The 56,703-nt window shown below is 69.8% G+C and carries 50 protein-coding genes (1 of these 50 cut by a window edge); 25 read left to right on the top strand and 25 right to left on the bottom strand.

Annotated elements, in window-relative coordinates; translation table 11 throughout:
• Nucleotides 1-471 carry the 3' portion of an isochorismatase family protein gene (locus tag ACFDTC_RS02275; RefSeq protein WP_375257245.1) on the top strand. Its footprint begins 237 nt before the window's first position, so the window shows 471 of its 708 coding nt (coding positions 238-708); its start codon lies beyond the left edge, outside the window; its stop codon occupies nucleotides 469-471.
• Here ACFDTC_RS02275 and ACFDTC_RS02270 read toward each other — a convergent pair.
• The 4 genes from ACFDTC_RS02270 to ACFDTC_RS02255 form a co-directional block, all read right to left on the bottom strand.
• Entirely contained in the window at nucleotides 426-938 is a 513-nt protein-coding gene (locus ACFDTC_RS02270; RefSeq protein ID WP_375257244.1) for a tripartite tricarboxylate transporter TctB family protein, read from the bottom strand. The genes ACFDTC_RS02275 and ACFDTC_RS02270 overlap by 46 nt on opposite strands.
• A 2-nt stretch (nucleotides 939-940) precedes the next feature.
• Nucleotides 941-2,419: an ethanolamine ammonia-lyase reactivating factor EutA gene (locus ACFDTC_RS02265; RefSeq protein ID WP_375257243.1), complete on the bottom strand. Its 1,479-nt coding sequence runs from the start codon at nucleotides 2,417-2,419 to the stop codon at nucleotides 941-943.
• Nucleotides 2,416-3,624, bottom strand: coding sequence for a cupin domain-containing protein (locus ACFDTC_RS02260; RefSeq protein WP_375257242.1), 1,209 nt, complete (start codon nucleotides 3,622-3,624; stop codon nucleotides 2,416-2,418). Before ACFDTC_RS02260 ends, ACFDTC_RS02265 begins: the two co-directional genes overlap by 4 nt.
• Nucleotides 3,625-3,703: 79 nt before the next feature.
• Nucleotides 3,704-5,980: a xanthine dehydrogenase family protein molybdopterin-binding subunit gene (locus tag ACFDTC_RS02255; RefSeq protein ID WP_375257241.1), complete on the bottom strand. Its 2,277-nt coding sequence runs from the start codon at nucleotides 5,978-5,980 to the stop codon at nucleotides 3,704-3,706.
• Nucleotides 5,981-6,085: 105 nt separating this feature from the next.
• On the opposite strand from ACFDTC_RS02255, the gene ACFDTC_RS02250 reads away from it, so the two are divergent.
• On the top strand, nucleotides 6,086-7,879 hold the full coding sequence (locus ACFDTC_RS02250; RefSeq protein ID WP_375257240.1) for a thiamine pyrophosphate-binding protein: 1,794 nt from the start codon (nucleotides 6,086-6,088) through the stop codon (nucleotides 7,877-7,879).
• Nucleotides 7,880-7,959: 80 nt separating this feature from the next.
• On the opposite strand, the gene ACFDTC_RS02245 is transcribed toward ACFDTC_RS02250, so the two are convergent.
• The 8 genes from ACFDTC_RS02245 to ACFDTC_RS02210 all read right to left on the bottom strand — a co-directional run bounded on the left by ACFDTC_RS02245 (nucleotide 7,960) and on the right by ACFDTC_RS02210 (nucleotide 15,909).
• Nucleotides 7,960-8,514 (bottom strand): tripartite tricarboxylate transporter TctB family protein, encoded by a 555-nt coding sequence (locus tag ACFDTC_RS02245; protein WP_375257239.1) that lies wholly within the window; start codon nucleotides 8,512-8,514, stop codon nucleotides 7,960-7,962.
• The gene (locus ACFDTC_RS02240; RefSeq protein WP_375257238.1) at nucleotides 8,498-10,021 is read right to left on the bottom strand and encodes a tripartite tricarboxylate transporter permease; all 1,524 of its coding nucleotides are present in this window, start codon (nucleotides 10,019-10,021) and stop codon (nucleotides 8,498-8,500) included. Before ACFDTC_RS02240 ends, ACFDTC_RS02245 begins: the two co-directional genes overlap by 17 nt.
• 86 nt (nucleotides 10,022-10,107) lie before the next feature.
• Nucleotides 10,108-11,145 (bottom strand): Bug family tripartite tricarboxylate transporter substrate binding protein, encoded by a 1,038-nt coding sequence (locus ACFDTC_RS02235; protein ID WP_375257237.1) that lies wholly within the window; start codon nucleotides 11,143-11,145, stop codon nucleotides 10,108-10,110.
• A gap of 442 nt (nucleotides 11,146-11,587) precedes the next feature.
• Nucleotides 11,588-12,499, bottom strand: a complete 912-nt coding sequence (locus ACFDTC_RS02230) for an EamA family transporter (RefSeq protein ID WP_375257236.1) — start codon at nucleotides 12,497-12,499, stop codon at nucleotides 11,588-11,590.
• Nucleotides 12,500-12,527: 28 nt separating this feature from the next.
• A complete protein-coding gene (locus ACFDTC_RS02225) occupies nucleotides 12,528-13,379 on the bottom strand; it encodes a shikimate dehydrogenase (RefSeq protein ID WP_375257235.1) in 852 nt (283 codons plus the stop codon).
• Nucleotides 13,376-14,059 carry a class II aldolase/adducin family protein gene (locus ACFDTC_RS02220; RefSeq protein ID WP_375257234.1) on the bottom strand — a complete coding sequence of 228 codons (684 nt, stop codon included), beginning with the start codon at nucleotides 14,057-14,059 and terminating at the stop codon, nucleotides 13,376-13,378. Before ACFDTC_RS02220 ends, ACFDTC_RS02225 begins: the two co-directional genes overlap by 4 nt.
• A gap of 10 nt (nucleotides 14,060-14,069) precedes the next feature.
• The gene (locus ACFDTC_RS02215; RefSeq protein ID WP_375257233.1) at nucleotides 14,070-14,816 is read right to left on the bottom strand and encodes a class II aldolase/adducin family protein; all 747 of its coding nucleotides are present in this window, start codon (nucleotides 14,814-14,816) and stop codon (nucleotides 14,070-14,072) included.
• A gap of 103 nt (nucleotides 14,817-14,919) precedes the next feature.
• The gene (locus ACFDTC_RS02210; RefSeq protein ID WP_375257232.1) at nucleotides 14,920-15,909 is read right to left on the bottom strand and encodes an ABC transporter substrate-binding protein; all 990 of its coding nucleotides are present in this window, start codon (nucleotides 15,907-15,909) and stop codon (nucleotides 14,920-14,922) included.
• Nucleotides 15,910-16,371: 462 nt separating this feature from the next.
• On the opposite strand from ACFDTC_RS02210, the gene ACFDTC_RS02205 reads away from it, so the two are divergent.
• From ACFDTC_RS02205 to ACFDTC_RS02195, 3 genes are all read left to right on the top strand, one after another.
• A complete protein-coding gene (locus tag ACFDTC_RS02205) occupies nucleotides 16,372-17,079 on the top strand; it encodes a substrate-binding periplasmic protein (RefSeq protein ID WP_375257231.1) in 708 nt (235 codons plus the stop codon).
• The gene (locus tag ACFDTC_RS02200) at nucleotides 17,072-19,498 is read left to right on the top strand and encodes a putative bifunctional diguanylate cyclase/phosphodiesterase (protein WP_375257230.1); all 2,427 of its coding nucleotides are present in this window, start codon (nucleotides 17,072-17,074) and stop codon (nucleotides 19,496-19,498) included. The genes ACFDTC_RS02205 and ACFDTC_RS02200 overlap by 8 nt, the downstream gene beginning before the upstream one ends.
• Nucleotides 19,499-19,699: 201 nt before the next feature.
• Nucleotides 19,700-21,367: a BCCT family transporter gene (locus tag ACFDTC_RS02195; RefSeq protein WP_375257229.1), complete on the top strand. Its 1,668-nt coding sequence runs from the start codon at nucleotides 19,700-19,702 to the stop codon at nucleotides 21,365-21,367.
• Nucleotides 21,368-21,396: 29 nt separating this feature from the next.
• Here ACFDTC_RS02195 and ACFDTC_RS02190 read toward each other — a convergent pair whose 3' ends face one another.
• Entirely contained in the window at nucleotides 21,397-21,927 is a 531-nt protein-coding gene (locus tag ACFDTC_RS02190) for a peroxiredoxin (protein WP_375257228.1), read from the bottom strand.
• A gap of 97 nt (nucleotides 21,928-22,024) precedes the next feature.
• Nucleotides 22,025-22,930: a helix-turn-helix domain-containing protein gene (locus ACFDTC_RS02185; RefSeq protein WP_375257227.1), complete on the bottom strand. Its 906-nt coding sequence runs from the start codon at nucleotides 22,928-22,930 to the stop codon at nucleotides 22,025-22,027.
• Nucleotides 22,931-23,061: 131 nt separating this feature from the next.
• On the opposite strand from ACFDTC_RS02185, the gene ACFDTC_RS02180 reads away from it, so the two are divergent.
• The 11 genes from ACFDTC_RS02180 (at nucleotide 23,062) to dctP (ending at nucleotide 35,924) form a co-directional block, all read left to right on the top strand.
• Nucleotides 23,062-24,507, top strand: coding sequence for an aldehyde dehydrogenase family protein (locus ACFDTC_RS02180; protein WP_375257226.1), 1,446 nt, complete (start codon nucleotides 23,062-23,064; stop codon nucleotides 24,505-24,507).
• Nucleotides 24,508-24,542: 35 nt separating this feature from the next.
• Nucleotides 24,543-25,742, top strand: a complete 1,200-nt coding sequence (locus ACFDTC_RS02175) for an amino acid ABC transporter substrate-binding protein (RefSeq protein ID WP_375257225.1) — start codon at nucleotides 24,543-24,545, stop codon at nucleotides 25,740-25,742.
• A 61-nt stretch (nucleotides 25,743-25,803) separates the two neighbouring features.
• Nucleotides 25,804-26,667 carry a branched-chain amino acid ABC transporter permease gene (locus ACFDTC_RS02170; protein WP_375257224.1) on the top strand — a complete coding sequence of 288 codons (864 nt, stop codon included), beginning with the start codon at nucleotides 25,804-25,806 and terminating at the stop codon, nucleotides 26,665-26,667.
• Entirely contained in the window at nucleotides 26,664-27,617 is a 954-nt protein-coding gene (locus ACFDTC_RS02165; protein WP_375257223.1) for a branched-chain amino acid ABC transporter permease, read from the top strand. The genes ACFDTC_RS02170 and ACFDTC_RS02165 overlap by 4 nt, the downstream gene beginning before the upstream one ends.
• Nucleotides 27,614-28,378, top strand: a complete 765-nt coding sequence (locus tag ACFDTC_RS02160; protein ID WP_375257222.1) for an ABC transporter ATP-binding protein — start codon at nucleotides 27,614-27,616, stop codon at nucleotides 28,376-28,378. The genes ACFDTC_RS02165 and ACFDTC_RS02160 overlap by 4 nt, the downstream gene beginning before the upstream one ends.
• A complete protein-coding gene (locus ACFDTC_RS02155; protein WP_375257221.1) occupies nucleotides 28,371-29,567 on the top strand; it encodes an ATP-binding cassette domain-containing protein in 1,197 nt (398 codons plus the stop codon). Before ACFDTC_RS02160 ends, ACFDTC_RS02155 begins: the two co-directional genes overlap by 8 nt.
• Nucleotides 29,568-29,584: 17 nt before the next feature.
• Nucleotides 29,585-31,060: an aldehyde dehydrogenase family protein gene (locus tag ACFDTC_RS02150; RefSeq protein ID WP_375257220.1), complete on the top strand. Its 1,476-nt coding sequence runs from the start codon at nucleotides 29,585-29,587 to the stop codon at nucleotides 31,058-31,060.
• A gap of 25 nt (nucleotides 31,061-31,085) precedes the next feature.
• Nucleotides 31,086-32,654, top strand: a complete 1,569-nt coding sequence (locus tag ACFDTC_RS02145; RefSeq protein WP_375257219.1) for a flotillin family protein — start codon at nucleotides 31,086-31,088, stop codon at nucleotides 32,652-32,654.
• Nucleotides 32,655-32,947: 293 nt separating this feature from the next.
• A complete protein-coding gene (locus ACFDTC_RS02140; RefSeq protein ID WP_375257218.1) occupies nucleotides 32,948-33,442 on the top strand; it encodes a TRAP transporter small permease subunit in 495 nt (164 codons plus the stop codon).
• Nucleotides 33,439-34,761: a TRAP transporter large permease subunit gene (locus ACFDTC_RS02135; protein ID WP_375257217.1), complete on the top strand. Its 1,323-nt coding sequence runs from the start codon at nucleotides 33,439-33,441 to the stop codon at nucleotides 34,759-34,761. Before ACFDTC_RS02140 ends, ACFDTC_RS02135 begins: the two co-directional genes overlap by 4 nt.
• 77 nt (nucleotides 34,762-34,838) lie before the next feature.
• Nucleotides 34,839-35,924, top strand: coding sequence for a TRAP transporter substrate-binding protein DctP (dctP, locus tag ACFDTC_RS02130; RefSeq protein ID WP_375257216.1), 1,086 nt, complete (start codon nucleotides 34,839-34,841; stop codon nucleotides 35,922-35,924).
• Between the two features lie 63 nt (nucleotides 35,925-35,987).
• On the opposite strand, the gene ACFDTC_RS02125 is transcribed toward dctP, so the two are convergent.
• The 7 genes from ACFDTC_RS02125 to ACFDTC_RS02095 form a co-directional block, all read right to left on the bottom strand.
• Nucleotides 35,988-36,929, bottom strand: coding sequence for an ABC transporter permease (locus ACFDTC_RS02125; RefSeq protein WP_375257215.1), 942 nt, complete (start codon nucleotides 36,927-36,929; stop codon nucleotides 35,988-35,990).
• Nucleotides 36,926-37,978, bottom strand: a complete 1,053-nt coding sequence (locus ACFDTC_RS02120; protein ID WP_375257214.1) for an ABC transporter permease — start codon at nucleotides 37,976-37,978, stop codon at nucleotides 36,926-36,928. Before ACFDTC_RS02120 ends, ACFDTC_RS02125 begins: the two co-directional genes overlap by 4 nt.
• Entirely contained in the window at nucleotides 37,968-39,497 is a 1,530-nt protein-coding gene (locus ACFDTC_RS02115) for an ABC transporter ATP-binding protein (protein WP_375257213.1), read from the bottom strand. Before ACFDTC_RS02115 ends, ACFDTC_RS02120 begins: the two co-directional genes overlap by 11 nt.
• Nucleotides 39,498-39,537: 40 nt before the next feature.
• A complete protein-coding gene (locus ACFDTC_RS02110; RefSeq protein ID WP_375257212.1) occupies nucleotides 39,538-40,530 on the bottom strand; it encodes a BMP family protein in 993 nt (330 codons plus the stop codon).
• Nucleotides 40,531-40,693: 163 nt separating this feature from the next.
• Nucleotides 40,694-41,986 carry an amidohydrolase family protein gene (locus ACFDTC_RS02105; RefSeq protein WP_375257211.1) on the bottom strand — a complete coding sequence of 431 codons (1,293 nt, stop codon included), beginning with the start codon at nucleotides 41,984-41,986 and terminating at the stop codon, nucleotides 40,694-40,696.
• Nucleotides 41,987-42,089: 103 nt separating this feature from the next.
• Nucleotides 42,090-42,689 (bottom strand): NrsF family protein, encoded by a 600-nt coding sequence (locus ACFDTC_RS02100; RefSeq protein ID WP_375257210.1) that lies wholly within the window; start codon nucleotides 42,687-42,689, stop codon nucleotides 42,090-42,092.
• Entirely contained in the window at nucleotides 42,671-43,225 is a 555-nt protein-coding gene (locus ACFDTC_RS02095; protein WP_375257209.1) for a sigma-70 family RNA polymerase sigma factor, read from the bottom strand. Before ACFDTC_RS02095 ends, ACFDTC_RS02100 begins: the two co-directional genes overlap by 19 nt.
• A 158-nt stretch (nucleotides 43,226-43,383) precedes the next feature.
• Here ACFDTC_RS02095 and ACFDTC_RS02090 point away from each other — a divergent pair, with 158 nt between their 5' ends.
• From ACFDTC_RS02090 to ACFDTC_RS02050, 9 genes are all read left to right on the top strand, one after another.
• Nucleotides 43,384-43,695: a DUF2282 domain-containing protein gene (locus ACFDTC_RS02090; protein WP_375257208.1), complete on the top strand. Its 312-nt coding sequence runs from the start codon at nucleotides 43,384-43,386 to the stop codon at nucleotides 43,693-43,695.
• Between the two features lie 58 nt (nucleotides 43,696-43,753).
• Complete coding sequence (locus ACFDTC_RS02085) at nucleotides 43,754-44,593, top strand: DUF692 domain-containing protein (RefSeq protein ID WP_375257207.1); 840 nt, start codon at nucleotides 43,754-43,756, stop codon at nucleotides 44,591-44,593.
• On the top strand, nucleotides 44,590-45,321 hold the full coding sequence (locus tag ACFDTC_RS02080; RefSeq protein WP_375257206.1) for a putative DNA-binding domain-containing protein: 732 nt from the start codon (nucleotides 44,590-44,592) through the stop codon (nucleotides 45,319-45,321). The genes ACFDTC_RS02085 and ACFDTC_RS02080 overlap by 4 nt, the downstream gene beginning before the upstream one ends.
• Nucleotides 45,318-45,881 (top strand): DoxX family protein, encoded by a 564-nt coding sequence (locus ACFDTC_RS02075; protein WP_375257205.1) that lies wholly within the window; start codon nucleotides 45,318-45,320, stop codon nucleotides 45,879-45,881. The genes ACFDTC_RS02080 and ACFDTC_RS02075 overlap by 4 nt, the downstream gene beginning before the upstream one ends.
• 122 nt (nucleotides 45,882-46,003) lie before the next feature.
• Nucleotides 46,004-47,221: a 50S ribosomal protein L11 methyltransferase gene (locus ACFDTC_RS02070; RefSeq protein WP_375257204.1), complete on the top strand. Its 1,218-nt coding sequence runs from the start codon at nucleotides 46,004-46,006 to the stop codon at nucleotides 47,219-47,221.
• A 272-nt stretch (nucleotides 47,222-47,493) separates the two neighbouring features.
• Nucleotides 47,494-48,945, top strand: coding sequence for a fused MFS/spermidine synthase (locus ACFDTC_RS02065; RefSeq protein WP_375257203.1), 1,452 nt, complete (start codon nucleotides 47,494-47,496; stop codon nucleotides 48,943-48,945).
• A gap of 173 nt (nucleotides 48,946-49,118) precedes the next feature.
• A complete protein-coding gene (locus ACFDTC_RS02060; RefSeq protein WP_375257202.1) occupies nucleotides 49,119-50,801 on the top strand; it encodes a transcriptional regulator in 1,683 nt (560 codons plus the stop codon).
• A gap of 40 nt (nucleotides 50,802-50,841) precedes the next feature.
• A complete protein-coding gene (locus tag ACFDTC_RS02055; protein WP_375257201.1) occupies nucleotides 50,842-51,753 on the top strand; it encodes a phosphatase PAP2 family protein in 912 nt (303 codons plus the stop codon).
• Nucleotide 51,754: 1 nt separating this feature from the next.
• The gene (locus tag ACFDTC_RS02050; RefSeq protein WP_375257200.1) at nucleotides 51,755-53,128 is read left to right on the top strand and encodes a S8/S53 family peptidase; all 1,374 of its coding nucleotides are present in this window, start codon (nucleotides 51,755-51,757) and stop codon (nucleotides 53,126-53,128) included.
• Here the strand turns inward: ACFDTC_RS02050 and ACFDTC_RS02045 are convergent.
• The 4 genes from ACFDTC_RS02045 to ACFDTC_RS02030 form a co-directional block, all read right to left on the bottom strand.
• Nucleotides 53,116-53,625 carry a GNAT family N-acetyltransferase gene (locus tag ACFDTC_RS02045; RefSeq protein WP_375257199.1) on the bottom strand — a complete coding sequence of 170 codons (510 nt, stop codon included), beginning with the start codon at nucleotides 53,623-53,625 and terminating at the stop codon, nucleotides 53,116-53,118. The genes ACFDTC_RS02050 and ACFDTC_RS02045 overlap by 13 nt on opposite strands.
• Complete coding sequence (locus ACFDTC_RS02040; RefSeq protein WP_375257198.1) at nucleotides 53,601-54,569, bottom strand: JmjC domain-containing protein; 969 nt, start codon at nucleotides 54,567-54,569, stop codon at nucleotides 53,601-53,603. The genes ACFDTC_RS02045 and ACFDTC_RS02040 overlap by 25 nt, the downstream gene beginning before the upstream one ends.
• A 23-nt stretch (nucleotides 54,570-54,592) precedes the next feature.
• A complete protein-coding gene (locus ACFDTC_RS02035; RefSeq protein ID WP_375257197.1) occupies nucleotides 54,593-55,981 on the bottom strand; it encodes a radical SAM protein in 1,389 nt (462 codons plus the stop codon).
• An 85-nt stretch (nucleotides 55,982-56,066) separates the two neighbouring features.
• Nucleotides 56,067-56,378 carry a hypothetical protein gene (locus ACFDTC_RS02030; protein WP_375257196.1) on the bottom strand — a complete coding sequence of 104 codons (312 nt, stop codon included), beginning with the start codon at nucleotides 56,376-56,378 and terminating at the stop codon, nucleotides 56,067-56,069.
• Between the last annotated feature and the right edge of the window lie 325 nt (nucleotides 56,379-56,703).

Here is a 56,703-nt window from a genome sequence, read left to right as displayed (position 1 = left end):
CGGGGCGCGGGCCTGCCGGTGATCTACACGCGGCGTTCGGCAGAGCGGCTGGCCGCCAGGCGCGGCAAGAACCTGCGCGGGGCCGAGGACGATCCGGCCGGCAACGCGATCGTCGCGCCGCTGACGCCCGCAGACGGTGACATCGTGCTGGGCAAGAGCAAGCCCAGCGCGTTCTGGCAGACCGGCCTCGACGAGTTGCTGGCTCGGCACGGCTGCGACGGCGTGATCCTGACGGGCTGCACGACCTCGGGCTGCGTGCGCGCCACGGCCGTGGACGCCTACAACCGCGACCTGCCGTGCCTGATCGCCGAGGACGCGGTCTTCGACCGGTTCGAGGCCAGCCACACGCAGTCGCTGTTCGACCTCGGCGCGAAATACGCCGACGCGGTGCCGGGCGCCGACGCGCTGCGGGTGATCGCCGACGCTCACCATGCGGCGAACCCGCCCGCCTCGAACAGCGCGCCGCGGTAGAGGGCGTAGTCCAGCACCTGTTCGAAGATCAGGTAGACGACCGCGAAGACCCCGGCGCCCGAGGCGGCCGAGGGCAGCAGCGGCTGGCGGCCGACCGTCATCATGTAGGCGCAGATGAACAGCGGCACGGTGGGCAGGATGCCGATCAGCAGGATCAGCACGATGCAGCCCACCATCCAGCCGACCTGCGCCACCTCGGCGCGCAGGGCCGGGTCGTGCTTCATCTCGCGGTCGCGGAAATCGGCGCCCAGCGCCACGCGGATCGCCCGGCCGGGCCCGGTGTCGAAGCGCGACAGCAGGTCCAGCACGCACAGCACGGCGGTGGAGACCCCGACGATCGTGGGCATCAGCCGCGGCACCGAGCCGTAGCGTTGCGCCCAGATCGCGTAGCCGACCGACAGCGCCAGCAGCAGCAGCGGCGGCCAGATCGAGCGGACGGCGCGGGGGGTGTCAGGGCGGTCGGTCATGCTCACTCCGTCGGGAACAGAAGGGATTTCACGACGACCGGTGCCGCGCCGGTCTGGCGGATCACCGCGCCGATGTCGATGAAGTCGAACTCGGAGAGCGCGATGCCGTCGATCGAGACGATGGCGCCGGGCACGTCCTCCTCGGCGCGGCACTGCATGCCCAGAAGGCCGCCGATATCGCCCTCGACCACCAGAACCAGCGGATGGCCGGCGGCAAGCACCGGTTTCAGGCCGTGCACCAGCCCGCGGGCAAGGGCGGCGAGTCGCGCGTAGCTGGCCGAGCCGGTCCACGGCAGCGCGACGGCGACGGGCGCCGCACCCGAGGCGAGGTCCATGCGGTCGAGCGCCCCGGTCACCGCGGCGGCGACGGCGTCCGCGTCGATCGTGTCGCCCAGCGCGAGGGCGGGCGCGATCACCGCCATGTTGCGCAGCGGCAGCGCGTCGTCGGGGTCGAGGAAGATGGTCGAGCCCGAGACCTGCACCGTGTATTGCGACGCGCCCACCACCGTGGCGCGGATGCCCTGGCGCGCCGGGATGCGCTCCAGCCCGGCAACGGCGAGGCGCGAGTCCAGCGCCCGGGCCAGGTCGGCCCCGAGGTCGTCGGCCACGCCCGCGCCGCCGTCGAGGTAGACCGAGACGCCGCCAGACACGACCACGCGGCGCGCGGCCTCCGCACCCTTCAGAGGCGGCAGGCGCAGCACCGCCTCGTCGGCCTGCCCCGCCATCGCCGCCATGATCCGGTCGGCCATCAGCGCGGCGACGTGCTCGCGGTCCTGCGGCGTCAGCCTGTCGCCCTCAGCCAGCGCCAGGCCGGCGGCGTCCAGGTAGTGCCGGCCGAAGGGTTCGAGCCGGGTGATGATGCCGTCCGCGTCGAAGGCGATCAGCCGCGCGCCGGCATCGAGCGCGGTGCGCGCGACCGCTTCGCCGCCGTCGCACAACGCGATCTTAGTGGTACCGCCGCCGATATCGACGTTCAGCACCGGCGCCGTGTCGCGCGACAGCGCCGCCGCGCCCGAGCCGTGCGCGGCCATCAGCGTCTCAAGTCCGTCGCCCGCGCTGACGGCCACGAACTTGCCCGCCTCGGCGGCGAACAGCTCGCCTATCGCGCGGGCGTTGCTGCGGCGTGCCGCGACGCCGGTCAGGATCAGCGCGCCGGTGTCCACGTCCTCGGGGCGCATCCCGGCGGCGTCGTATTCCGCCGCGATGAAGGCGCCCAGCGCGTCCGCGTCGATCGTGTTCTCGCCGGCGTAGGGCGTCAGCAGGATGCGGCTTTCGTGGTCCACGCGCCTGTCGGCCACGACGTAGCGCGTGTCCATCCGCTCGAGCACGATCGTCGAGAACAGCAAGTGCGACGTGGACGAGCCGATGTCCACGCCGACGCTGCGCAGTTCGATCTCGTCCTCCTCGATCAGGCTGCGCCCGGCGCCGGAGAAATGCACGCGCCCGCCGGGATCGGCCTCGATGCGCGCCGTCCGGGTCATTGGTCGTCGGGCTTTTCGTAAAGCGCCGGGTCCATGCGGCTTTTGGCGCCGGACTTGGCGATTGTGGCCTCGAACTCCTCGCGCAGGTAGGGATCCTCCATCCAGTAGGGGATCGCGGTGCCGCCCTCGGTCACGTCCATGGCGGTGTAATCGATCTGCTTCTCGCCCGGCGGCAGACCGGTCACGAGGCTGGGATGGTTCGGCCCGAACCACGCCGACAGGCGGAACGGCTCGGCCGAGGTGTTGAAGTGCTGGTGGTACCAGCGCGCCCCGCCCGGCGCCGCGCTGACGAGGCCTACGGGTTCGTAGTCGACGCGCTCGACCCTGTCGGCATGCCCGTCCTTCCACGGGTTCACGCCGCATTCCTCGGGCCAGGTGTAGGTGTAGCCGGCGCCCTTCACGCAGACCAGAACGGCGGCCGAGGTATGCGCGTGCGCCTTGGAATACTTGCCGGTTTCGTGCTGACCCAGCCAGAGGTAGAACTTGTTGCCGGTCATGAACGGCTCGACCCGCCGGTAGCCGGGCGAGCGGCGGTTATCGAGCGGCAGCTCGCAGTTCATCACGTCCGGAACGAGGTTGGTGCGGCGCATCGCGAGGCCGCGGATCGGGTCGGGCTCCAGATCCTCGTTCGGCTTGTAGAAATCGCCGTCGGGCGAGAAGCGCGAGGTGAAGGCGTAGGGACAGTCAAAGATGAAGTTCGCGTCGCCGATCAGGTTCATCAGGTTCGGCGCGGTGGTTCCGCCCAGCAGCAGCGCGGGCGCGTTGGTGGCGTTGACGATGCGGTGGTAGGCGTTGACCGGAATCGAGAACAGCGAGCCGGTCTGCCATTCGAAGACGTGCTTCGGCCCGCCCTCTTCCAGCCAGACCTCGGTCGAGCCGCGACCCTCGACGACCAGGTAGATCTCCTCGTAGAGGTGCTTCTCGACGTTGAGCGCACCCGCGGCGGGCACCTCGACCACGTAGTTGCCCCACTTCCCTTCGGTGCCGTGCAGCTGGATGTACGAGCCGCGGCCACCCATGCGCGGCCAGTCGACCAGCGGCAGGTCCTGCACCTTCGAGACGCCGATGCCGCGGAAGACCGGGATGCCGTCGGCCTCCATGAACTTGTCGTAATCCGATTGCGGCTGGCCGAACTTGCCGAACCCGGCCCGTTCTCCGCGCGTGGGTTCGTGCCAATGCAGCACGCCGTCCATGTCATGCGGCATGGATGCTCCTCCCTCTGGCTCCCGTTGCGTCAATCCTGTCGGATCGTCGGCGCAGCGTCAACGAAAAGAGAACGGCGTTCTATATACCAGAACGTTTGGAGAGCGCCTGCCAGACGCGGTCGGGGGTGGCAGGCATCTCGAAATCGCTCACCCCGGCCTGCGCCAGCGCGTCGCGGACGGCGCTCATGGATGCCGCCAGCGCGCCGACGGTGCCCGCCTCGCCCACGCCCTTGGCGCCCAGCGGGTTGACCTGCGTGGGCACCTCGACGGTGTCGAGACGGATCTCGGGCATGTCGCGGGCACGGGGCATCGGGTAGTCCATGAAGCTGCCCGAGAGGATCTGTCCGTCGGCGTCGAAGGCGATGACCTCGCCCATCGTCTGGCCGAGACCCTGCGCGATGCCGCCGGTCATCTGCCCCTCGACCATCTGCGGGTTCAGCACGGTGCCCACGTCCTCGACCGCGGTGTAGCGCAGCACCGCGACGCGGCCGGTGTCGGGGTCGATCTCGACCTCGCAGAGGTGGCAGCCGTTGGGATAGGTCACGCCCTCGGGCAGGAACTCGGCCAGCGCGGACAAACCGCCTTCGGCGCGCGCGGCGGCCTCGGCCAGCGACAGGGTGCGGTTCGTGCCGCGCAGGGTTAGCACGCCGTCGCGCAGATCGACGTCGTCGGGCGCGGCGTCGAAGTCCCGCGCAGCGATGGCGCGGGCCTGGCGCACGATCTCGTCGGTGGCGCGCGACACGGCCGCAGCACCGACCGCGGTCGCGGCCGAGCCGCCGTTGCCGCGCCCCTCGGGCAACAGATCGGTGTCGCCCTGAAGGAAGTCGACGGCATCGACCGCGACGCCCAAGCGCCCGGCCACCATGCGCGACAGCGTGGTCTCGTGCCCCTGCCCGACCGACATGCAACCCGGGGCGACAGAGATGCGGCCCGAGGCGCCGATCGTGATGCGCGCCACGTCGCGTTTGAGCTGGCGCAGCGGGCCGCCGGCGACCTCGATCGGCATGGCAATGCCGAGGCCGCGCAGGCGCCCGCGCGCGGCGCTGTCCTGACGGCGGGCCTCGAAACCGTCGGCTTCGGCCAGGGTCATGGCGCGGTCGAAGACACGCGGGAAGTCGCCACAATCGTAGTGATAGGTCAGTGCCGTCCTGTAGGGCATCGCCTCGGGCGGGATCAGGTTGGCGCGGCGCAGGGCGAAGCGGTCGCGACCGGTGTCGCGTGCGGCGCGGTCGATGAGGGATTCGATGATGTAGGTCGCCTCGGGCCGGCCGAAGCCGCGATAGGGACAGGTGGGCACCGCGTTGGTGAAGGCGAAGCGCACGCGCCCGGCGATCGCGCCGATCCGGTAGGTGCCCGCGATGCCGCCGAGGTTGTTGAGCATGCCCTTGGACCGACGGCCGAAATAGGCACCCACGTCGACGTCGACGGCGACCTGCAAAGCGGTGAAGCGGCCCTCCCCGTCCAGCGCCAGGCGCGCGGTGGCCTTGACCGAGCGGCCGTGATCGTCGGCCAGGAACGCCTCGGACCGGGTGGCGCGCCAGCCCACGGGGCGGCCGAGCTTTTCGGCGGCCCAGAGCACCAGCGCCTCTTCGCGGTAGAGCCCGCCCTTCATGCCGAACGATCCGCCGACATCGGGCGCGATCACTCGGATCGACTCGGCGTCGCGGCGGAACAGCGTCGCCAGCGCGCCGCGGATGGCGAAGGGGCTTTGCGTGCTGGTGGTCAGCTCCATCCGGCCGTCGCGGATCATGCCAAGGCAGACCCGCGGCTCGAGCGAGGTCGCGGCGAGGCGCGAGATGTCGAGGTCGACCTCGGCCACGTGCGCGGCGCTGTCCATCGCGGCGGCGACCGCGCCTGCATCACCCACGCCGTGGAAGGACGCGGTGTTGTCCGCCGCGCCGTCCCAGACCGGGTCCTGCGTCGCGGCGCGGGTGTCCAGCACCGGCGCGCCGTCGTCGTCATAGGAGATCAGGATCGCTTCGGCCGCGTCCTCGGCCGCCTCGCGCGAGGTGGCGACGATCATCGCCACCGGCTCGGCCAGGTGGCGGATCACGCCGTCGTTCAGAAGCGGGCGCGGCGCCGGCTGCGGCGCACCGCCGTCGTCGCGCACGGGCTCGACATCCAGCGGCAGGTCCGTCAGGCCATCCGCTTTCAGGTCCGCGGCAGTGTAGATCGCGACGACGCCGGGCAGGCCGGCGGCGTCCGAGACATCCGGCGCGGCAAAGCGGCCGCGCGCGACCGGGGCGCGCAGGAACACCGCGTGAAGTGCATCCTCGGGAAACAGGTCGCCGGTATAGCGCCCCTGTCCGGTCAACAGGCGGACGTCCTCGCGACGCCCCCGTTCAGGCTGGTCCATGTGCCCCTCCCCGCTTTGCGCTTTTGACAGGATACGCATATAGGTCGTACAGTCCAGAACAGCGTTCCACATTACGGAACCGCTGTAAATCCTGGGGAGGTCCGGATGGCGAAGGATGCAAGCATCGACGACGCGTGGAAGGCCGAGCCGGTCGAGGGGCCGGTCGACGGCGAGATGGCCTGGGGGTCGGACGTGGCGGCGCAGATGCTGCGGCGCCTCGATATCGAGTATGTCGCGCTGACGCCGGGGGCGAGCTATCGCGGCCTGCACGACAGTCTGGTGAACCACCTCGGCAACGAGCGCCCCGAGATCGTCCTGTGCCTGCACGAGGAGCACGCCGTCGCGGTCGCCCACGGTTACGCCAAGGCGACTGGCAGGGCGCTGGCGGTCGTGCTTCATTCGAATGTCGGGCTGCTGCACGGCTCGATGGCGATGTTCAACGCCTGGGCCGACCGGGTGCCGATGCTGGTGCTGGGCGCCACCGGCCCCACGGACGCGGCCGAGCGGCGCCCGTGGATCGACTGGTTGCACACGACGCAGGACCAGGGCGCGCTGGTGCGCAGCTTCACCAAGTGGGACGACCAGCCCGGCTCGGCAGCCGCGGCGTCGACGGCGCTGATGCGGGCGTGGAAGATCACCAACACCGCGCCACGCGCACCGGTCTACGTCAACCTCGACGCGAGCTGGCAGGAGGCGCCGGCGCCGGAGGGTCTGACGCTGCCCGACCCGGCGCGCCACGCGGTGCCGGCGGTGGTGCGCCCCGATCCCGCGCGCCTGGCCGAGGCGGCGCGCGCGCTGGACGCGGCACGCCGCCCGGTCATCCTGTTCGGCCGCGGCGCGCGCACGGCCGGGGCCATGGCCACCCGCGTGGCGCTGGCCGAGCGGCTGGGCGCCGCGATGCTGTCCGACCTCAAGGCCGGCGCGATGGTGCCGTCGGACCACCCCAACCATGTTGGCCAGCCGTTCAACAAGCTGTCGCCCGAGGCGCGCACGGTGCTGGCCGAGGCCGACGCGATCCTCAGCCTCGGCTCGGTGGATCTGGGCGGAATGCTGAAACAGGGCTACGGTGCCGAAGGGTTCGCCGGCACGGTCATCCACGCCTCGGAAGAGGCGCATCTGCATCGCGGGCTGGGACAGGAACACTACGACCTGGCGCCGATCGACATCGAGTTCCTGGCCGATCCGGACGCCACGGCCGAGGACTTGCTGGGCGCCCTCGGCGACGGCGCACGCCCCGCGCCCGCCCTGCCCGCGTTCACCGCGACCGAGCCGCCCGCGTCCGGGACGCTGACCCAGCGCGACATCGCCCGCGCTTTGAGGGCCGAGATCGGCGACGCGCCGGTGACCTTCCCGGCGCTGTCGCGCGGCTGGCCAACCGACCTTTGGCCGCACCGCGAACCGCTGGACTTCCTCGGCAAGGACGGCGGCGGCGGGATAGGCAGCGGGCCCGGACTGGCCGTCGGCGCCGCGCTGGCGCTGAAGGGCTCGGGGCGGCTGGTGGTCGCGACGTTGGGCGACGGCGACACGCTGATGGGGATCAACGCCTTCTGGACGGCGGCCAAGTACCGCCTGCCGCTGCTGGCGATCATCGCGAACAACCGGTCGTACTTCAACGACGAGCTGCACCAGGAAAGCGTGGCGCGGCGCCGCGGCAGGGTCGAGGCGAACGCCTGGGTCGGCCAGAAGCTGGACGATCCCGCCCCCGACATCGCGGGCCTCGCCCGCGCGCAGGGGCTGGGCGGCGTGGGCCCGGTGCGCACGCAGGCCGAGCTGCAAGCGGCCATGGCCGAGGGCGTGGCCGCGGTGCGCGAGGGCCGGCCGTTCCTGATCGACGTCTGGATCGACGCGCGGCAGGGGCGCGAACAGGCGGTCGCGCGCAACACCAAGGGCGGCGTCTGAGGGCACCGCCCCGCCGCGAACGGAAAAGGGCGCCGCGGATCGCGGCGCCCTTTCTCTTTTGGTGGTCGGCTGCGCCCGATCTAGAAGTCCCGGTAGCCCATGAAGTAGCGCACCACGAGGCCGCGGTAGAGGTCGATGTTGAAGATCACCTCGAACACGCCGAAGATGAACGCCGTCGTGCCGAGCGCGACCAGCAGCGTCATCTTCCAGCTTTCGCCCGCCAGGAACCGCATCAGGATCACGCAGAAGGCGAAGATGCCGGCGTAGTGCCCCAGCACCGTGATCATCACCACCAGCGCGACCATCCACGCCGAGAAGCCGATCACCTTGTTGAAGTGCACGCTGCCGCCGCGCAACGTGTCCGAGACGCGCTCGCGCACCTCGAACCCGCCGCTGGCGCGCCACAGCCGGACCGCGTGGATCACGATCAGCGCCAGCAGCGGCACCATGATGACGAAAGGCGTGCGCGCCGAGACCATGGCGTAGGTCGTCGCCTCGAGGAAGGCCAGGACGACCAGCACGCCGACCACCAGCAGGAAGCAGACCTCGAGCGCGAAGCGATTGGCCGCGTGGGCGCGCAGGATGCGCGCCTTCTCGGACTCTTGGGTTGGGTTCGGGTCAGTTGACGGGTTCACCGGGAATGATCCTTCTGCGACGGTCACGGTAGATGCTGAAGACGTTCCAGCCGAGGAAGACGATCGTGATGATCGCCAGCGCCAGCGGGATCGGCTGCAGGATGAAGAGCGGCCCGTCGAGCAGCAGCGCGAGGTACAGGTTCTTCTCGACCGCGAAGCCCAGCACGAAGCCGATCAGCAAAGCGGCGCGCGAGTAGTTCAGCACCTTCATCGCGTAGCCCACGATGCCGAAGATGACGGCGACGCCGATGTCGAAGATCGCGCGGTCGCCGGCGAAGGCGCCGGTGGCGATGATCGCCATCAGCACCGGCACCATGACGCTGGCGCGGATCGAAGTCGCCCGGCTGAGCGGGTTCACCAGGAACATGCCGACGATCGTGCCGATCAGGTTGCCGATGATGATCGTGAAGATCATGATGAACACGAGGTCCACGTTGGTGTTCAGCATCACCGGGCCGGTCTCGAGTCCCAGGATGAACAGCCCCGACAACAGGATCGCCATCGAGGACGAGCCTGGGATGCCGAAGGCCAGCGTCGAGGCCAGCGCCCCGCCCTCGACCGCGTCGTTGGCGGCCTCGGGGCCGATCACGCCCTCGACGTTGCCCTTGCCGAAGCTGGCCTTGTCCTTCGACGTCTGCTTGGCGTGGCCGTAGGCGACGAAGGCCGCGGGGGCCGAGCCGAGGCCCGGGATCAGGCCCATCGTGGTGCCGATGGCCGAGCAGCGCATCACCAGCCACCAATGGGTGAAGGCGGTGCCGATGCCCTTGAAGATCTGCTTCTGCGTGTCCTTGGCCGACAGCGCGGTCGGCATGTCCTTGGCCAGCGATCCGCCGCGCGCCCACAGGTCGATCATCTCGGCCACGGCGAAGAGGCCCAGGATCACCGGCACCAGCGACAGCCCGTCGGCCATGCGCTCGGACCCCATGGTGAAGCGTTCGGTGTTGGTGACGTTGTCGACGCCGATCATCGCCAGCAGCAGGCCAAGCAGCGCCGCGATCAGGCTGCGGGTCATGTCCTCCTTGCCGAGCACGGCCACGAAGGTCAGCGCGAGGAAGGCCAGCACGAACACCTCGGGCGGGCCGAAGAACAGCACCACCTCGCGCAGGACCGGGATCAGCAGCGCGAGCACGATCGCGCCGAAGGTCGCGCCCAGGAAGCACGACGCCATGGCGGCGCCGACGGCGACGCCGGCCTCGCCCTTGTCGCGCATCGGCGGGCCGTCCAGCAGCGTCGCCGCGTTCTGACCGGTGCCGGGGGTCGAGAACAGGATCGCCGTCAGGCCCCCGCCCTGCGCCACCGTGGCGTGCGCCCCCAGCAGGAAGGCGATGCCTGCGCCGGGCTCCATCGTGTAGAGAAACGTCACGGCCATCGCCATGGCGAAGTGGCCGGAAAGGCCCGGGATCACCCCGATGATCAGTCCGAAAATCGAGCCGCCGAGCAGGTAGGGGAACACGGCCCAGCTGATCGACTGCAGGAATCCGCTGGTAATACCCTCGATTAGTGTCATTGCCCGTCCTCTGAGCCAGCGCCTTGCGTTGGTGACCGCCCCTGCCGGCGCGCGACAGGGGCGGGTTCACATGGTCTCCGCGTCGATCAGATCTCGCCGCGAATGGCCCTCACGAACAGGTCTTCGATCTCGGGGGACAGTTCGGTCGCCGCCTTGGCGATCCGGCCCATCTCCTCGCCCGAGGCGAACAGGATGTCGCGCTTGGCCTCCTGCGCTTCCTGCACGAAATCGGGGTCGTTCATCGCCTGCTCGAACGCGTCGCGCAGGAACGCCATGCGATCCTCGGGCACGCCCGGAGGTGCCGCGACCGGGCGACCGACGGCGGACAGTGCATCCCAGCTTTCGAGGATCTGGATCTTCTCCTCGGCGTTCTCCATGTCGGCGGCGATGTCGTAGACGCTGGGCACACCTTCCAGCACGCCGGTCGGGTTCTTCTCGCCGTGCAGGATCACGTAGTGCTCGCCCTGGTTGATACCGTCGAGCGCCGAGCCGATCGAGCCCCACATCGCGTGCACGTCGCCGCGCAGCATGGCGGTGCGGATGTCGCCCGAGCGGTCGAAGCCGTGGACCACGCGCTGCTCCATGTCGAGCACCTCGCCCGCGATGACCGCGTCCACGTAGGTCGAGCCGCCGAGGCCGGTCGCGCCGACGATCTCGGTCATGCCGTTGTCGCGGAAATCCTCGAAAGAGCGGATGCCGCTGCTGTCGCTGGCCACGAAGACGCGGCGGTCGGCGACCATGCGGCCGAGGTAGTTGTAATCGCCCACGCGGTAGTCGGCGCCCGCGATGTCGGCGAGCTGGTTGGTCACCATGGCCGAGCCGTTGATGATGCCGACCGTCAGCCCGTCCGAGGGCGAGTTGAAGATCTCTACGGCGCCCTTCATGCCGCCGGAACCGGGCATGTTCACGATATCAACGCGGGCACCGGTATATTTCTCCATGTAGGGAATGAGCATCCGGCTGTACTCGTCGTAGCCGCCGCCCGGATCGTAGGGCACGATCCACTTGATGACCTTGCCGTCGTAGAATTCGGCCGCGTCCTGCGCCTGGGCCGCGACGCCGAAACCGGCGGTCGCGCCGGCGACGATGGTCGCGGCGAGCGCCTTCAGAAACGTTCTTTTCATGTGCTTCCTCCCTGGTTCGCGCCATTCGGCGCCTGCTTTGACACGACCGCCCCGCGGGGCGTGCATGCATGTCTCGCGTACCGCGAGCACGGTGCGGCGGGCGCCTGGCCCGACCACCGAAAAACCGAAACCCTCGATACCGACAAAGCCGTGGGCGACGGTGCCGCCGCCCGGCGGATACGGGGCACCGCCCCGCGTTCGAAACCGGTGTGCCGATCGGCGTGTCGCGGCCCGGGCGAAAGCCTCTGCCGGGCCGCTGGCCGACGATTCCTCGTCAAGGGCCGAAAGCCCGTTTCGCTGTTCCCGACGAGCACGTCGCGTGGCCTCCCCTCCGCGCGTTCCGTTTTCTCCTACCAACTCTGCATACTCCGCCATCCCAGTCAATGGGACGCCTATCCGCATAGCGGAACGCTTTGAGTGACTGCGCTAACGGCACGCCCGCTCATCCCGTCGCCACCAGCACGACGCCGACCATCGCCAGCGCGGCGGCGGCCAGGACCGGCCAGCGCGGCGCGGATTCGCTCCGAAAGACGAGCACCGACAGGATGATCGAGAAGAAGATCTCGACCGAGGCGATCATCACCACGGTGGACACGCTTTCGTAGGCAAGGGCTGCGAACAGCAGGATCTGCCCGCCCGAAACCATGATCGCGCCCAGCACGATCCAGCGGTCCAGGCTGCTGAAAATGTTCGCGAAATAGCCGCGGTAACGGGTCGAGACGACAGCGATGCCAGCGAAGACCACGAAGCCCGACACGGCGCTGACGAAGGTGCCGAACGCGGGCGCCGGCATGTGGTCGAGCCCGGCCGCGCGAGCCACGTAGGCCACCGCGTAGGCCATCGCGCCGCCCAACCCGAACAGATAGGACGACGGCGCCGGCGATTGCACGTTGAGCTTGCCGCGGTCGCGAAAGCTCTGATGGATCAGCACGGCGAAGGCGATGGCGATGGCGGCCATCCCCGCGGCGCCGCGCGGTGTGATCGCCTCGGACAGGAAGACCGCGGCCAGCGCCACCGAAAAGAACGGGTTCAGGCGCTTGACCGCCGTCGCGCGGGTGACGCCCAGCCGGCGCAGCGATTCGAAGACCAGGCTGCGGCCGAAGACCATGGCCGACACGCCGGCGAAGACGAACCAGCCGAAGCCACGCCAGAAATCCGGCGCGTCGGACAGCCCGCCGCCCCCGGCCTCGAGCAGCAGCCACAGCGCGCCCGAAAAGGCCATCGTGACCAGGACCGAGAACATCACCCCCTTGTCGCCGCCCGACCGGGTGGTGCGCGAGATGAAGACGTTGGCCAGTGCGAAGCTGACGGCCGAGCAGACGGCGAGGATCTGGCCGAAGGTCTCGGGGCTCATCGTCGGCCCTGGCGGGTCGCGGCCCCGCTCACCGCCCCAGGATGCTGCGTTCCAGCCGCGCGCGCAGCTCGGGCGTGACCTCGGGGGTCAGGCCGAACCACAGCTTCCACGCGGGCGGCCCCTGGTGCAGCAGCATGCCCAACCCGTTGACTGTGGCGTTGCCGCGGGCGTTCGCCGCCGCCAGGAACGGCGTCTCGAGCGGGGTGTAGATGATGTCGGCTGCGATGGCGTCCGCGGGCAGCGCGTCGAGCCGCAGGTCGAGCGGCTCCATCCCGACCATGCCCTGGCTCGTGGTGTTGATCGCGAGCGTCACGCCGTCCAGTGCGTCGTGCCGGTCCTCCCACGGCAGGACAGTGACCGGGCCGCCGAACGTGTCTGCGATCTGCTGCGCGCGCGCCTGCGTGCGGTTGACCAGCCGCAGTTCGGGCACGCCCTCGGACAGCATCGCGTGCACGATCGCGCGCGCGCCGCCGCCGCCGCCGATCACGGTGACCGGCCCAGCGTCGGCGCGCCAGTCCGGCTGCGCCTCGTACAGGTTGCCGAGGAAGCCCAGCCAATCGTTGTTCGTGCCGAACAGCGTGCCGTCCGGCCGGACCACGACGCAGCTGATGGCGCCAATGCGCCGCGCGACCTCGTCGATCTCGTCGACGATGGCCAGCGCGTCCTGCTTATGCGGGATCGTGAGGTTGCAGCCGGCGAAGCCCAGCGGATGCAGCGCCTTCAGCGCCGGCGCCAGCGCACCCGGCTCGATCGCGAGGGGGACGTAGCCGCCGGTCAGGCCCAGCCGCTCCATCCAGTAACCGTGCATCAGGGGCGAGCGGGAATGCATCACCGGCCAGCCCATGACGGCGGCCAGACGGGGGCGGTCCTGCGCGCTCATGATCCGTCCTCCAGCTTGGCCTGGAAATGATCCCAGGTCTTGGCGAACAGCGCGGGCGAGCGCAGCTTCTGCGTGCAGGCGGCAATCTCGTCTTCCGAAAACCGGTACGGCGTGCCGATCTGCATCGCGCGCACCTGCCGCTCGGCGCTTTCCTCGATATAGGTGGCCAGCACGAAAGCCTCGGTGATGTCGGTGCCCACGGCGACCGAGCCGTGCGCCTTCATCAGCGCGGCCGGCCGGTTGCCCAGCACGTCCGCCATCCGCGCCGCCATCTCGGGCGAGTTGATCGAGTCCGGCGTGTCGAGCACGGGCATCGGGTAGACCAGCACGCCCTGTGCGTAGACCGGGGCGTAGTCGTGGCCCGTCATTGTGAGGTAGGTCGACCAGCGCGGATGCGCGTGCACCACGGCGCCGACGTCGGGGCGCGCGCGGTAGATGCCGGCGTGCAGGTGGAACTCGAGCGGCGGCTTGCCGTCGCCCTCGATCACCGCGCCATCTAAGTCGATCGTGCAGATGTCGGCCGCGGTCAGCCGGCAGCGCGGCCGCGCGCCGATGTTGATCAGCATCCGGTCGTCGCCCAGGCGGATGCTGGCATGGCCGTTGTGATCGACTATCCCGGCCCGTTCGAGCATGCGCAGGGCCAGGGCCAGCCGCGCCTTCTTGTCCTCGGTCTCGCTCATGTCTCCTCCGTCACCAGCCGGTCTGCTCGCGGATCTCGGACCGCCACAGGTCCCAGGCGCGCAACCCGGCGGTCTGGTTCGGCACGTCGGCCAGCGCGCCCTCGGCCGGGCTCAGCGCCGCGATGGGGCCGCCGCCGGCCAGCGCGTGGCTCCAGTGCTGGATGCGGGCGCTGACCTCGGTGTAGACGGCGCGGAACACCGCGACCTGCAGGTTGGGCCCGCAGGCGACCGAGCCGTGCGCGCGCATCAGGGCGATGTCCTTGTCGCCCAGGCTTTCCGCCAGCGCCACGCCCTTGGCGCAGTCGCAGACCAGCATGTCGGTCTCGCCGAAGCGCTCGGAGATGTCGAAGACCGGTACGCCCTGCGCGAGGAAGGCGGCGTTGTGGAACATCGCGCCCATCTTCACGTCCGTCAGGCCGAACGGGATCACCGAGGGCGAATGCGAATGCACGACCGAATGGATGTCGGGCCGGGCGCGCAGGATTTCGCCGTGGATGAACCGTTCGAGAAAGCCCTTCGGCGCGTCGGCGGCGCAGGGCGTGCTGTCGAGGTCGTATTCCACGATGTCGTCCGGGGTGACCAGCGCGGGCGCGATCGCGCGGGCCATCAGGTATCGGTCGGGCGCGTGCGGATGACGCATCGAGACATGACCGAAGCCGTCCACGACGCCGCGCGCTGCCAGGATGCGGCTGGCCGCCGCGAGGTCGGCCAGCACGCCGGCCTCGACCGCTCCACCGGATGTCGGATGCGCGCTCATGGATCCTCCCTCGTCTCCTCCTTCCGAAGCCTAGCCCCGCGACGCGCGGCGCGGCCACGTCAATTGGAACTGCATACCGCATACCGGAACAAGCGCGGCGCCGTCAGATGATGACCCGCGTGTTGACGCTGTCGGGAAAGATCTCTTCGGGCGTGAACTGCCGGTGCGCGATGCCCTGCTGGTGGGTGTAGAGCCCCATCATCTCCCACGTCTTGCGGTTGGGCTCGACTCCGAATGGAAACGGGTCCTTGCCGAAGATGCCCTGCATGCGCCGCCCGTAGGTGGGCAGCCAGGCCAGCGGATAGCGCGACACCGCCGGGTCGAGCAGCCGCTCGACGCTGCGGCGCTTGGATTCGTCGAAGGCGTTGAACAAATTGCGGGCCACCCAGGGGTGTGCGTCGTGCACCGACTTTTTCATGGCGACGATGTGCATGATCGGCCAGATGCCCGTGTCGGCGAAGTACTGCTCCTCCATGCCGACAAAATCCGGGAACAGGCGCACCACGTCCGGGTGATCTTCGAGAAAGCAGGTCGGCGGACGGGCGATGATCGCGCAGTCGAGCTCGCCGCTCGCCAGCATCTCGGACAGCGACTTGTCCTTGACGCGGTCGATCTCAATCCCGTCGGGCAGGTTCAGCTCGACCTTCTCCTCGCGGCCCGGCGCGTTGGCGCCGGCCTGCACCCATCGGATGCGGGTCATGTCCATGCCAAGGTCGTTCTGCATCCAGCCGCGGATCCAGACAGCCGCCGAATGCGCCCATTCGGGGCTGCCGACGGTCTTGCCGTACAGGTCCTCGACCTTCTCGATGCCCGACTTGCGGTTGACGTAGAACGACGAGAACCGGAACAGCCGCGAGCAGATCACCGGCAGCCCGATCAGATCGCTGTCCTTGCGCGTGACCTGGGTCGAGAACTTGGCGAAGGACATCTCGGACAGGTCGAACTCGCGGTTCGCGGTCATCCGGGCAAAGCATTCGTGGTGGCCCAGCAGCAGCCAATTGAGGTCGACCCCCTCGGGGCGCACGGCGCCAGTGCGGATGTCGCGGAAATGATCGTAATCGGTCGTGGCGATGGTCAGCGGCAGCGTGGACACGTCTTCTCTCCCCCTCAACCGGGGCGGCCCACATCCGCGGTCGAACCACGGGGCCGCCACCCGGAAACGTTCGACGCCCAGTCGTAGGCTATGCCGCGCATCGCGGCAAGCATCCGCACCGCTATTCAGAACTAAGATCCGTATACCGGAACAACCGGCGACATCTTGCGCGGACGTCGCGTCCGCCTTGGCCGTCGCGCGACCGTTAAGGACTCCTAAACGAATTCCGCCCAACGTGCCGGCGAAGTCTCCGCATGCGCCGCCGGCGCTCTCGAAGGGCCATTGCCGTTCAGGCCATCCGTGAACGGCACGGTCCCGGGACGGGGACACACTCTTGTCCGCAGGCCAGACCGCTTGGAAACGAACATGCCGGACCCGACCGCCGCAGGGCGGCGCCGCGACGCGCGGCCAGCGTCGCGCAGGCCCGCATACGGGCCAGAGTACGCCCCCAGCAGGCGAGCCGTGCTGACGGGCGCGCTGGCCTGCGCGACGCTCGCCGCGCCGTCGCTGGCGGCGCATTTACCGGACAGGGTGGTGGCCGCCTATTACCCGCCGCTCATGATGCAGGACCCCGACCGCCCCGGCCTGTCGATCGAGATCTTGCAGCGCGCCGCGGCGCTGTCGGGCCGCTCGCTCGACATCACCTTCGTGCCCTTCGCGCGGGCGGTGAAGACGATCATGCGGCGCGAGGATCACCTGCTGCCGGCCTATTTCCGCAGCCCGGCGCGCGAACGCTCCTGCGCGTGGGTGGCGCGCACCCACACGGTGCACAACGTGTTCAATACGCTCGGGCCAGCGATCGACACGCTGGACGAGGCGCGCAAACTGGACCGCATCGGGGTCGAGACCGACACCGCGATGGACGTCATGCTGTCGCGGCTGGGCTTCGACAACCTGGTCCGCGCCAGCACGCCGCTGATCACCACGCAGCAATTGCGCATGGGCCGGATCGACGCCTGGGCGCTGACCCGCTCGGCCGCGCGCTGGATCTGGGAGGATCTTGGCCACCCCGAGCGGCTGGTGCAGGGCATTCCGGTGGCGATCGCCGACGTCTACGTGGCAGCGAGCCACACGGTCTCGCCCGCCCTGATGGAGGACTACGCCGGCGCGATCGCGGTCCTGCAGGCCGCGGGCGCCGTCGACGAGATCGTGGCGCGCTATCATGGCTGACGCCCCCGCCTCCACTGCCGCTCCGCGCGGCCGCCTGTCGCTCAAGCTGGCACTGGCCGCGGCGGGCATCGCGCTTGCGATCGGCAGCGCGCTGACCGCGCTGCAGATCTACGCCGACATGCGCGTCGAACGCGCGCGGATCGACACCCTGGGCGCGAAGCTGATCCAGCCGCTGCAGGACAGCCTGACGCGGTCGGCCTTCCGGCTCGACCGGATCGCGGCGCACGACCTGCTGACCGCCATCGTGCAAGAGCCGGCGGTGATCGGCGCCTCGGTCATCGACGATTTCGGCGACACGCTGGTCGCGGTGTCGCAACCGGCCGACCGCTGGGCGCTGCAGAACCTCGGCCGGGTCTTCGGCAGCACGCCGGTGAGCACCGAGATCCCGCTGGTCGTCGACGAACTGGACATGCCCGTGGGTCGGGTCACCGTGCAGGTCGACCCGATCGTCGCCGCCGCCGACTTCTCGAAGCGGACGGCGATCGTACTGGCGGCGGGGCTGCTCAAAAGCCTGCTGCTGTCGCTCGTCCTGTCGTGGTATTTCATGCGGACGACGATGCGCCGGATCGAGCGGCTGTCGCGGATCTACGCGCCGGCCGGCACCATGTCCGACGCCGCCCCGCGCGACGAGATTGACGCGCTCGCGACCGCGCTGCGGCAGCGCGAGGCCGAGAAGACCGGCCTGATCGAGGCGCTCGACCTGTCGGTGGAACGCGTGAAGCTCGCGACCTCGGCGGCCAGCCTCGGCATTTGGGACATGGACATCGTCTCGGGCCGGAACGCCTGGGACGACGCGATGCTGGACCTCTACGAGATCGCGCCGGGCGGCTTCGAGCAGACCTACGAGGGCTGGCTGCGGCGCGTGCACCCCGACGACGTCGCCCTGACCGAGGCGCGGTTCGCCGAAAGCTGCGCCACCGGCGAGACCTTCGTGAACCGCTTCCGCATCCGGACCGATACCGGCGCCGAACGGGTGCTGGATTCCCGCGCCCGCATCATCCGCGCCGCCGACGGAACCGCCCTGCGCGCCATCGGCGTCAGCGTCGACGTGACCGAGGACGTGCGCCGCGAGCGCAGCCTGATCGAGGCGCGCGAGGCGACCGAGGCGGCGCTGCGCCAAAGCGCCTACGAGGCCCGGCACGACGCGCTAACCGGCCTGGGCAACCGCCGGTCGCTCGAGCGGCACCTGCGCAAGCTGGGCCAGACGCTCGAGGGCGACGGCGACGTCTGCTTCCTTCACATCGACCTCGACCGGTTCAAGTCGATCAACGACGCCTTCGGCCACGCGGCGGGCGACTTCCTGCTGGTCGAAATCGCGAAACGGCTGCGCATGCTGACCGAACCGCGCGACTTCATCGCCCGCATCGGCGGCGACGAATTCTCGATCGTGCTGGACGGGCCGGATTGCGTCGACCGCGCGACGCGGCTGGGCGCCGCGATCATCGAGGCCTGCGCGCAGCCGACGCGCAACGGCGCGATGGTCCTGCGCTCGGGCGCCAGCGTCGGCATCGCGCTGGCCCGGGCCGGCGCGCTGTGCCAGATCCAGGAGGACGCGGACATCGCGCTCTACGATGCCAAGCGGCGCGGCCGCGGGCGCCACGCATTCTTCAACAGCGCGCTGCGCGTCGCCGCGGAAAAGCGCAAGGTGATCGCCGACAACCTGACCGAGGCGCTGGCCGAGGGCCGGCTTCAGGTGTGGCTGCAGCCGCAGATCTGTGCCCGAAGCCGGGCCCTGCACGGCGTCGAGGCGCTGGTGCGCTGGCACGATCCGGTGCTGGGCGAGACGACCCCCTGCGACTTCCTGCCCGTCGCCGCCGAATCCGACCTTCTGGCGAAGATCGACGCGCACGTCTTCGCCGAGGCGATGGCCATGGTGCGGCGGATCCGCGGGCTGGGGCACGACATCCCGCGCCTGTCGGTCAATGTCAGCCTCGAGCGGCTGTTCGCCGAGGACCTGCTCTCGACCATCGACGCGCAGGGCGACTGGCCCTGCCATGTCGCCTTCGAGCTGCTCGAGACGATCGACTTCGACCGGTTCGGCGGAGAGCTGGCGCAGGTGCTCCAGCAGCTGCGCGACCGCGGGATCGAGATCGAGATCGACGATTTCGGCAGCGGCCGCGCCTCGGTCTCGGCGCTTTCCGCGATCCGGCCGGACCGCATCAAGCTCGACCGCAGCATCACCCGCATCGCGCAGGAGACCGGGACGGGCCGCGCGCCGCTGGTCAAGGCGCTGGCCGACATGGGCCGCGCGCTCGGCATCGGGTTGACGGCCGAGGGGGTCGAGACGCTGGAGCAGGCGCACGCGCTCAAGGCGCTGGGCTGCGACGTGCTGCAGGGCTATCACTTGGCCCGGCCGATGCCCGAGGACGCGTTCCTGCGCTGGATCGAACGGCACCGGACGTCAAGCCTGGCGATCTAGGCCCGAACCCCGCGACTGGCGAAGAAGGTTTTCGGGAACCTATCGTTCTTCTTGTTGGTTCATGCCTCCAATCCGGCGCGGCCGACCCGGCGGACGATGCGACGCGCGCGGCGCGACCGCATCGCGTGTCGGGAACCGGCCAGCGGGGTGCGGGCAAAGGATCCGCGTTCCGCCGCCGAATGACAGGGACGGGACAACGACATGGACAACAACGACCACCGAATGAGCCAGCGACCGCTGCTGTTCTTCCCGCGGGTGAACCGGCGCGTCTTCTCGGTTTCGGCGATCCTGATCGTCGGCTTCATCATCTTCGGCGCGCTGTTCAGCGACACGGCCAACACGATCTTCTCGGGCGCGCAGACCTGGCTGGTCAGCACGCTGGGTTGGGCGATGATCCTGCTGGTCAACGTGCTGCTGATCGCGGTGCTGTACCTGACCTTCGGCCGCTTCGGCGACATCCGGCTGGGCCGCATGACCGAGGCGCCGGCCTATGATCTGTTCTCTTGGACGGCGATGCTGTTCTCGGCGGGGATCGGCATCGGGCTGATCTACTGGGGCGCGGCCGAGCCGCTTTATCACTTCTTCGCCCCCCCCGTGGGCGACGCCGAGACCGAGGCCGCCGCCAAGCAGGCGATGACGCTGTCCTTCCTGCACTGGGGCTTCCACGCCTGGGCGATCTATGCGGTCGTGGCGCTGAGTCTCGCGTATTTCCACTTCCGCAAGGGGCTGCCGCTGACGGTGCGCTCGGCGCTCTACCCGATCCTCGGCGACCGGATCTTCGGCTTCTGGGGCGACGTGGTCGACATCCTCGCCGTCTTCGGCACGATGTTCGGCATCGTGACCTCGCTTGGTCTGGGCGCGATGCAGATCAACTCGGGCCTGGGCCAGGTCTTCGGCGTGCCGCAAAGCGCGTTCGTCCAGATCGTCGTCATCGCCGGGATCACGGCGCTGGCCACCCTGTCGGTGGTCGCGGGCCTCGACGCCGGGATCAAGCGGCTGTCGAACATCAACATCCTGCTGAGCATCGTCTTTCTGGCCTTCATCCTGGCGGTCGGGCCGACGCTGTTCATCTTCGACACCTTCGTCCAGTCCTACGGCGCCTACGTCAGCGACCTCGTGTCCTGGGGCACCTGGGCCGAGGCCTGGACCGACGGTGGCACCTGGCAGGACAGCTGGACCATCTTCTACTGGGCGTGGTGGGTCAGCTGGGCACCCTTCGTCGGCGTCTTCGTCGCCCGCATCAGCCGTGGCCGCACAATCCGCGAATTCCTGCTGGGCGTCATGCTGATCCCCGCATCGATCATGTTCTTCTGGTTCTCGGCCTTCGGCGGCACGGCGCTGTCGATCTCGCTGTCGGGCGACCCGACGCTGATCGAGGCGACGCGGGAATCCTACGGCAACGCCATGTTCGCGCTGCTCGACTACTTCCCCGCGTCCGAGTTGATGTCCGGTTTCGCGATCATCCTGATCGTGCTGTGGTTCGTGACGTCGTCGGACTCGGGCTCGTTCGTGATCGACATGCTGACAGCGGGCGGGGATCCCGATCCCCCGAAGGTGCAGCGGATCTTCTGGGCGATCTCCGAGGGCGCGGTTGCGTCCGTGCTGCTGCTGGCCGGCGGGTTGTCGGCGCTGCAGGCGGCGGCCGTGGTCGCGGGTTTCCCGTTTGCCATCGTCATCCTGCTGATCGTCATCGGCCTGTTCAAGGCGCTCAGCTGGGACCCGCTGATGGTCTACCGGCACAACCAGCGCTTCCGCAACGACGACGAGGCCGACCACGCCATGCCGTCGGAACTGCCCGGCACGCTCTACGGCGACTCGCCCGAGACGGCGCCGCCGGGACGGACGGCGGCCCCCGACCCTGCCGAATGAAACAGGGCGGCGGCGCCGGCGCGACCGCGTCAGGCGCCGCCGCGGATATGCTCCAGCATCACCTCGGCCGCCGAGCGATTCATGGGGATGCTCGACGGGATCTCGCAGATGTCGGGCTCGGCGAAGATCTGGGTGATCTCGCGATCCTCGACCAGCATCGAGTAACGCCAGCTGCGCATCCCCATCCCCTGGTTCGAGCGGTCGACCAACATGCCCATGCGGCGCGCGAAGACGCCGTTGCCGTCGGGCAGCATCGTCACCTTTTCGACCCCCAGCGCCTTGGCCCACTGGAACATCACGAAGGCGTCGTTGACGGCGGTGCAGACGACCTGATCGATGCCCTCGGCGATGAAGTCGTCGTGCAGCCGCTCGTATCCCGGCAGGTGGCTGTCGCTGCAGGCCGGGGTGAACGCGCCGGGCAGGCCGAAGACGACGACGCGCTTGCCGGCGAAAATGTCGTCCGATGAGACGTCGCGCCATTCGAACGGGTTGTCGCCCGGCACTTCGGGGTTGCGCACGCGGGTGTGGAAAGTGACGGCGGGGACGGTCTGTGGGTTCACGGTCGGACCTGCTCTCTGTTCGCGAAGATTGCCGGGACGGTAACGGTTTTTGCCGTGCCTCGCCAGCCGCCCTGCCCTTACGCCGCCGTCGGTTGGGTCACGGCCAGGCGGACAGGTCCACGGGCGGCGGCCGTGTGCGGTCGCTCGATCGCACCTGCCGGCGCCATGCACCGGGGGGCACGCCCTCGATCCCCTTGAAGAAGTGGTTGAACTGCGGTCCGCTGCCGAAGCCCAGCCGCTGGGCGATCTGGTCCACCGACAACGTGGATTGCTCGAGCAGGCGCCGCGCCTCGAGCATCGTGCGCTGGCGGATCATCAGGCCCGGCGGGCGGCCGAAATCGCGCAGGCAGGTGGCGTGCAGCCGGTCGCGGCCGACGCCCAGCGCGGCGCAAAAGGCCGCCACGGACCAGCGCTCGCCCAGATGCGCCTCGATCAGCGCGATGAAGCGGCTGCCGAGGCTGGAGGACGCGAATCCCGATTGCAGCCCGTAGGGCCCGGCCTTGAGCGCGCGGTAGAGCGTCACCAGCAGGATCGAAAGATGCGCCTCGACCAGGCTGGACGACATGGGCCGGTCCTGCCGCGTCTCGACGGCAAGCCCCTCGAAACAGGCCTGCAGGGTCGCCGCGTCGCCGTCGGCCGGGTCGAGTGTCACCAGGTAGCGCCGCTCGGCCATGTAGCCGAGCTCAGCTGCGTGGGGCGAATGCCGCAGCGCCACCGACAGCAGCGATGCGCCCAGCACCAGGTGATGCCCGCGACTGCCCGGGGCGACGACCAGCCGGGCCTGCGTGTTCCACGGCGTCCAGAGCAGGCACGGCGCCTGCAAACGCTCCACCGTCTCGTCGATCTGCAGCGATGCGGTGCCCGCGCTCAGCAGCAATGCGCGGAAGTTATGCGAGCCGAGCAGGCCCGACCGGCCGAAGACCAGCGGCTGCAGTCCCGCGCGCAGCGGCTCGGCGCGCAGGGGCGTTTCGGTCTGCGCGGGCGAGCGGGCCGTGTCGTGCATCGGTGACTTTCGCGCGAATGCCAGAAAATGACAATTATGCGCGGCAGAATGACATTTACGACGCGCGGAATGCAACTCATCCTTCCCTGGCCCGGGGGGAGACATCCGGTCGAGCAGGATTTGGGAGGATCATGTTCGAAGCCCACGCCATCATCGGCGGGAGCGATCCCGCACGTGCGCCAGGCGCGACGTTCGACCGGACCGACCCGTTGACGTCCGAGGTGATCACGCGCGCCGCGGCCTGCACCGAGGCCGTGGCCGCGGACGCCGCGGGCGCGGCGGCTGCGGCGCATCCTGCATGGGCGGCGACCGATCCGGCCGAGCGGGCGCGGGTGCTGCTGCGCGCGGCCGACCTGCTGGAGGCGCGCAAGTCGGCGTTCGTCGAGGTGGCCCACCGCGAGGTGGGCGCGACCGCCGATTGGACCCACTTCAACATCGCCGTCGCCTCGGACACGCTGCGCCATTGCGCGACGCTGACCGACCGGATCGGGTCGGCGCCCTACACCGCCGGCAACCCCGGCGTTGCCTACACGCGCGTGACGCGGCCGGTGGGCGTGGTGCTGGGCATCGCGCCGTGGAACGCGCCGGTGACCCTGGCGGTGCGGGCGGTCGCGGCGCCGCTGGCCTTGGGCAACACCGTGGTGCTCAAGGGCTCCGAGCTGTGCCCGCGCACCCACGAGATGGTCGCCCAGGCGCTGCTGGATGCCGGCCTGCCCGAGGGGGCGATCAACTACGTAGTCAACGCGCCCGACGACGCCCACGCGGTGGTCGAGGCGCTGATCGCGCATCCGGCCGTGCGGCGCGTGAACTTCACCGGCTCGACCCGCGTCGGGCGCGAGGTGGCGCTGATCGCGGCGCGGCACCTCAAGCGTTGCCTGCTGGAACTCAGCGGCAAGGCGCCGGTGGTCGTGCTTGCGGGTGCCGACATCGCGGCCGCGGCACGGGTCGTGGCACAGGGCGCGTTCTTCAACCAGGGCCAGATCTGCATGTCGACCGGCCGCGTGATCGTCGAGGACGCGATCGCCGAGCCGTTCGTCGCCGCCCTGCGGGCCGAGGCCGAGGCGCTGCGCCTGCCCGATCTCGCCGCGCCGCCGGGCGCGGCCGGGCAACTGATCACCGCCGATGCGGCCTTGCGCGTGAAGGGCCTGATCGAGGACGCCGTGCGCAAGGGCGCGACGCTGGTCACGGGGGGCGAATCCTTCAACCGGCTGATGCAGCCCACCGTGCTCGACCACGTCACCTTCGGCATGCGGATCTACGCCGAGGAGACCTTCGGGCCCGCGCTGGGGATCATCCGCGTCGCCGATGCCGACGAGGCGATCAGCGTCGCCAACGACAGCGACTTCGCCCTAGCCGCGGCGGTGTGGTCGCGCGACATCGCCGCCGCCCGGCAGGTCGCCTACCGGATCGAGGCGGGCATCGTGCATGTCAACGGCTCGACCGTCTACGACGACCCCGCGCTGCCCTTCGGCGGGCTGAAGGCTTCGGGCTACGGCCGCTTCGGCGGCGACAGCGTCGTGGCCGAGTTCACCGAAACCAGTTTCGTCACCCAGCCGCGCGCGACGGCGGCCAACTAGGCGCGCAACGCGCCATCAACAGAGGAGGACCCCCCATGAAACGCAGGACTTTCGGAGCCATCGGCCTTGCCGCGACGCTGCTGGCCAGCACCGCCCTCGCCGAGAACGACACCCCCACGCTGACCGTGGGCGCGGTCGCGCCCAAGACCGGTCCGCTGGCCGGCGGCGCTGCGGTCAGCTACTGGCCCAACGTGCGGCTGTGGATCGAGGACGTGAACGGCCGCGGCGGCCTGATGGTCGACGGCACGCAGCACATGCTGGAGCTGATCGAGTACGACGACCAGACAAACCCCGGCGAGACGATCAAGGCCGTGCAGCGCCTGGCGACGCAGGACGAGGCCGACATCATCCTGCCGCCCTACTCGACCGGGCTCAACCTGGCCGCGGCGCCGATCTTCAACCGCTTCGGCTATCCGATGATCACATCGACGGCGACGGTCGACGACACCGAGGCGCTGGTCGAGCAGTTCCCCAACGTCTTCATCTCGCTGGGCGGCGCCAAGCCGATCACCGAGGGCGTGGCCCAGGTGCTGAGCGACCTGCGCGAGCGCGGCGACATCGGCAACCGGATCGCGATGGTCAACGTGGCCGACGCCTTCGGGATCGAGCTGTCGCAGAACGCGCGCCCCGCTCTTGAGGCGGCGGGCTTCGAGATCGTCTACGACACCTCGTACCCGCTGGGCACGCAGGACCTGTCGACCGTCATCAAGGGCGCGGCGGGCTCGGACCCTGACGCCTTCGTTGCCTGGTCCTACCCGCCCGACACGTTCGGCCTGACCGAGCAGGCGCAGATCGAGGGGCTGAACCCCGGCGCGTTCTTCACCGCCGTGGCGACCGCTTTCCCGTCCTATTACGGCCGCTTCGGCGAAAGCGTCGAGGGCGTGCTGGGCATCGGCGGCGTGGATGCCGACGGCGCGGCCTTCCAGGAATACGCCAAGCGGCACGAGGAAGTCACCGGCGAGAAGCCCGACTTCTGGGCCTCGGCCATGGTCTATTCCAGCTTCCAGGCGCTGGAACAGGCGATCGAGGCGGTGGGCACGATGGATAACGAGGCGATCATCCAGCACATCAAGGACAATAGCTTCGACACCGTGATCGGCACGCTGGAGTTCGACGAGAACAACAACAACGCCGCCTTCTGGACCGTCGGCCAGTGGCAGGACGGGTTGTTCCAGGGCGTCGCCTCGACCGGGCGCGAAGGCGCTGCCGAAGTGCGGGCCCGCGGCTCGAACTGAGGCCTGAACCCTGCCCGGGGGCCGCACGGTTCCCGGGCGCTGCACGACCGACGGAGACGGCATGGACATCGTGATAACCGGGCTCGTGCTGGGCGGCACCTACGCGCTGATCGCCATGGGGCTGAACCTGCAATACGGCATGGCGCGGATCATGAACCTGGCCAACGGCGAGGTTCTGGTCGTGGGCGCCTTCGTCGCGTTCTGGCTGTACACCGCCGGGCAGGTCAGCCCGCTGCTGACACTGTTCGTCGTGGCACCGCTGGCCTTCGCGCTGAACTGGCTGATCTACCGTTTCATGCTGCTGCCGCTGGTGCGCCGCGCGAAAAGCCAGGGCCAGCTCGAGGTCGACTCGATCCTGGTGACGTTCGGGCTCTCCTTCGTGGGCGTGGGCCTGATGCTGGCCTTCTTCGGCGGCGACTACTTCAGCTACTCCTACCTCGCGCGCCCGGTGCGGATCCTGGGCGAATCCTACGGGCTGAACCGCATCGTTGCGTTCCTGGGTGCGGTGGTGATCGGCGGGCTGCTGTACCTTTGGCTCGAACGCACCCGCCCGGGCCGGGCCGTGCGCGCCATCGCGGTTGATCCCAAGAGCGCGCGGCTGGTGGGCATCGACGTGCCGCGGATGTCGGCGCTGGCCTTCGCGCTGGGGGGCACGATCACCGCGATGGGTGGCGCGCTGCTGTCCACGTACCTGACGCTCGACGCCTCGACGGGCGTGCTGTTCACGCTCAAGGCGCTGGTGATCGTCATCATGGGCGGCGTCGGCGACCTGCGCGGCACGATCGTCGCGGCGCTGCTTCTGGGCCTGCTCGAGACCTTCGTGGCGGCCTATGTCGATCCCGGCCTGACGCTGGCGGCGGCCTACCTGCTGTTCGTGCTGATCCTGCTGTTCCGCCCGCAGGGCCTGTTCGGGAGGAAGGCATGACCCTGTCGCCGCGCACCGAGATGACGCGCCTTGCCTGGGCGGTGCTGGCCATCGCCGCCGCCGCGACGCTGCCGTGGATCGCGACATCGTATTACCTCGCGATTGGCGTCACCATCGCGATGTTCACCGTGCTGGCCACGTCCTGGGCGATCTTCTCGGGGCCGACGCACTACATCTCGCTGGCGACGGCCGCGTTCTACGGCGTCGGCACCTACACGACCGGCCTGCTGATCGAGACGCTGCCCTACTGGACGATCCTGGCGGTCGCCGGCCTGATCGGCGCCGTGGGCGCGGCCTTGGTGGGGCTCGCCACGCTGCGGCTTTCGGGGGTGTATTTCGTCATCTTCACGCTGGGCCTGGCCGAGTTCGTGCGCCAGGTGTTGACCTGGGTGCAGAACGTGGCCGGCCAGAAGGGCATCTACGTGCTGACCCAGATCACCGAGGCGCAGATCTACTGGCAGCTTCTGGGCCTCGCCGCGCTGGTGTGGCTGGCCGGCTGGCTGATCGGGCGGTCGCGGCTGGGCTTCGCGCTGCGGATCATCGGCGACGACGAGGACGTGGCGCGCCATTCCGGCATCAACACGGCGCTGGCCAAGGTCATGCTGTTCATGATCCCCGGGGCCGCCGCGGCGATGACCGGCGCGATCCTCGCCCCCCGCTACGTCTATATCGAACCCGCCGTCGCCTTCAGCCCGATGCTGTCCTTCCAGGTGGTCATCATGGCGCTGCTGGGCGGCACCGGGCGGCTTTGGGGACCGCTGGTGGGCGTCATCCCCTTCACCTTCCTGTGGGAGGCGATCTCGAGCAGTTTCCCGAACCAGACGACGCTGCTGCTGGGCCTGTGCTTCCTGCTGATCGTCTACCTGCTGCCGCGCGGCTTCGTCGGGCTGTTCCACGACCTGCGCCATCGCGGAAGCGGTGCGGCAGCGCGGGCGGAGGCGGGCGCATGAGCATGCACGATATGGAAGTGCGCACGAACAGGCACGATACCGTCCTGTCCCTGCGTGGTGCGACCAAGCGGTTCGGCGGTCTCGTCGCGGTCAACGGCCTCGATTTCGACGTGCACGAGAACCAGGTGCTGGGCCTGATCGGACCCAACGGGTCGGGCAAGTCGACGACGCTGAACCTGATCTCGGGCGCGCTGCCCGCCAGCGAAGGCGAGATCGTGCTGCGCGACCGCGACATCACCCGGCTGCCGCCGCAGGCGATCGCGCGGCTGGGCGTGTCGCGGACCTTCCAGCTGGTGCGCCTGCTGCCGTCGATGAGCGTGCTGGAGAACGTCATGGCCGGCGCGGTCTTCGGCCATCGCCGCAAGTGGGGCCGCAGCGCCGAGACGCAGGCCCGCCGCATGCTCGAACGCGTCGGCATGGGACGCAAGCTTCATCTGGGCGTCGGGCAGCTGACCTACATCGACACCAAGCGCGTGGAACTGGCCCGCGCGCTGGCTGGCGAGCCGCGCGTGCTGCTGCTGGACGAATGGCTGGCCGGGTTGAACCCCACCGAGCTCGAGGAAGGCGTGGCGCTGATCCGCAGCCTGCGCGACGAGGGGCGCACCATCGTGCTGGTCGAGCACGTCATGGATGCGATCCGGTCGCTCTGCGACACCTGCGTGGTGATGGCGCAGGGCACCAAGATCGCGGAAGGCACGCCCGACGCCGTGCTGTCCGACCGCGAGGTCATCCGCGCCTACCTTGGGGACGACGATGCTTGAATTGCGCGACGTATCCGTCACCTACGGCAAGCACCGCGCGCTGGAGAACGCCGCGCTGCAGGTCGCCAAGGGCGAGATCGTGGTGATCCTGGGCGCGAACGGCGCGGGCAAGTCGACGCTGCTGAAGGCGATCAGCGGCATCAGCGAGGGCCGCGTCACGGGCTCGGTCACCCTGGGCGGCGAGACGCTGACGGGCCTTCCCGCGCATCGCATCGTCGAGGCGGGCGTGGCGCTGGTGCCCGAGGGGCGCGGCGTCTTCGGCGAGTTGGACGTCATCGAGAACCTGCTGCTGGGCGCCTACGCGACCCGCGCGCAGGACGACCAGGAGGCGAACCTCGACCGCGTGATGTCGCTGTTTCCACGACTGGACGAACGACGGCGACAGCAGGTGCGCACCATGTCCGGGGGCGAGCAGCAGATGGTCGCGATCGGCCGCGCGATGATGTCCTCGCCCGAGATCCTGATGCTGGACGAACCGAGCCTTGGCCTGTCGCCGCTGCTGTCTAAGGACCTTTTCGCCAGCCTCAAGACCGTGCGAGAAGCCGGGATCGGCATCCTGCTGGTCGAGCAGAACGCCAAGGCGAGCCTTGCGGTCGCGGATCGCGGCTATCTGCTGGAGAACGGGCAGATCGTGCACGGGGCTTCGGCCAAGAGCCTGGCGAGCGACCCGGCGGTGCAGGCAGCCTACCTCGGCGGCAAGGGCAAGTCGGGCGCGGTGCCGACGCCGGCAACCTCCGCACCGCGGCCGACGGCCGGCCCCGCGCCGTCGGACATCGCCGCCGCGGCGATGGCGAGCCTGAAGCCCGCGACGCGCCCTGCCCCGCGGACCCCGGAAAAGCCGCAAGACAAGCCGCAACAGGCGGCCAGGGAAAACCCGGCACCGTCGCAGCCGAAGCGCCCCGTCCTGCAACCAAGCGTGCAGCGCGCCGCGCCGGCCTCTGCCGACGTTCATGGCATCGCTATTGGCGATCTGGTCGCCCGAGCGTCGGATACATCCCGCGCAGCCACCCGATCCGGACGCGCCGACGCCGCGCCGAAGCCGGTAACGCGCTCTGAACAGGCCGCACCACCGCGCGGCGCGATGCCCCGCCTCGACACCGACAGTCGCGACCGGCTGTCCCAAATCCTTACTGAGATCGAGGAAGCCGCCGCCCGCGCCGAGGCGTGGCGGCCTTCCCGCCGCAACTGACCGAAGGAGCCAGACAAATGCTCGATACCGCCCAATCCGGCCCCGTCATCAAGGGCATGTACATCGCGGGCGAATGGGTGCCCGCCGCCGCGACGTTCGAGGACCTGAACCCCTCGGACAACAGCCTTTACGCGCGCATTCCCGACGGCACGCGACAGGACGTGAAGCGCGCCGTGGATGCCGCGCAGGCGGCGTTCCCCGCGTGGTCGCAACAGCCGTTCCACCATCGCGCCCACGCGCTGCTGAAGATCGCCGAGACGTGGGAGCGCAACAAGGACCGCTTCGTCGCCGCCGCGGTCACCGAGGGTGGGGGCTGGTTCGGCAAGGGGATGTTCGAGGCCGGCTACGTGGCCGAGGTGTTCCGCTCGGCCGCGGCCCTTTGCTACCAGAACATCGGCGAGGTGCTGCCGTCCGAGCACGGCAAGTTCATGACCGCGGTGCGCGTGCCGCTGGGCGTGGTCAGCGTGATCAGCCCGTGGAACATGCCCGGCATCCTGACCGCGCGCGGCTTCGCCGCCGCGCTGGCCGCCGGCAATACGGTGGTGCTGAAGCCCTCCGAGGACACGCCCTACGCGGGCGGGCTGTATTTCGCCGAGATCCTCGAAGAGGCCGGCATTCCCAAGGGCGTCTTCAACGTCGTCACCTGCTCGCGCGAGAGCGTTTCCGAGGTCGGCGACGAGATGATCGAGAACCCGCGCGTCAAGGCGATCTCGTTCACCGGCTCGACCGCCGTGGGCCGGCACATCGCCGCCAAGGCGGGCGCGCACCTGAAGAAAGCCTGCGTCGAGCTGGGCGGCAAGGACAGCCTGATCGTGCTGGACGACGCGGATCTGGACCACGCCGCCAAGGCCGCGAACTTCGGCAGTTTCATGCACCAGGGCCAGGTCTGCATGTCGACCGAGAAGATCCTGGTGCAGGACAAGGTCTACGACGACTTCATGTCCCGCTTCCTCGCCCGGGCGGCACGGCTGAAGACCGGGCACACGAACGACAAGGACAACGTCATCGGCCCGCTGGTCAACACGCGTCAGGCGCGGCGCGTCAAGGCGCTGATCGACGACGCGGTGGCCAAGGGCGCCCGGGTCGAGCTGGGCGGCAACGCCTGGGACAACTTCGTCGAGCCCACGGTGCTGACGAACGTCGATACCAGCATGGACATCTGGCACGACGAGACCTTCGGCCCGGTGGTGATCGTCAGCCCCTTCCGCACCGACGACGAGGCGATCGCGCTCAACAACGACACGGAATACGGCCTGACCTCGGCGGTCTTCTCGCGCAACGAGGCGCGCGCGCTGGCGATGGCGCAGCACCTCGAGACCGGGATCGCGCACGTCAACTGCCAGAACATCAACGACGAGCCGCACGTGCCCTTCGGCGGCATGAAGGCCAGCGGCGTGGGCCGCTACGGCGGGCGCTGGTCGCTGGATGCGTTCACCGAACTGCGCTGGATCACGCTGGACCGGGGCGGGCGTCACTTCCCGCCCGCTTTCTGATGATCGCCCCTAGGGAGGAAAGACAATGACCGTCACAGCCTGGATCATCCTGCTGATCGTCGTCGCGGCCGCGCTGGTCGTGCTCGCCGCGTGGTTTTTCGAGCGCGCCACCAACGAGGTCTCGCTGGTGCGGACCGGCATCGGCGGGCGCAAGGTGGTGATCGAGGGCGGCACGCTGGCCATCCCCTACTTCCACCAGGTCAGCCGGGTGAACATGCAGACGATCCGCATGGAGGTGCACCGCACCGGCGAGGCGTCGCTGATCACCAAGGACCGGATGCGCGTCGACGTGGGCGCCGAGTTCTACGCCAGCGTCATCCCCGAGGCCGATCCGATCGCGCGGGCGGCGCAGACGCTGGGCAACCGGACCTTCCACGCGGACCAGCTGAAGTCGCTGGTCGACGGGATGATGGTCGACGCGTTGCGCGCGGTGGCCGCCCGCATGACCATGGACGAGCTGCACGAGAACCGCGGTGCCTTCGCCGCCGAGGTGCACGGTGCGCTGAAGGACACGATGGCGCGCTACGGGCTGCAGCTGGACAGCGTGTCGCTGACCGATCTCGACCAGACGCCGTTTTCGGCGCTGGACGAGAACAACGCCTTCAACGCCGTCGGCATGCGACGCTTGGCCGAGATCATCGCCGACAGCAAGAAGACCCGTGCCCGGATCGAGGGCGACAGCGCCGTCGCCGTGCGCGAGGCCGAGGTCGAGGCCAACCGCCGCAAGCTCGAGATCGAGCTGGAGCAGCGCCGCGCCGAGATCGCGCAGACGCAGGAGATCGAGATGCTGCTGGCCGCGCAGCTGACCGAGGTCGCGCGCCACAAGGCCCAGGCCGAACGCGAGGCCGCGCATGCCCGCATCCGGATGGAGCAGGACGTGCAATCCGCATCGATCGCCCGCGAACAGGCGATCCGCGAGGCCGAGATCGCGCAGAACCGCGCGCTGGATCTGGCCGAGCAGGACCGCGCCATCGTGTCTGCCGCCAAAAGCCGCGAGGGCAGTGAAGCCGAGGCCGCCGCCAAGAAGGCGCGCGAGGCGGTCGTCGAGGCCGAGGAGAACCTCAAGACCCTGCAGCAGCTGGCCGAGGCTGAACGCCGTCGCAAGCTGGCGCTGATGGCCGCCGAGCAGGAGGCCGAGGCCAACGCCGCGCGGGTGCGCATCACCTCCGAGGCCGACAAGGTCGCCGCGGCGGCCAAGGGCGAGATCGGCCGGCAGGAGGCCGAGACGCACCGCGTCCGCGCCGAGGCCGACGCCAAGGGCGTCGCCGCCCGCATCGCGGCCGAGAACGGCCGGTCGGCCGAGACGGTGTCGCTGGAACTGGAAAAGGCGCGGCTGGAGGCCATGCCGAAGATCATCGCCGAGATGGTGAAGCCCGCCGAGAAGATCCGCGGCATCAACATCAACCACGTGACCGGCCTGGGCGGCGGCGGCAACAATGCTGCCGGCCCGGTTTCGCCGATCAACCAGACGGTGGATTCGATCCTCGAGATGGCGGTCAGCCTGCCGGCGATGAAGCGGTTGGGCGAGACCATCGGCATCGACCTCGAATCCGCGCTCGAGACCAAGCCGAAGGACGGCAAGGCGGGAAGCTGACGCGACGGTACCGCGCCTGCGGGCGCGGTACCTTTTCGGACGCCAAGACGGCCGGCCAGCGCGGACTTCGCCGCAACGGCCTGTTGCCCGTAGGTGCGGCCACAAGCCGATAGACGCTTGCCCTGGAAGGCGCCGCGGAGGGTAGAAAGCAGTCTCCTCCGGATTTCCCACTGAATACAACGGCATACCGAAGCCGGTTGAACTCCCGCCGCAAGCGAGACAAGGTGCACGCAGCACGCCGGCCGGTTCGCGCCGCCAGGTCGGGCTGGACTGCGTTTTTCGGGAGGAATCGCATGATCATCCGCGCCATCGACGGATTGAACGAGATCGTAGGCAGAATCGTCTCGGTCGTGGCGGTCGTCTTCGCGGCGATCATCATCTACGACGTCGTGCTGCGCTACGCGTTCAACGAACCCACCCGCTGGGCCTTCGACGTCTCGAAGCAGCTCTACGGGTTCTACTTCATCATGCTGGGCGGCTACGCCCTGCGCCACCGCGCGCATGTCAGCGTCGACCTGGTGACCGAACGGCTGGGCCCGAAAACGCTGAAGCTGGTCGAGATCGCCGGCTACGTCATCTTCTTCTTTCCCTTCGCCTGGGTCTTCCTGACCCGGTCGTGGGACTTCGCCATCACGTCCTGGAACCAGGGCGAGACGACATACGGCGCCATCCAGATGCCGGTCTACCCGCTGAAGATGGCGATGTGCGTCGCGGCCGGGCTGTTGCTGCTGCAGGGCATTTCAGAAGTGCTCAAGATCATTCTCAATCGCCGCGAGGAGCAGGCATGAGCCCCGAACCCCTAGCCCTTTCGATGTTCGGCCTGCTGCTGCTGGGCCTGTTCATGGGCCACCCGCTGGCCTTCGTGCTGGGCGGGACCGCCGTGCTGGGCGCGATCCTGGCCGGCAAGACCATGGTGCTGGGCATCGTCATCAACCGCGTCTTCGGCGACGTGCTGGACAACTACACGCTGATCGCGATCCCGCTCTTCGTGCTGATGGCGCGGTTCCTGTCGGATTCCGGCGTCACCGACCGCATGTTCGAGGCGCTGCGCCTGCTGCTCAGCCGCGTGCGCGGCGGTCTGGCTCTGGCGGTGGTGTTCATCTCGATCCTGCTGGCGGCCACGACTGGCATCATCGGCGCGTCGATCACCGTGATGGGCGTGATGGCGCTGCGCCCGATGCTGCAATACGGCTACGCGCCGACGCTGACCACGGGCGTGATCGCCGCATCGGGGTGCCTAGGCATCCTGATCCCGCCGTCGATCATGCTGATCCTGATGGCCAGCTACTCGCCGTTGTCGGTGGGCGAGTTGTTCGCCGGCTCGATGATCCCGGGCGTGCTGCTGGGCCTCGCCTATGCGCTCTACGTCTACGTGATCTCGGTCCTGCGCCCCGACCTCGCCCCCTCGGTCGAGCCGGACGAGAAGATCGGCCGCGGCCCGCTGCTGCGCATGCTGGCCTTCGAGGCGGTGCCGCCGCTGGTGCTGATCTTCGGTATCCTCGGCTCGCTTCTGGCGGGCATCGCGACCGCGACCGAGGCATCGGCCATCGGCGCGGCGCTGGCGCTGGTCATCGTGATCCTGCGCCGCCGCTTCACATGGGCGACCTTCTACGGCGCGATGCTCGAGACCGGCCGCACCTCGGCGATGATCCTGTTCATCGTCCTGGGCGCGACCGCCTTCACCGGCGTGTTCAACATCACCGGCGGCCTGCGCGCCACGCAGGAGATCATCCGCTCGCTCGACATGGAGCCCTGGATGCTGCTGACCATGATGATGGTCATCGTGTTCATCCTGGGCGCGTTCCTCGACTGGACGGGGATCGTGCTGCTGTCCTTCCCCATCTTCCTGCCCATCGTGCAGGAGATGGAGGGCGTCAGCCTGCTGTGGTTCGTGGTCCTGATGGCGGTGGTGCTGCAGACCTCGTTCCTGACGCCACCTTTCGGATACGCGCTGTTCTACCTCAGGTCGATCGCGCCCAAATCCGTCAGGACAGGCCACATCATCCGGGGCGTGCTGCCGTTCATCGCGATCATCGTCCTGATGTGCGTGCTGGTGGCGCTGTTCCCGCAACTGGTGACATGGTTGCCGTCCACGCTTTACGGCTGAGGCGGCCCCGGGCGTTCCGGCACAACGGGTCGGGACGCCGTTAGACCCAAGACTGTTCTTCAAGGAGGAGACTGAAGATGACGACCAAGGCACTTGCACTGGGCACGGCCCTTGCCGCCGCGACGGCCCTGCCCGCCGTGGCGCAGGAAAGCTGGACCATGACGTCCACGTGGCCGTCCTCGCTCGAGCTGATCGAGACGGACCGCCACTTCGTCGAGCTGGCCAACGCGCTGACCGGCGACGAGCTGCAGATCGAGTTCTTCGAAGGCGGCGCGCTGGTCCCCGCCGGCGAGGTCTTCGGAGCGGTGGAATCCGGCACGATCCAGGCTGGCGCGGACTGGCCGGGCTACTGGGCGGGCCGGGACTCGGCGTTCTCGCCGCTGGCCACGACCCCGGCGCTGTTCAACGCCGTCGACTACGTCAACTGGATCCAGCAATGGGGCGGCGCCGAGCTCTACGACGAGATCTACGGCCAGTTCGGCATGGTCTACCTGCCCTACGGCGTGACCAACAACGAATCCGGCTTCCGCACGTCCGACCCGATCCGCAACCTCGACGACCTGCAGGGCAAGCGCCTGCGCCTGTCGGGCCTCGAGCAGGGCCGGCTTCTCGAGCGTCTCGGCGGCAACCAGGTCTCGATGGCCGGGGGTGAGATCTACCAGTCGCTCGAGCGCGGCGTGATCGACGGGGCCGAGTTCTCGACCCCGAACGTCGACTGGTCGGCGGGCTTCCAGCAGGTCACCGATTACTGGGCGACGCCGGGCTGGCACCAGTCGGCGTCGATTTTCGGCGTGATGATCAACCAGCAGGCCTGGGACGCGCTGTCCGAAGAGACCCAGCGCAAGCTGGAGATCGCGGCCGAGGCCACGCTACTGTGGTCGCTCGCCTTCACCGAGAAGCGCGCGACCGAGGCCTACGCGAAGTTCCAGGAAGAGGTCGAGATCAACCGCTACGACGACGAGACCCTCGAGCAGATCCAGCAGATGGCCAACGAGGTGATCGTCGAGACCGCGTGCGAGAACCCGAACTCGGCCAAGGTCTACCTGAGCATGGTCGAGTACCTGAACGACTACGCCAAGTGGCGCGATGCGTCGGCGCCCTACAACCTCGGCCGCACGCCGAACGGCCCGGATGTCGAAGCCCTGCGCGAATGCGCCGGCTGATCGTCACCGTCTAGCGAAATGAAGGATGCCCGCCACCGATCGTGGCGGGCATTTTCTTTGGGCCTACCGCTCGCCCCGCCGGTAGGGCTGCATCAGCGCCTGCGGCACCCGCGCGCGCCGCGCCATGACGATCAGCGCCAGGATCGACAGCAGGTAGGGCATCATCAGGAACAGTTGGTACGGCACACCGTCCACCGCCGTCTGCAGGCGCAGCTGGAACGCGTCGAAGAAGGCGAAGAGCAGCGCCCCAAGCAGCGCCCGCCCCGGTCGCCACAGCGCGAAGACCACCAGCGCGATGCAGACCCAGCCGCGGCCCTGCACCATGGTCGGGAAGAACGAGTTGAACGCCGCCAGCGTCAGGAACGCGCCGCCCAGCCCCATCAGCGCCGAGCCCGCCGCGATCGTCGCGATCCGCAGCGCGATCGGGTCGATGCCCTGCGCATCGACCGCGTGCGGGTTTTCGCCCGTCATGCGGATCGCCAGCCCCAGCGGCGTGCGGTAGAGCATCCACGCCAGCGCGGCGACCAACCCCAGCGCCAGGTATGTCGGCGCGGTCTGCGTGAAGAGGATCGGCCCGATCAAGGGCACGTCGGACAAGAGCGGCACCGGCAGCGGACGGAACGGCTCGATCGTGGGCGGAGAGCTTGCCGTGGGCACCGCCAGGCGGAAGACGTAGTAGGCGAAGCTCGACGCGAACAGCGTGATCCCGAGGCCCGTGACGTGCTGGCTGAGCCCCAGCGTCACCGTCAGCAGCGCGTGCAGCAGGCCGAAGATCGCGCCGCCCGCCGCGGCCGCCGCCATGCCGGCCCAGAGATCGCCGCCCGAGTAGACCGTCAGCCAGCCGATCATCGCGCCGAAAGCCATGATCCCCTCGATCCCGAGGTTCAGTACGCCCACGCGTTCGCACAGAAGCACGCCCAGCGTGCCGAAGATCAGCGGCGTCGCGATGCGCAGCACCGCCTCCCACATTCCGACGGACAGCAGGATATCGAGAAGTACGCTCATCCCCGCACCCGGAACTGCGTGAAGAAGATCGCCACAAGCATCGTCAGCAGCGACAACGCTACGACCACGTCGGCGATGTAGGACGGCACGCCCAGCGCGCGGCTCATGGAATCCGCGCCGACGAACATCACGGCCGAGAACAACGCCGCGGCGATCACGCCGACCGGGTGCAGATGCGCCAGCATGGCGATCACGATGCCCGCGTAGCCGTAGTTCGGCGACAGGTCGGTGGTGACGTAGCCCTTCACGCCCATCACCTCGATCGCGCCGGCAAGGCCCGCGAGGCCCCCCGACAGGCAGCCGACCAGAACCAGGGTCCGCCCCAGCGGCACGCCGGCGAAGGCGGCGGCGCGCGCGTTCAGCCCCGCGGCGCGCGATTGCAGGCCGAAGACCGTGCGCGATTGAAGCCACCAGACCGCCAGCGGCAGCGCCAGCGCGATCAGAAGCCCCGCGTGCAGGCGCGTGCGCTCGACCAGACCCGGCAGTTCGGCGGCCTTTGGGACGGGCACCGATTGCGGCCAGCCGAAGGCCAGCGGGTCCTTCAGCGGCCCCTCGATCATCATCGACACGAACAGGACGACGACGAAGTTCAGCAGCAGGGTCGTCACCACCTCGTCGACCCCCAGCCGCAGCTTCAGCACGACCGGCCCGAGCAGCAGAAGCATCCCCGCCACCGCGCCGGCCAGCAGGCACAGCAGCACCGCCAGCGGCGCGGGCGCGCCCGCGACGAAGGGCAGCAATCCGAATGCCGGCACGGCCAGCGCGCCCATGTAGAACTGCCCCTCGCCGCCGATATTCCACAGCTTCGCCCGGAACGCGACCGCGGCCGCGAGTCCGGTCAGGATCAGCGGCGTCGCGCGGGTCAGCGTCTCGGTCAGACCCAGGCGCGAGCCGAGCGCGCCCTGCAGGATCAGCCCGTAGGCCGTAAGCGGATTGCGCCCGGCCAGCGCGATCAGCCCGCCCGCGATCACCAGCGCGGCCAGCACCGCGCAAAGCGGCGCCAGCACGGTCAGCGCCGCGGGCACGCTCTGCCGGCGCTCAAACCGCATCGGCGGCCTCCTCGACCACGGACCAGTCGCCGGCCATCATCAGGCCCAGTGTGCGGGCGTCGGCCCTCTCGGCCGGGATGGCGGGCGACAGGCGCCCGCCGACGATGGCGCGGATCCGGTCGGCGAGGGTAATGACCTCGTCGAGATCCTCCGAGATCAACAGCACGCCCGCGCCGCGGCCCCGCGCCTCGATCAGGCGGCGGTGGACCCCGGCGATGGCGCCCTCATCCAGCCCGCGGCTGGGTTGTGCCGCCACCAGGATGTCGGGCCGCGCCTCGAGCACGCGGCCGAGGATCAGCTTCTGCATGTTGCCGCCCGACAGCAGCCGGACGCGGCCGTCGACGGTCGCGCCGCGCACGTCGTAGGCGTCGAGCAACCGCGCCGTTGCGGCGCGCGCCGCTCCGTGCCGCACCACGCCGCGGCGCGAGAACTCGGGCGACCAGAGCCGTTCCAGCACCACGTTCTCCCACGCGGTCATGTCCCCCAGCGTTCCTTCCGCGTGGCGATCCTCGGGGATGCGGCCTATGCCGGCGGCGATCGCGTGCGGCACGTCGTACCGCGCAAGCGGCTTGCCCTGCACCGTGAGGCTGCCCGCGTCGGGCGCGTAGAGGCCCGAGACGAGGCCCGCCAGCGCCCCCTGCCCGTTGCCCGACACGCCGATGATGCCCAGCGTCTCGCCCGCGCGCAGCGTGAAATCCACACCCTTCAGCGCGGTGCCCGACGGCGGCGCCAGGTGCACGCCGCGCGCCTCGAGCAACACGGGGCCGGGCGACGCGGGCGGGCGTTCGGGCCTGTGCACGGCGCGGCCGACCATAAGCTCGGCGAGCTCGGCCTTCGATGTGTCGCGCGTGGCACGCTCGGCCACGACTTGGCCGCCGCGCAGCACCACCACGCGGTCAGAGGCCGACATGACCTCGTGCAGCTTGTGGCTGATGAAGATCAGCGAAAGGCCCCGCGCCGCCATGTCGCGCAGTGTCACGAACAGGCGCTCGGCCTCCTGCGCGGTCAGGACGGCCGTCGGTTCGTCGAGGATCAGGATGCGCGCGTCGTTGTAGAGCGCCTTGAGGATCTCGACCCGCTGGCGTTCCCCCACCGACAGGTCGGCGATACGCGCGTCGGGGTCGACCGGCAGGCCGAAGCGGTCCGCAAGCGCCGTCAGCTTGGTGCGCGCCCCGGCCCGGTCCGAGCGCAGCCGCCACAGCGGCTCGGTCCCGGTCATGACGTTTTCCAGTACGGTCAGGTTCGCGGCCAGCGCGAAGTGCTGGTGCACCATGCCCACGCCCGCGCGGATCGCGGCGCGCGACCGGCCCGGCGGCAGCGCGGTGCCCTCGACCCGGACGGTGCCCGCGTCGGCGGTGTAGTGGCCGAAGAGGATCGACATCAGTGTGGTCTTGCCGGCGCCGTTCTCGCCCAGCAGGGCGACGATCTCGCCCCGGTCGAGATGCAGCGACACGGCGTCGTTGGCCAACGTGTCGCCGAAGCGCTTGGTGATGCGATCGAGTTCGAGAACCCGCGTCACGCCCGCCCTCCGTCCGGAAGGCGGGCAGATCCGCTTCGCATCAGGCAGGCTCGTCGAAGTTGCGCGGAACCTCGAACTCGCCGGCCTTGATGGCGGCGCGCACCTCTTCCATCTCGGCCACCGCCTCGGCGGGCGGCACGTCGGGCAGGTACGAGATGTCGTTGCCGCCGTCTTCCATCAGGCTGAGCGGCGTGTAGTTCTTGCCCGTCGGGTTGCCCGCCACCGCGTCCGCCAGCGCCGCGTCGACCAGCGGGCGGAACGACCACAGCGCGTTGGCGAAGACGGTTTCGGGGTAGCGCGGCGTGTAGTCGATCAGCGATCCGATGGCGGGGACCCCGCGTTCCTGCGCCGCGTCGGCGGTGCCGATCCGCTCGCCGAACAGGATGTCGGCGCCCGCGTCGATCTGTGCGAGGCCCGCCTCGCGCGCCTTCGGCGGGTCAAAGAACGTGCCGATGAAGCTGACCAGATGCGTCGCCTCGGGGTTGGTGCGCTTCACGCCGTCGGCGAAGCCGTTGATCAGCATATTGACCTCGGGGATCGGGATGGCGCCGACGCTGCCGACGATGCCGGTCTGCGTCATCCGGCCGGCGAGCATCCCGGCGAGGTAGGCGGCTTCCCAGTTCCAGGTGCCGAAGACGCCGAAATTGTCGCCCGACGCCTCGCCGGACGAGCCCATGAGGAACGCGGTCTCGGGATAGTCGGCCGCGACCTCGCGCGCCTCGCGCTCGACCGCGTAGGATTCGCCCACGATCAGCACGTTGCCGGCTTCGGCGAATTCGCGCATGGCGCGTGGATAGTCGGTGCCCGAGACGCCTTCGGAGAAGGTGTAGTCGACCACGCCTTCCTCGTGCGCGGCGAGCATAGCGGCGTGCAGGACGGAGTTCCACGCGTTCTCGACCGGCGAGGCGTGGATGCCGGCGAGCTTCACGGGCGCGGATTGCGCGCGCAGCAGGCCGGGGGCCGCCAGCGTCGTGGCGGTCAGCGCGGCGCCGGTGCCCAGAAGGCGGCGGCGGGTCATGGGGGTGCGGATCATGGTCGGTCTCCCTCGTCGGTTTCGCCGGCATCCTGGAATGCCCCGGGCCGGTCGTTGTATGGCGTCAGCCTCGCGCACCGCCCGCCGCTGTCAACTGTCTTCTTGCTCAATCCGTTGGCAGATATCGGACTCTGCCGCGGAAACGGGCAGGCTTGCTGCACAGTCAGGATGCGTCGCGCGGCGCATAGGCGGCCGGATCCAGTTCGTCCGGCCGGCCCGGCAGCGACAGCCGCGTCACCTCTGGCGCGGTTTCGGCGATGACCTTGCCGCGGCGGATGACCTTGAGCCGGTTCGGCCGCAGGCGGATCGCCTCGGCAGGGTCGCGCGCCTGCAGAAGCACCATGTCCGCGTGGCAGCCGACCTGCAGCCCGTAGTCCTGCAGACCCATGATCCGCGCCGAGTTCACGGTCACCGCGTCGAACAGCGCGCGCTTGTCATCCTGCGACCCAAGCTGCGTCGCGTGCACCGCCATGTGCGCCACGTCCAGCAGGTCGCCGGTGCCCATGGAATACCACGGGTCCATGACGCAATCCTGCCCAAGCCCGACGTCAATGCCGGCCGCCATGAGTTCGGGAATCCGCGTCAATCCGCGGCGCTTGGGATAGGTGTCGTGGCGGCCCTGGATCATGATGTTGATCAAGGGGTTGGGGATTGCAGCCAGCCGGGCCTCGGCCATCAGCGGCAGCAGCTTCGAGACGTAGTAGTTGTCCATCGAATGCATCGAGGTCAGGTGCGAGCCCGCGACGCGGCCCTGCAGGCCGAACCGTACCGTCTGCTCGGCCAGCGTCTCGACGTGGCGCGACAGGGGGTCGTCGGTCTCGTCGCAATGCATGTCGACGCGCAGGCCCCGGTCGGCGGCGATGCGGCACAGCGCCTCGACCGAGGCACGGCCGGCCTCCATCGTGCGCTCGAAATGCGGGATGCCGCCCACCACGTCGACCCCCATGTCGAGCGCGCGCTCCAGCGCGGCGGCGGCGTCGGGGTGGCGGAAATAGCCGTCCTGCGGAAACGCCACGAGCTGCAGGTCGAGATAAGGCGCCACGATCTCGCGCACCTCCAGCAGCGCCTCGACCGTCACGAGGCGCGGATCGGACACGTCGACATGGCTGCGCACCGCCATGAGGCCCTTGGACACCGCGAGGTCGCAGTAGCGCACGGCCCGCTCGACCACGGCCTCTTTCGTCAGCGTCGGCCGCAACTCGCCCCAGAGCGCGATTCCCTCGAGCAGCGTTCCCGAGCGGTTCATCCGCGGCAGGCCCAGCGACAGCGTGGCGTCCATGTGGAAATGCGGGTCGACGAAGGGCGGGCTAACCAGGTGGCCGCCGGCATCGATGATCTGCGCGGCCTCGGCCTGCAGTCCCGGCGCGATCTCGGCGATGCGGCCGTCGCGGATGCCGATCCCCTGCCCCGTGCGGCCGTCCGGAAGGGTCGCGTTGACGATGAGCAGATCGAACATGCGCTTGAATTCCTTGCTGGATGCGGCCGCACAGTGCCGCCGGCGTCAGCGTATTGCGGCGACCGGGAAACGCAAGCGGTCGCGGAGCCATGCCTCCGGCGCCTCAGACGCCCAGGAACCGCCTGCCGGCCACGCGGCCGGCCAGCCCGCACACCAGGATGCCGACGCCGTACCACAGCAGGAAGAAGCTCGCGGCGTCCTCGTCGCAGTGCAGCGCGTAGATCGCGGCGCTCAGCCCGCCGGCGCACAGGCCCGCCACCAGACCGGTTCGGGCCGGCAACGGCACGACGCGATGGCCGAGCCCCGCGAACAGCGCCGCCCCGATCGGCAGCGCCAGAAGCGGAACCGAGATCAGGCACGCGACGGTCGTGCCGCTGAACACCGCGCCGCCGGCCGCAACGGCCAAGATCCAGCCGCCGACGATGACGGCGCTCGCCACGGCCAGCGGCCAGAGCGGGGGTGTCCGCATCGGCGGCCGGTTCAGCAGCAGGCCCGCCAAGGCGGCCAGCGCGAGCGGCCAGACGGCTTTGGCCAGCATGACCGGCTGATCGCCCAGCGCCCCCCAGCCCGGGCGCAGCCCCCAGAACGCCAGCATCAGCCCCAGCGACACGACCGCGCCCGCGGCCACGCGCAGGCGCAGCCGCGGCTTGCGGGGCGGCGCTTGATCCGCCGCCAGAAGCGCGATCAGGTTTTCGGTGTCCATCCGCCATCCTCCTGGGCGACCCTCGCGAGCCGCCGCAGTGCCCGGTGCAGTGCCACGCGCAGGGCACCGGCACTCAGGCCCAATTGTTTCGACAGGGCCTCGGGATCGACGCCGTCGATCGCGTGCCCCCGCACCAATGCCGCGTCGCGCGCCGAGAGCCGCGCCAGAGCCTGCTCGATATGCAGGCCGGTCAGCGGGTCCGCGTCGGACGCGCCGATCGCGTGATGCGCCTCAAGCGGTTCATCCATCGCGGGACCGCGTGCGCGCAGCGCGTCGATCGCCTTGTGCCGGACGATGACCCGCACCCACGGCAGCAGCGGCCGGCCCGGATCCCAGCTGCCGCGCTTGAGATGCAGCGACAGCAGGGCCTCCTGAACCACGTCCTCGGTCAGGTCGGCGCGGTCCGCGGGCAGGCTGCGCCGCGCCATGGCGCGCATCACCGGCGCCAGCAACCGCAGGCACCGGGCATAAGCGGCCCCGTCGCCGGACAAGCCCGCGCGCATCAGCCGGTCGATCTCCTGGCCGCCCTGTTCCATGCAATCCAGTATACGGCGGAAATCGCGGCCGCGTTACACCGCCGAGCGAAAAGTGTCAGCGCTTCACGGTGACGCGAGCATCGTAACGAACGGCCGCCGCGGTCCGAACCTGTTCATGCAAGGCAACGACGCCTGCGCTCAACAGGGAGACCGATCCTATGACCTACCACACCAAGACCCTCGCCATCGCCGGTGCCGTGGCCGCCGGCCTCGCAGCCCATCTGTCGACGCCCGCCCAGGCGCAGGAGGGCGACCAGGTGAAATGCTACGGCGTCTCGCTTGCCGGCGAGAACGACTGCGCGGCAGGCCCCGGCACCACCTGCGCAGGCACGTCGAGCGTCGACTTCCAAGGCAACGCCTGGACGCTGGTACCCGAAGGCACCTGCACCGAGATCGACCTGCCCGCGATGGCCGACGGCACCGCGCGCCAGGGTTCGCTGGAGCCGCTGGACCGCGACCTGCCGGCCTGAACCGACCGGCGCAGCGCCCGCCGGCGCTGCGCCGCACCCTTCACGGAGGACCGGCAGCATGAACACGACGCTTCCCGATGCCCCCGGCGTGGGCTTCAAGACCCAGCACCGCGCCGACCTGGACGATCCCGGCCCGGTGTCCTGGCTCGAGATCCACGCCGAGAACTACATGTCAGACGGCGGCCCGCGCATGGCGATGCTGGACGAGATCGCGCGCCGCTTTCCGCTGTCGATCCACGGCGTCGGCCTGTCGATCGGGGGTGAGGCGCCGTTGGACCGCGATCACCTAGCGCGGCTGCGGCGGCTGGTCGAGCGGGTGAACCCCGCCAGCTTTTCCGAGCACCTCGCCTGGTCCACGCATGACGGCGCCTACCTGAGCGACCTGCTGCCGCTGCCCTACACCGACGCCACGCTGGACCGCGTCGCCCGGCACATCGACGAAGTGCAGCAGGCCCTGGGCCTCCGGATGCTGCTGGAGAATCCGTCGAGCTACCTCGCCTTCGCCGAAAGCACCTACGCCGAGACCGACTTCCTGGCCGAGATCGCGCGGCGGACGGGCTGCGGCATGCTGCTGGACATCAACAACGTCTTCGTCTCGGCCGCCAACCTGCAGGTCTCGGCCACCGACTATCTCGACGCATACCCGCTAGACGCCGTGGGCGAGATCCATCTCGGTGGCCACGCCGAGGACCGGGACGCCACGGGCGCGCCGCTGCTGATCGACGATCACGGCGCGCCGGTGGCCGACCCGGTCTGGGCGCTTTACGCGCGGACCATCGCGCGAACCGGTCCCCTGCCGACGCTGATCGAGTGGGACAACGACGTGCCGCCCTTCGCCACCCTGCGTGCCGAGGCCGCCCGCGCGGGTGCGATCCTGTCGACGGCGGTCGCGGCATGACGGGCGCGGCCGCCTTCCGCGCGGGGTTGCTGGACCCGGCCGCGGCGCCGCCCATGGGCCTTACCGTCCCAGAGGGGCGTGCCGCCGCAGACCGTTACGCGGTGTATCGCAACAACGTCACGGTGGCGCTGGTCGACGCGCTGCGCGCCGGCTTCCCGGTCGTCGCACGGCTTGTCGGCACCGCGTATTTCGACGCGATGGCGCGGGAATTCGTCCGCGCGCACCCGCCCGACAGCCCGGTCATGGCCCGCTACGGCGCGCGCCTGCCAGGATGGCTCGCGACCTTCCCGCCGCTGGCCGCCCTGCCCTATTTGCCCGAGGTGGCCGCGATCGAGCAGGCGCGGCGCGAAAGCTATCACGCGGCAGACGCCATGCCGCTTGCGCCCGAAGCGCTGGCCAGACTGCCCCCGGACGCCGTGGCCGCGCTGCGTCCGCGCCCACATCCGTCCGCCCGCTGGCTTGTCACCCGCCACCCGGCGCTGGCGATCTGGTCGCGCAACGGCGACCGGCCCGATCTCGCCGACGCCTCGGCCGGCGAGGTCCTGATCTGCCGCCCCGAAAGCACCGTCCTGATCGCGTCCGCGCCCAAGGGCACGATCGCGATGCTTCAGGCGCTCGCGCAAGGCGCCACGCTGGCCGAGGCGCTGCCCGCCGGCACAGACCACGGCGCGCTCTTCGCGGCGCTTTTCGCCGCCGGTGCGCTTGTCCCCGAAGGAGATATGCAATGACCGTGACCCGCCATGGCCGCCCCCTCCTGCCCGCGCTCGAGGCGTGGAGCCTGTTTCTGTCCGCCAAGGCGACCGACCGGACGCCGGCGCTTCTCGGGACGGGGGGGCGCATCGTCTTCGCCGCCGTGCTCGCCGGGTACTTCTGGCGTTCGGCCCTGACCAAGATCGACGGCTTCGGGCTGAGTTCGGGCGCCTATGTCCAGATCTTTCCCCGGGCGATGGAAGCGGCCGGCTACGACCCCGGGCGCCTGTCACCTTGGGCCGACCTGGTGGTCGCGGCCGGCACCGCAGCCGAGATCGTGCTGCCGCTGATGCTGATCCTCGGCGCCTTCACGCGCCTCGCGGCCCTCGGGATGATCGGGTTCGTGATCGTGATGAGCTTGACCGACATCGTCGGCCACGGCGTCGACGGCGCCACGATCGGCGCCCTGTTCGACCGGCAGCCGGACGCGTCGATCGTGGACCAGCGCCTGCTCTGGACGTGGCTTTTCGCGGGCCTTGCGGTGACCGGAGGCGGTCCGCTGTCGCTGGACCGGATCATCTTCCGCGAGCGTCTATGAGGCCCGCGGCATGACCCACGATAACGGCCACCGAAACTTGGTTTCCCAGTATTTACCTTATTTTATGCGCCCGTCCGCTATCCCGGTCCTCACCCAATCCTTAGAACGAGGACCGACGACCCGTGGCAAAAGACCTTATCTTCGAGCCGGACCATGACACCTTCGCCGGCCTCGCCGGTCGGGACACGCCCGAGGCGGATCGCCTCGTCGCCCGCGCGAAGGACGAGCCGCTGACCGATGGCGGCCTGCGCACCGCGCAGCTTCTGACCGAGGCGCTGGCGCACGATCCCCACCACCACGACGCCAAGATCCTGCTCGAGCGGCTGTACCAGATGGTGGTGCCCCGCTGGCATTTCCCGATGCTCGCCGACACGATGCGCAACGCCGCCTACGCCAAGGCCATCGCCGCGACGGTGCGGCCGGGCGACGTGGTTCTCGACATCGGCTGCGGCGCGGGGCTGACGGCGATGCTGGCGGCGCGCGCCGGCGCCAGGCACGTCTACACCTGCGAGCAGCAGCCGCTGATCGCGCAGGCGGCCGAGAAGGTGATCGCGCGGAACGGCCTGTCCGACCGGATCACCGTCATCCCGAAGATGTCGCACACATTGGTCGTCGGCGAGGACATTCCCGAACCCGCGGACGTGGTGATCTCGGAGATCGTCGACACCGTCCTGCTGGGCGAAGGGGCGCTGGCGACGCTGTTCCACGCGATGCACATGCTGGCCAAGCCCGATGCCCGCGCGATCCCGGAACGCGGCACGCTGCGCGCGCAGTTGGTGGAAAGCGACGGGCTGCTGAACCTCTGGCGCCCGCGCACGGCCGAGGGGTTCGAGCTCGGCCCTTTCGACCGCTTCGCATCGGTCGCGCAGATGACGCCGAACGATCTCGCCGCCTGCCGGCCGAGGCCGCTCGGGCCCGCGGCCGACCTCTTCACGTTCGACTTCACCCGGCCCGACCTGCGCGCGGGCCACGCGACCGTGGACCTGGAATGCACGGAGGCCGGCGAGATGCACGCCGTCCTCGCGTTCTTCGAGATGGAGCTGGCGCCGGGCATCCGCCTGACGAACGACCTGAACTCGGGCGGTCACTGGGGGCGCACGGCGTTCCTTCTGGAGCGTCCCATAGCCGCCGCGCCCGGCGATCGCCTGCCGATCGTCGCGCGGCACGACACGGCGCAACTGAGCGTGTCGGCGCTGACGGCGGTGCAGGGCGTCGAGGAGGACGCATGGCCGCTGCCCGCGTGGGAGCAGCCGGCCTCGGCCGGTGCCGGTCATGCGATCGCCGGAACGGCACATGCCGCGGCCGGTAGCCAACGCGATCTGGTCGCCACGTCGATGTAGACGATCGCTCACGAAGGCCTCGCAGAACGCGACGACGCACGGCGGGGACCGCACCGTCGCCACGCGGAGGCTTTCATCGTGAACGCGACGCTCCCGAAAGACCGCTTCGGGAGCGTCGCCCACATGCGTGCGCTTGCATCACCCCGCAAAGGCTCTCACCTTGGCGCCGCCGCCGATCGGAGCGGCGCGACCGCGTGACCGCGCCTGCGCGCGCCCCATGTGGTGACCCGAGGCGCGGCGCCATCCTCCGCGCGATTGCGACGGAGGCCGCCTTGCGATTCTGGACCACGATCTGCCTGCTTCTCGTGCTGTCGGTCGTCGGGCTGACCTACGAGATCGCCGCCGGCCGCGTGCTGGCGCCGTTCTTCGGTACGTCGCTGCTGACCTGGACCGCGGTCATCGCCACCGTTCTGGCAGGCTTCTCGCTGGGCAACGCGCTGGGGGGCCTCGTGGCCGAGCGCGCACACGACGCGGCCGTGCGCAGCGTGCGCACGGCGCTGATCGCGACCGCGGTGCTCATGGCGGTGTCGCCGACGGTCCTGGGCGTGCTCTACGCTATGGGCGCGCGGGGCACGGGGGGGATGCTTCTGACGGTCTTCGTCGCGTTCTTCCCGGCGTCGGTGCTGATCAGCTTCCCCTCGCCCTTCCTCGCGCGGCTTGCGGTCGAGGCGCGCCCCGGGCACGAAGGGTCTTCGCTGGGCCTGGTGCTCGCCGCCGGGTCGCTGGGCGCGATCCTGGGCGCGATCCTTGCAGGGTTCGTGACGCTGCCGCTGATCGGATCGGCGGCGACCTTCGCGGCCTGCGGCGCGGCGACGCTGCTCTGCGTGCCGTTCATCCGCGGCGGCGGCGAGCGCGGCTCGATCGTGACGGTGGTGGCGGCGTGGGCCATGGTGGCGGCCAGCATGGCCACCGGGCCGGTCTGCCGGTACGAATCCGGCCTGTCCTGCATCGACGTCGCACGCCGTGGCAGCGCGATCCACCTCTACTCGGACCGCACGGCGCAGGCGGCCGAACGCGTCACGGCCGAGGGCGAAGCGCCCGAAACGCAAGGCGACCTCGTGATGTCCTACGCGCGCTGGATCTGGGCGCGGATGGACCGCGATCTGGGGCCGGCGCCCACCGTGCTGTTCGTCGGCGGCGGCGGCTATACGCTGCCGACGCGGCTGTTGGACTCGCGCCCCGAGGCCAAGGCCGTCGCGGTCGAGATCGACCCGCTGGTCACGCAGGTGGTGCGCGAAACTCTGCCCGGCGCCGGCGCGATGATCCGGCAGACGGGCTATGACGCGCACGCTGGCGACCCCGAAAGCGAAGGTCGCCTAGGCATCGTGCACGCGGACGGGCGCGTCTACATCAACGAGACGGAGCGCCGCTTCGACGCGGTCGTGATGGACGCGTTCTCGTCCGGGTCGGTGCCGGCGCACCTCGCCACGATCGAGACCTACGAGAGGCTGAAGGCCACGGTCGATGGCCCGGTCTACGTGAACCTGATCGACGCGCCGGACGGGCAACTGGCCCGCGGCCTGCACGCGATCCTCGACCAGCTCTACGCGCATGTCGAGGCGGTGCAGGGGCCGGTCAGCCCGCGCGGACGCGCGAACATCGTGCTCGCCGCCTCGGACACACCGCTGGCGGCGCTGGACGCCCTTCCGGCCGGGTACGAGCGCACGCGGATCGGCCCGGCGCGCGCCTTCACCGACGACCGCGGCTGGGTGGGCCACCGCTAGCCGACCGCGCCGGTCGCACTTTCCGAGACCAATTCGGGCGCTTCAACGCGGAAATAACGGAACACTAACGCTGGCCGGTTAACCTATGGTAAACCACTTGCGCAATGCGGTCCGAGCCGGCCTTCGATGCCCGCCCGCACCGCCCTGGCCAACGGAAGATCCGCGTGACGAACATGGATGGCTCCGACACCGATATGCCGCGGCTCTACGTGCTGGGCGCGCTGTGCGTGAAGGACGCGGGCGGGCGCGACTGCACGCCGAAGGGGAAGAAGGCGCAGGCGCTGCTGGCGCTGCTCGCCCTGTCGCCGCGGGGCATCCGCACGCGGGTCTGGCTGCGCGACAAGCTGTGGAGCGACAGCGACGAGGAACATGCCGCGGGCAGCCTGCGGCAGACGATCTTCGAGCTGCGCCGCGCGCTCGACGGCCTCGCGACGCAAGTGCTGACCTGCGACCGCAACGCGATGACGCTGCACCTCGACCGGATCTGGATCGACGTGCGCGCCCTGGCCGGGAACGCCGATACGGTGCCCGACACGGTCGTTCCGACCGCCGACCTGCTGGAGGGCCTGGATGTCGGCGACGAGGAATTCGAGGAATGGCTGTGCCTCGAGCGCGCGGCCTGGGAGACGCAGCGCGACGCGTTCCTTGCCCCTGCCCCGCCGCGTCCCGTGCCCGCCCGGCCCGCGGCCGAGCGGGGCCGCATCGCGATCGGGCTGCTGCCCAGCATCGTGCATGGCGGCGACGGGCAAGGCGCCTATATCGGCGACTACATCACCGAATCGGTCGCGCGCACGCTGTCGGATTACCAGCCGGTCGACATCGTCGATTTCCGCGGGCCGGGGCCGGACATGGCGGCGGACGAGCCGACCTTCCTGCTGCGGGCGCGGGCGCTGGTCGTGGGCGATGGCGTGTCGGTGACCTTCCTGGTCTACGGCGCGGGCGGCAACGCGCTGCTGCTCAGCCAGTCGCTGCAGACCCGCGTGTCGGACTTCACCGAAAGCGATTTCGCGATGGCCAACCAGTTCGTCGCGCAGAACGTCGACCACCTGGCCAAACTGTTCGAGAAGGCGGGCCCCGACCGGGGCGGTCTGCGCAACGGCCGCAGCACGCTGATCGGATACCACGCCCTCGCCAGCATGTTCGAACTCGACCCCCGGCGCATGCGCGCCGCGCTCGACGGGCTCGAACACGTGGGCGACGGCATCGACGACGGCCTGCTCGAGAGCCTGAAGGCCTATTCGGCCTCGTTCGCCCTGGGCGAGAACATCGGCCAGTGGGACGACGCCCAGCGCGAGCTGACCGAGAAGCTCGTCTCGGACATCCTGCAGCGCAATCCACTGAACTCGATCGCGCTGGCCTGCGTCGGCCACACGATGGGCTTCGTGCTCGACCGGCACGACGTCGCGTCCGAGATCTTCGCGCGCGCGATCGAGCTGAACCCGATGCAGGCTTTCGTCTGGGATCACCTCGCGCTGCACAAGCTCTATTGCGGCGACCTCGCGCAGGCGCGCGCGGCGTCGGACAAGGCCGTGCGGCTCGGGAACTACTCGCCGATCAGCTACACCTACGACACCACGGCGTGCATGATCGCGACGCTGCAGGGTGACTTCCCCCATGCCAGCCAGCTTGGCGCCCGCGCACTGGCCAAGAAACCCGGCTTCCACGCCGCGTTGCGTTACCGTCTGGCGGCGCTCGGCCACCTGGACGATCGCGACGAGGCGCGCCGCGTGCGCGGGACGCTGTTGGCGCTCGACCCCGATTTCGCCGACCGCTCCGTGCAGCTGAACCGGTTCCGCCTGCCGCGGAAGGAGTCGATCGATCACGTCCTGCAGGGGTTGAGCCGTGCCGGATTGTGACGCGCCACACACCATTCGCCCATCCATGAAGGAGCCGCCCTTGGACCACCCGCTTTCCCTGCTCGAGACCACGGAATTCATCGTCCACCCGACCGGCCTGTCGGTCCGCGGCATCCCCGGAACGCTGGGCGAGGCGGGGTTCGCCGGCTTCGACGGCGGCGCGGTGTCGGGCGGCGGGGCGCTGTCCTCGCTGCTGTCGCTGAACCGCAACAGGAACCGGAACCGCAATCGCAACAGGAACCGCAATCGGAATCGCAACCGGAACAGGAACAGGAACCGGAACCGTGCCGATCCGATCGACAACGCGGGTACTGGCCTTGCACTGGAACCCTGGGAAGAGCGGGTGGCGCTCTACGGCATGGCCGACCGCTGGCGGGACCTGCCGCTTGCGCTGCCGCCGGACGCTCGGCAGTTGCGCGACGAGGCAATCGACCTGCTGCGCAAGCAGGCGCTGCTGCACACGCCCGCCGAGGCGCTGCGCCGCGACGAGATCATCGCCGAAAGCAGCCTGGACCTGACCGCCTACCTGCGCCCGCTGGGCATCGACGAAAGCTCGGGCCTCGACGCCACGGTCGGGCTGGTGCTGCTGGTCCTGCTGCTGTGCGACGAGATCGGGCTGAGCTACAAACACCGCTTCGACGTGCCGCGGCCGAACCAGGTGGAGCCGCGCCTGCGGCCCTTCCTTCCCAACCCGCCGCACGCGTCCTATCCCAGCAACCACGCGTTCCAGTCCTTCGCGGTCGCCTTCGTCCTGTCGCGGGTTCTGCCGGAGCATGCCGCCAGCTCGCAGTTGTTCCTCTGCGCGCGGCGGGTGGCCGAGAACCGCGAATGGGCCGGGCTGCACTATGCCAGCGACACCCGCGCGGGGCACGACCTGGCGCGCATGGTGATGCCGGTCCTGGAAACCGTATGCCGCGAGCAGATGCTCGCCGCCCAGAAGGAGTGGATCTGACATGGACGACGGAAGCGATACGGCGATCAACACGTCGACCGAGGATTATGCCGCCTACCCGGCGCTGTGGCATCTCGAGAGCATCGGCGTGCTGGGCTTCCTGCGGAGCGGCACCCCGAAGGGCAAGCGCAGCCGCGTCGCGATCATCGACACCTCGGTCGCTGTCGCGCATCCCTGCCTGCGCGACGCGGTGAAGCACGACCTCGCCATCGACTTCTTCTCGAACCGCCTCGGCGCGTTTCCCTATTACGGCGACCGGGTGCTGGAAGCGGTCTTCCCGAACCTCGCCAGCGACATCGCGGATTCCCTTCCCGCCAGCCGCCAACTCTTCAACGAACTGGTCGATCGCCTTTCCCGCGGTTCGGCGCCGCATCACCGGGGCGTCGCGCCGACCACCTCTCCCGACTTCTCGAACCACGGCACCGCGATCGCCGGCCTCGTCGGCGGGCGGCCCCAGACCGTGAGCATTGATGACGGCGCGGCCGCGGGTGCGCGGAGCCTGCCCCTGCCCTATTGCGGCACCGATCCCTATTGCGAGATTGTGCCCATCTCGACCAACTTCGACACCGACCCCGAGTCGCTGATCCTCGCGCTGCTCTATGCCGAGATCATCGACGCGTCGGTCGTGCTGCTGCCGCGCGCCTTCCCGGACCCGTTCCGCACGGTGCCTCAACTGGGCGGCGACCCGGACCTGCTCGACGCGATCCTGCCCGCCCGCCCAACCGACCGCGAATGCACGCTTTGGGGCGAACTGACCGAGCTGGTCGTCGCCGTCTCGTTGCGCCGGCCGGTGGTTTGCGCGGCCGGCAACGCGCGCGAGGCGAACGGCATCTACCCGGCGAACCTGGCCGACGCCGACAACGGCATCATCTCGGTCGGCGCGGTCAACGCCAAGGGCCAGGTCGCGGGCTATTCCGCGATCGACGGGCTGACCGTGCACGGCCCAAGCAACGACGCCGAGCGTCACGACCGCCTGTCGGTGCGGCTCGACGACCGGGACGCCGATTTCGCGGACCGGCGCTGCCCGCCGCAGCACGACAACGCCGAATTCTCGCATTTCGACATCATCTCGACCGACGTGCCCGGCGCGCACGGCTATTCCTACAGCCCCTTCGCGGCCGAGGATCCCGACGGCACGCTGCGCGAGTTCGGGTCGTATTTCTGTCGCTTCGGCGGCACCTCGGCCGCCTCTGCCATCGTCGCGGGATACGTGTCGCTGGGATATTCGAGCGGCGGCCTCGAGGCCGGTTCCGGCGGTCTGGCGGCCAAGGACTGGCTGATGGCGCACGCAGTGCAGGTGGAAACCGACGCCGGCGCGTTCCGGTACCCTGCATGGTCGGGCTCGGTGAATTTCCCGGACCTCTACGGGCTCTGAGCGGGAACCGGCAGGGCCAGCAAGATCGCGTCACCCGTGGCGGCCAGCGTGCGCGCGCCGTGACGGCGGTAGAGCGCCAGTGCCGGCGCGTTGCCGGGCGCGACCGACAGTGCGATGCGGTCCGCCCCGGCCTCGGCCGCCCGGCGCAGAGCGCGCTCAAGGCACAGGCGCCCCAGCCCGGCGCGCCGGTGGCCCGGCAGGACGTGCAGGTCCACCAGGAAGGGATCGCGCTCGGTCAGCCCCCGCAGCCAGTAATACGCGCAGACCAGGCCGTCGCGCTGCGCCGCTTCGATCGTCTGGCCGGGGTCGTTCAAGGCTTCGCGCGTCGCGGCGTCCATCCGGGCGGTCTCTTCCGCCGTGGGTGCGCGGCCGCGCATGGACGCGAAGGTCTCGGACTGCGCGCGGCGCAGGATCGGCAGATCCCGCGCCGTCGCAGAGCGCCAGTCCGGCGCCGCATCTGTGCCCGGGCCGGTCACGCCGGCTGGGTCGGACGGCACGTCGCCGGCGCTTCGCCCATCTCTTCGACAATGGAGTTCAGGCGGCCGCGCTGAGGCGCCTCGGCACCCTCGGCGATCGCGCGCGCCGGGGCAGCCGCATGGGGCAACAGGCCGGGGGCGTCCAACAGGTCGCGCAGCGCCTGCGCCGCCGCCGCCGCGTCCACCGCACGGTCGACGCCCGACGCTTCGGGCGATACGGGCCGTCGCAGCGGGCTGTCGGGCGGCAGAGTGTCGGCCAGCCGCTGCAGCGCCACGTCGATCCACCGCGGGGACGACACGCCCAGCGCCACGTGCACCGAGTATCCCACCGAGACCGGCGCGTGGATCTCGCCGCGCGGCAGATAGAGGCTGTCGCCGGACTCGAGCCGCAGGGTTTGCGTCGGCGCACCGACCGGGTCGATGCCGGGGCGGAACCGCTCGTGCACCAGCGGGCGCGGATTGCCGGTGTTCGCAAACAGCGGCCACAGCTTCGCGCCAGCGATCTGCAACACGAACAGGTCGTGGGTGTCCCAATGCGCCGGCGTGCTCTGGTTGTCGGGCGGCGTCAGGTAGACGTTGGCCTGCACCGGGCAGGCGAACATCCCTTCCGCGGCGCGGCGAAGCCGGTCCAGGCCCTGCAGCCAGAAGTGCGCCGAGCGCAGGATGATGGTCACCCCCTCGCGGTGCAGGTCGTAGACGCGGGCGGGCACGATCAGCCCGTCGCGGCAATAGACGTTCTTGTCCAGCGGCTGCTGGTCGTAGGCCAGGTCGAAATTGCCCAGCGGCAGGCGCGTCTGGGATATCAGCGCGTCGATCTCGTCCAGCGTGACGCAGCTTGCAAAGACGCTCGGGTCGCGCCCCCGCACCCAGGTGCGCTGCCGGTTCCAGCTGGTCTGCCAGAAGTCGGGAAACCCGCCTTCGCCCAGAAGCAGCGTTTCGAGCTCGCGTTCGGTCATCGGTGTCATGGTCGTCACTCCCTCGGGTTTGGTCAAATCTGGGCGCGTGCCTCGGCCGTGTGTCGGGCGAGCAGCTTTTCGCGCGAATGGTGCAGCAACAGCCGCTCGGGCATGTTGCGCTTGAAGGGCGGACAGGCCGGCGTGCCCTCGTTCCAGCTTTTGGGGCAGGCACCGCCGCAGACCGGCAGCATGGGGCAGCGGGCGCAGCCGTGCTGCCCGGCCTCGACATCGTCGTAGAAGCGGCCGAACCGGTTGACATCGCGGTCGACCTCGCGCGTCTCGAGCGTGCCGATCCGGTGGCGGTTGGGCGTGCCGTAGGCGGTCACGTAAGGCGTCTCGGTGCAGTTGAAGACGTTCCCGTAGGCGTCCGTCACCTCGCTGTCGGGGCGCACCGCGACGCAGGTGATGCGCTTGCGAGGCGGCAGCATGCCCTGGTCGAACCCGCGCGACATGGCGTGGATCGCCCATTCTAGCTCGGCCTCGGCGTAGCGCTCGGGCGTCATGCCTGCGCCCGCGGCGTCGTTGCCCCAGTCGTGGATCGGCGCGAAGTAGAGGTCGATCAGCCCGGCGAGGCCCGCATCGGCCAGCTGGTCGATCAGTTCCTCCACCCCGTCGGCGTTGCGGGCGTCGACGTTGCACCGGACCACGATCCGCATCGGGATGCCGGAATCGAAGGCCACTGCGCGGATGTTGGAGAAGATGCGGTCGAAGGACGGCCCGCCGGTCTTGAAGAAGCGGCGCGCGTCATGGTGCCGGGCCGGTCCGTCCAGCGTGATCTCGGCATCGGTCACGCCGTGCTCGACCGCCAGTTCGCGCGCCGTGCGGCGGTCGAGCTTGACGCCGTTGGTCACGATCCCGGCGGAATAGGTCACGCCGCGCCCCGCGGCCAGGCTTTGCAGCCGCGGCGTCAGCGACCGGATGACCGCCATGCCCGCCAGCGGTTCTGACCCGAACCAGCCGATGCGCAGCGCCCGGTAGCGCCGCGTGTCGAGCCCGCGGTCGATCCTTGTCAGCAGTCGGTCCTGCCGCGCCGCATCCAGCCGCGCGCGGGTGTGGTCCTGCCCGCAATAATCGCAGCCGAGTTGGCAGAAGGCCGAGGGCTGGATCACGTGGTAGGCCGTGTCGGTCGCCGACAGCGCAGCGCGGTTCTCGGCCAGCACGGCGCCGCGTTCGTCCGCGCCGTCCGGCACCAGGATCTTGGTATCGGCCAGGTCGGCCAGCATGTCGGGGGCCAGACCCGCGCCGCCCTGCGCCGCGACATGCTGCCAGAGCGGCTCGGACATCTTGCGGATCGCGCCGCTGCGGGTCGAGAAGATCAGCCGCGCGGCGCCTGCGCCGTCCTCGGCGAAGGGCTCGGTGGCGACGATGTAGCGCGACAGGCGCGTGGGCGCGCGCTCGGCGCCGGGTTCATGCATGGTCATCGCGAAGATCCTCGATCAGGGGGGAATGACCCGCCGCCGGGCAGGGGCGGCGGCGGGTTCGGCAGGCCCGGGGGCGGCCCGCCGCTCAGCGCATGATGTCGCGCAGCGCGTTCACCAGCGCCTCGCCACGGCGTGCGTCCGAGATCGACGAGCCGCCGCACGAGCCGTTGAAGTCGAAGAACGCGCGGGTGCCGTCGCGCGTCGGTGCTGTCACCGACTCGCTGCCGCACGAGCCGTTGAAGTCGAAGAATGCGCGCGTCGCCTCGGCGGCCCCGGCCGCTTCGGCAAGCTCGTATTCCCCCATGTTGTCGACCCGGGTGAGCGCCGAGCCGATTTCCATGTTCGCCTTCTTCAGAAGGGCACGAACGCGTTCCTTGTTGTTGCTTTCCACAGGCATTGGAGTGTCCTCTCAGGTTGGTCCGCCACCCCTGTCGGATGGCTTGCCGACCATGCAGGACCACCCGTCATCGCTCCGTCAGCGGAAAGGGGGTTGCGTCGTCAGAGTCTCGGGATTTCGGCCCTGCGACGCGCGCTTTTCTCGGATTTCGGGCGCAGGGTCTCGTGGCGCGGTTGCGGTCGCGCCCACCAGAGAACATCGCCTGACGGAGTGGCTACGGTGCCTTGAAGGCGGTCAGCCACGACAGGCCGTCTTCGGTGCGCGCGCCGATGGGCCGGTATTCCGCGCCGAAGGGAGCCTTCCAGCCGCGCCCGGCGATCTGCGG

Source organism: Citreimonas sp. (assembly GCF_042096055.1).
Classification (GTDB): domain Bacteria; phylum Pseudomonadota; class Alphaproteobacteria; order Rhodobacterales; family Rhodobacteraceae; genus Citreimonas.
This window is presented reverse-complemented; position numbering and strand designations above follow the sequence as displayed.

What these genes read in the sequence shown, in the direction of transcription:
- ACFDTC_RS02270 (WP_375257244.1), bottom strand. Translation starts at nt 938, where the DNA reads ATGACCGACCGCCCTGACACCCCCCGCGCCGTCCGCTCGATCTGGCCG.
- ACFDTC_RS02265 (WP_375257243.1), bottom strand. Translation starts at nt 2,419, where the DNA reads ATGACCCGGACGGCGCGCATCGAGGCCGATCCCGGCGGGCGCGTGCAT.
- ACFDTC_RS02260 (WP_375257242.1), bottom strand. Translation starts at nt 3,624, where the DNA reads ATGCCGCATGACATGGACGGCGTGCTGCATTGGCACGAACCCACGCGC.
- ACFDTC_RS02255 (WP_375257241.1), bottom strand. Translation starts at nt 5,980, where the DNA reads ATGGACCAGCCTGAACGGGGGCGTCGCGAGGACGTCCGCCTGTTGACC.
- ACFDTC_RS02250 (WP_375257240.1), top strand. Translation starts at nt 6,086, where the DNA reads ATGGCGAAGGATGCAAGCATCGACGACGCGTGGAAGGCCGAGCCGGTC.
- ACFDTC_RS02240 (WP_375257238.1), bottom strand. Translation starts at nt 10,021, where the DNA reads ATGACACTAATCGAGGGTATTACCAGCGGATTCCTGCAGTCGATCAGC.
- ACFDTC_RS02235 (WP_375257237.1), bottom strand. Translation starts at nt 11,145, where the DNA reads ATGAAAAGAACGTTTCTGAAGGCGCTCGCCGCGACCATCGTCGCCGGC.
- ACFDTC_RS02230 (WP_375257236.1), bottom strand. Translation starts at nt 12,499, where the DNA reads ATGAGCCCCGAGACCTTCGGCCAGATCCTCGCCGTCTGCTCGGCCGTC.
- ACFDTC_RS02225 (WP_375257235.1), bottom strand. Translation starts at nt 13,379, where the DNA reads ATGAGCGCGCAGGACCGCCCCCGTCTGGCCGCCGTCATGGGCTGGCCG.
- ACFDTC_RS02220 (WP_375257234.1), bottom strand. Translation starts at nt 14,059, where the DNA reads ATGAGCGAGACCGAGGACAAGAAGGCGCGGCTGGCCCTGGCCCTGCGC.
- ACFDTC_RS02215 (WP_375257233.1), bottom strand. Translation starts at nt 14,816, where the DNA reads ATGAGCGCGCATCCGACATCCGGTGGAGCGGTCGAGGCCGGCGTGCTG.
- ACFDTC_RS02200 (WP_375257230.1), top strand. Translation starts at nt 17,072, where the DNA reads ATGGCTGACGCCCCCGCCTCCACTGCCGCTCCGCGCGGCCGCCTGTCG.
- ACFDTC_RS02195 (WP_375257229.1), top strand. Translation starts at nt 19,700, where the DNA reads ATGGACAACAACGACCACCGAATGAGCCAGCGACCGCTGCTGTTCTTC.
- ACFDTC_RS02185 (WP_375257227.1), bottom strand. Translation starts at nt 22,930, where the DNA reads ATGCACGACACGGCCCGCTCGCCCGCGCAGACCGAAACGCCCCTGCGC.
- ACFDTC_RS02180 (WP_375257226.1), top strand. Translation starts at nt 23,062, where the DNA reads ATGTTCGAAGCCCACGCCATCATCGGCGGGAGCGATCCCGCACGTGCG.
- ACFDTC_RS02175 (WP_375257225.1), top strand. Translation starts at nt 24,543, where the DNA reads ATGAAACGCAGGACTTTCGGAGCCATCGGCCTTGCCGCGACGCTGCTG.
- ACFDTC_RS02170 (WP_375257224.1), top strand. Translation starts at nt 25,804, where the DNA reads ATGGACATCGTGATAACCGGGCTCGTGCTGGGCGGCACCTACGCGCTG.
- ACFDTC_RS02165 (WP_375257223.1), top strand. Translation starts at nt 26,664, where the DNA reads ATGACCCTGTCGCCGCGCACCGAGATGACGCGCCTTGCCTGGGCGGTG.
- ACFDTC_RS02160 (WP_375257222.1), top strand. Translation starts at nt 27,614, where the DNA reads ATGAGCATGCACGATATGGAAGTGCGCACGAACAGGCACGATACCGTC.
- ACFDTC_RS02155 (WP_375257221.1), top strand. Translation starts at nt 28,371, where the DNA reads ATGCTTGAATTGCGCGACGTATCCGTCACCTACGGCAAGCACCGCGCG.
- ACFDTC_RS02150 (WP_375257220.1), top strand. Translation starts at nt 29,585, where the DNA reads ATGCTCGATACCGCCCAATCCGGCCCCGTCATCAAGGGCATGTACATC.
- ACFDTC_RS02145 (WP_375257219.1), top strand. Translation starts at nt 31,086, where the DNA reads ATGACCGTCACAGCCTGGATCATCCTGCTGATCGTCGTCGCGGCCGCG.
- ACFDTC_RS02140 (WP_375257218.1), top strand. Translation starts at nt 32,948, where the DNA reads ATGATCATCCGCGCCATCGACGGATTGAACGAGATCGTAGGCAGAATC.
- ACFDTC_RS02135 (WP_375257217.1), top strand. Translation starts at nt 33,439, where the DNA reads ATGAGCCCCGAACCCCTAGCCCTTTCGATGTTCGGCCTGCTGCTGCTG.
- dctP (WP_375257216.1), top strand. Translation starts at nt 34,839, where the DNA reads ATGACGACCAAGGCACTTGCACTGGGCACGGCCCTTGCCGCCGCGACG.
- ACFDTC_RS02125 (WP_375257215.1), bottom strand. Translation starts at nt 36,929, where the DNA reads ATGAGCGTACTTCTCGATATCCTGCTGTCCGTCGGAATGTGGGAGGCG.
- ACFDTC_RS02120 (WP_375257214.1), bottom strand. Translation starts at nt 37,978, where the DNA reads ATGCGGTTTGAGCGCCGGCAGAGCGTGCCCGCGGCGCTGACCGTGCTG.
- ACFDTC_RS02110 (WP_375257212.1), bottom strand. Translation starts at nt 40,530, where the DNA reads ATGATCCGCACCCCCATGACCCGCCGCCGCCTTCTGGGCACCGGCGCC.
- ACFDTC_RS02105 (WP_375257211.1), bottom strand. Translation starts at nt 41,986, where the DNA reads ATGTTCGATCTGCTCATCGTCAACGCGACCCTTCCGGACGGCCGCACG.
- ACFDTC_RS02100 (WP_375257210.1), bottom strand. Translation starts at nt 42,689, where the DNA reads ATGGACACCGAAAACCTGATCGCGCTTCTGGCGGCGGATCAAGCGCCG.
- ACFDTC_RS02095 (WP_375257209.1), bottom strand. Translation starts at nt 43,225, where the DNA reads ATGGAACAGGGCGGCCAGGAGATCGACCGGCTGATGCGCGCGGGCTTG.
- ACFDTC_RS02090 (WP_375257208.1), top strand. Translation starts at nt 43,384, where the DNA reads ATGACCTACCACACCAAGACCCTCGCCATCGCCGGTGCCGTGGCCGCC.
- ACFDTC_RS02085 (WP_375257207.1), top strand. Translation starts at nt 43,754, where the DNA reads ATGAACACGACGCTTCCCGATGCCCCCGGCGTGGGCTTCAAGACCCAG.
- ACFDTC_RS02080 (WP_375257206.1), top strand. Translation starts at nt 44,590, where the DNA reads ATGACGGGCGCGGCCGCCTTCCGCGCGGGGTTGCTGGACCCGGCCGCG.
- ACFDTC_RS02075 (WP_375257205.1), top strand. Translation starts at nt 45,318, where the DNA reads ATGACCGTGACCCGCCATGGCCGCCCCCTCCTGCCCGCGCTCGAGGCG.
- ACFDTC_RS02060 (WP_375257202.1), top strand. Translation starts at nt 49,119, where the DNA reads ATGGATGGCTCCGACACCGATATGCCGCGGCTCTACGTGCTGGGCGCG.
- ACFDTC_RS02050 (WP_375257200.1), top strand. Translation starts at nt 51,755, where the DNA reads ATGGACGACGGAAGCGATACGGCGATCAACACGTCGACCGAGGATTAT.
- ACFDTC_RS02040 (WP_375257198.1), bottom strand. Translation starts at nt 54,569, where the DNA reads ATGACACCGATGACCGAACGCGAGCTCGAAACGCTGCTTCTGGGCGAA.
- ACFDTC_RS02035 (WP_375257197.1), bottom strand. Translation starts at nt 55,981, where the DNA reads ATGACCATGCATGAACCCGGCGCCGAGCGCGCGCCCACGCGCCTGTCG.
- ACFDTC_RS02030 (WP_375257196.1), bottom strand. Translation starts at nt 56,378, where the DNA reads ATGCCTGTGGAAAGCAACAACAAGGAACGCGTTCGTGCCCTTCTGAAG.